Annotated in this window: 54 protein-coding genes and 2 tRNA genes; 29 read left to right on the top strand and 27 right to left on the bottom strand. The window is 65.9% G+C overall.

Going from position 1 to position 51,188, the window contains the following annotated elements:
• Positions 1–59: 59 nt before the first annotated feature.
• From AUP43_RS05830 to AUP43_RS05790, 9 genes are all read right to left on the bottom strand, one after another.
• Entirely contained in the window at positions 60–512 is a 453-nt protein-coding gene (locus AUP43_RS05830; protein WP_269746864.1) for an MmcB family DNA repair protein, read from the bottom strand.
• Positions 509–1,879 carry a pentapeptide repeat-containing protein gene (locus AUP43_RS05825; protein WP_067553710.1) on the bottom strand — a complete coding sequence of 457 codons (1,371 nt, stop codon included), beginning with the start codon at positions 1,877–1,879 and terminating at the stop codon, positions 509–511. Before AUP43_RS05825 ends, AUP43_RS05830 begins: the two co-directional genes overlap by 4 nt.
• Before the next feature lie 49 nt (positions 1,880–1,928).
• The gene (locus tag AUP43_RS05820) at positions 1,929–2,600 is read right to left on the bottom strand and encodes a TerC family protein (protein WP_232314888.1); all 672 of its coding nucleotides are present in this window, start codon (positions 2,598–2,600) and stop codon (positions 1,929–1,931) included.
• A 114-nt stretch (positions 2,601–2,714) separates the two neighbouring features.
• The gene (locus AUP43_RS05815) at positions 2,715–4,040 is read right to left on the bottom strand and encodes a TRAP transporter large permease (protein ID WP_067553706.1); all 1,326 of its coding nucleotides are present in this window, start codon (positions 4,038–4,040) and stop codon (positions 2,715–2,717) included.
• Between the two features lie 10 nt (positions 4,041–4,050).
• Positions 4,051–4,560 carry a TRAP transporter small permease subunit gene (locus tag AUP43_RS05810; RefSeq protein ID WP_067553704.1) on the bottom strand — a complete coding sequence of 170 codons (510 nt, stop codon included), beginning with the start codon at positions 4,558–4,560 and terminating at the stop codon, positions 4,051–4,053.
• Positions 4,561–5,655 carry a TRAP transporter substrate-binding protein gene (locus tag AUP43_RS05805; RefSeq protein WP_067553702.1) on the bottom strand — a complete coding sequence of 365 codons (1,095 nt, stop codon included), beginning with the start codon at positions 5,653–5,655 and terminating at the stop codon, positions 4,561–4,563.
• 213 nt (positions 5,656–5,868) lie between these two features.
• On the bottom strand, positions 5,869–6,426 hold the full coding sequence (gene rsmD / locus AUP43_RS05800; RefSeq protein ID WP_067553700.1) for a 16S rRNA (guanine(966)-N(2))-methyltransferase RsmD: 558 nt from the start codon (positions 6,424–6,426) through the stop codon (positions 5,869–5,871).
• Positions 6,392–7,327, bottom strand: coding sequence for a pseudouridine synthase (locus tag AUP43_RS05795; RefSeq protein ID WP_084462590.1), 936 nt, complete (start codon positions 7,325–7,327; stop codon positions 6,392–6,394). Before AUP43_RS05795 ends, rsmD begins: the two co-directional genes overlap by 35 nt.
• On the bottom strand, positions 7,327–8,037 hold the full coding sequence (locus AUP43_RS05790; protein ID WP_067553697.1) for a gamma-glutamyl-gamma-aminobutyrate hydrolase family protein: 711 nt from the start codon (positions 8,035–8,037) through the stop codon (positions 7,327–7,329). The genes AUP43_RS05795 and AUP43_RS05790 overlap by 1 nt, the downstream gene beginning before the upstream one ends.
• Positions 8,038–8,172: 135 nt before the next feature.
• Here AUP43_RS05790 and AUP43_RS05785 point away from each other — a divergent pair, with 135 nt between their 5' ends.
• Positions 8,173–8,622 (top strand): nucleoside deaminase, encoded by a 450-nt coding sequence (locus AUP43_RS05785; RefSeq protein WP_067553722.1) that lies wholly within the window; start codon positions 8,173–8,175, stop codon positions 8,620–8,622.
• Here the strand turns inward: AUP43_RS05785 and AUP43_RS05780 are convergent.
• The gene (locus AUP43_RS05780; RefSeq protein WP_067553696.1) at positions 8,619–9,509 is read right to left on the bottom strand and encodes a diacylglycerol/lipid kinase family protein; all 891 of its coding nucleotides are present in this window, start codon (positions 9,507–9,509) and stop codon (positions 8,619–8,621) included. The genes AUP43_RS05785 and AUP43_RS05780 overlap by 4 nt on opposite strands.
• A 209-nt stretch (positions 9,510–9,718) precedes the next feature.
• Between AUP43_RS05780 and AUP43_RS05775 the strand changes: the two genes are divergently transcribed.
• From AUP43_RS05775 to AUP43_RS05740, 8 genes are all read left to right on the top strand, one after another.
• Complete coding sequence (locus AUP43_RS05775; RefSeq protein ID WP_067553695.1) at positions 9,719–10,510, top strand: UDP-2,3-diacylglucosamine diphosphatase; 792 nt, start codon at positions 9,719–9,721, stop codon at positions 10,508–10,510.
• A gap of 56 nt (positions 10,511–10,566) precedes the next feature.
• Entirely contained in the window at positions 10,567–11,577 is a 1,011-nt protein-coding gene (locus tag AUP43_RS05770) for a glycosyltransferase family 4 protein (protein ID WP_067553720.1), read from the top strand.
• Positions 11,578–11,664: 87 nt separating this feature from the next.
• Positions 11,665–12,528 carry a DUF5672 family protein gene (locus tag AUP43_RS05765; RefSeq protein WP_067553694.1) on the top strand — a complete coding sequence of 288 codons (864 nt, stop codon included), beginning with the start codon at positions 11,665–11,667 and terminating at the stop codon, positions 12,526–12,528.
• Positions 12,525–13,313: an FkbM family methyltransferase gene (locus AUP43_RS05760; RefSeq protein WP_157089254.1), complete on the top strand. Its 789-nt coding sequence runs from the start codon at positions 12,525–12,527 to the stop codon at positions 13,311–13,313. Before AUP43_RS05765 ends, AUP43_RS05760 begins: the two co-directional genes overlap by 4 nt.
• A gap of 46 nt (positions 13,314–13,359) precedes the next feature.
• Complete coding sequence (locus AUP43_RS05755; RefSeq protein ID WP_067553692.1) at positions 13,360–15,213, top strand: ABC transporter ATP-binding protein; 1,854 nt, start codon at positions 13,360–13,362, stop codon at positions 15,211–15,213.
• Positions 15,214–15,293: 80 nt separating this feature from the next.
• Positions 15,294–16,607, top strand: coding sequence for a 3-deoxy-D-manno-octulosonic acid transferase (locus AUP43_RS05750; RefSeq protein ID WP_067553689.1), 1,314 nt, complete (start codon positions 15,294–15,296; stop codon positions 16,605–16,607).
• Positions 16,594–17,562, top strand: a complete 969-nt coding sequence (lpxK, locus tag AUP43_RS05745) for a tetraacyldisaccharide 4'-kinase (protein ID WP_067553687.1) — start codon at positions 16,594–16,596, stop codon at positions 17,560–17,562. The genes AUP43_RS05750 and lpxK overlap by 14 nt, the downstream gene beginning before the upstream one ends.
• A 4-nt stretch (positions 17,563–17,566) precedes the next feature.
• Positions 17,567–18,466 (top strand): lipid A biosynthesis lauroyl acyltransferase, encoded by a 900-nt coding sequence (locus tag AUP43_RS05740; protein ID WP_232314887.1) that lies wholly within the window; start codon positions 17,567–17,569, stop codon positions 18,464–18,466.
• On the opposite strand, the gene AUP43_RS05735 is transcribed toward AUP43_RS05740, so the two are convergent.
• Both AUP43_RS05735 and xseA read right to left on the bottom strand, forming a co-directional pair.
• Positions 18,463–19,278, bottom strand: a complete 816-nt coding sequence (locus AUP43_RS05735; RefSeq protein ID WP_067553685.1) for a M23 family metallopeptidase — start codon at positions 19,276–19,278, stop codon at positions 18,463–18,465. The genes AUP43_RS05740 and AUP43_RS05735 overlap by 4 nt on opposite strands.
• A complete protein-coding gene (gene xseA, locus AUP43_RS05730) occupies positions 19,275–20,822 on the bottom strand; it encodes an exodeoxyribonuclease VII large subunit (protein ID WP_067553683.1) in 1,548 nt (515 codons plus the stop codon). Before xseA ends, AUP43_RS05735 begins: the two co-directional genes overlap by 4 nt.
• Positions 20,823–20,884: 62 nt before the next feature.
• Here xseA and purD point away from each other — a divergent pair, with 62 nt between their 5' ends.
• A complete protein-coding gene (purD, locus tag AUP43_RS05725) occupies positions 20,885–22,156 on the top strand; it encodes a phosphoribosylamine--glycine ligase (protein ID WP_067553681.1) in 1,272 nt (423 codons plus the stop codon).
• A 186-nt stretch (positions 22,157–22,342) separates the two neighbouring features.
• On the top strand, positions 22,343–24,205 hold the full coding sequence (locus AUP43_RS05720) for a bifunctional diguanylate cyclase/phosphodiesterase (RefSeq protein WP_084462589.1): 1,863 nt from the start codon (positions 22,343–22,345) through the stop codon (positions 24,203–24,205).
• Positions 24,206–24,207: 2 nt separating this feature from the next.
• Here AUP43_RS05720 and AUP43_RS05715 read toward each other — a convergent pair whose 3' ends face one another.
• The 5 genes from AUP43_RS05715 to AUP43_RS05695 all read right to left on the bottom strand — a co-directional run bounded on the left by AUP43_RS05715 (position 24,208) and on the right by AUP43_RS05695 (position 31,951).
• On the bottom strand, positions 24,208–24,699 hold the full coding sequence (locus AUP43_RS05715; RefSeq protein ID WP_067553676.1) for a nucleoside deaminase: 492 nt from the start codon (positions 24,697–24,699) through the stop codon (positions 24,208–24,210).
• Between the two features lie 38 nt (positions 24,700–24,737).
• Positions 24,738–25,097, bottom strand: a complete 360-nt coding sequence (copM, locus tag AUP43_RS05710; RefSeq protein WP_067553675.1) for a CopM family metallochaperone — start codon at positions 25,095–25,097, stop codon at positions 24,738–24,740.
• A 60-nt stretch (positions 25,098–25,157) separates the two neighbouring features.
• Complete coding sequence (locus AUP43_RS05705; protein ID WP_067553673.1) at positions 25,158–25,784, bottom strand: glutathione S-transferase family protein; 627 nt, start codon at positions 25,782–25,784, stop codon at positions 25,158–25,160.
• Between the two features lie 105 nt (positions 25,785–25,889).
• Positions 25,890–30,467, bottom strand: coding sequence for a glutamate synthase large subunit (gene gltB, locus AUP43_RS05700; RefSeq protein WP_067553672.1), 4,578 nt, complete (start codon positions 30,465–30,467; stop codon positions 25,890–25,892).
• A gap of 14 nt (positions 30,468–30,481) precedes the next feature.
• Positions 30,482–31,951 (bottom strand): NAD(P)-dependent oxidoreductase, encoded by a 1,470-nt coding sequence (locus AUP43_RS05695; protein WP_067553671.1) that lies wholly within the window; start codon positions 31,949–31,951, stop codon positions 30,482–30,484.
• Between the two features lie 309 nt (positions 31,952–32,260).
• On the opposite strand from AUP43_RS05695, the gene AUP43_RS05690 reads away from it, so the two are divergent.
• On the top strand, positions 32,261–33,061 hold the full coding sequence (locus tag AUP43_RS05690; RefSeq protein ID WP_067553714.1) for an undecaprenyl-diphosphate phosphatase: 801 nt from the start codon (positions 32,261–32,263) through the stop codon (positions 33,059–33,061).
• Between the two features lie 9 nt (positions 33,062–33,070).
• On the opposite strand, the gene AUP43_RS05685 is transcribed toward AUP43_RS05690, so the two are convergent.
• Positions 33,071–34,021 carry a complex I NDUFA9 subunit family protein gene (locus AUP43_RS05685; protein ID WP_067553670.1) on the bottom strand — a complete coding sequence of 317 codons (951 nt, stop codon included), beginning with the start codon at positions 34,019–34,021 and terminating at the stop codon, positions 33,071–33,073.
• A gap of 193 nt (positions 34,022–34,214) precedes the next feature.
• On the opposite strand from AUP43_RS05685, the gene AUP43_RS05680 reads away from it, so the two are divergent.
• The 8 genes from AUP43_RS05680 (at position 34,215) to ptsN (ending at position 40,329) form a co-directional block, all read left to right on the top strand.
• Positions 34,215–34,301 (top strand) — tRNA-Leu (locus AUP43_RS05680).
• Between the two features lie 89 nt (positions 34,302–34,390).
• On the top strand, positions 34,391–35,002 hold the full coding sequence (locus AUP43_RS05675) for a ribonuclease D (RefSeq protein ID WP_067553669.1): 612 nt from the start codon (positions 34,391–34,393) through the stop codon (positions 35,000–35,002).
• A gap of 154 nt (positions 35,003–35,156) precedes the next feature.
• Complete coding sequence (gene lptC / locus AUP43_RS05670) at positions 35,157–35,843, top strand: LPS export ABC transporter periplasmic protein LptC (protein ID WP_198154834.1); 687 nt, start codon at positions 35,157–35,159, stop codon at positions 35,841–35,843.
• 8 nt (positions 35,844–35,851) lie between these two features.
• Positions 35,852–36,700 carry an LptA/OstA family protein gene (locus AUP43_RS05665; protein ID WP_232314886.1) on the top strand — a complete coding sequence of 283 codons (849 nt, stop codon included), beginning with the start codon at positions 35,852–35,854 and terminating at the stop codon, positions 36,698–36,700.
• 33 nt (positions 36,701–36,733) lie between these two features.
• A complete protein-coding gene (gene lptB / locus AUP43_RS05660) occupies positions 36,734–37,519 on the top strand; it encodes an LPS export ABC transporter ATP-binding protein (protein WP_067553666.1) in 786 nt (261 codons plus the stop codon).
• 35 nt (positions 37,520–37,554) lie between these two features.
• Positions 37,555–39,099 (top strand): RNA polymerase factor sigma-54, encoded by a 1,545-nt coding sequence (gene rpoN / locus AUP43_RS05655; protein WP_067553664.1) that lies wholly within the window; start codon positions 37,555–37,557, stop codon positions 39,097–39,099.
• Positions 39,100–39,250: 151 nt separating this feature from the next.
• Complete coding sequence (gene hpf, locus AUP43_RS05650; protein WP_067553662.1) at positions 39,251–39,829, top strand: ribosome hibernation-promoting factor, HPF/YfiA family; 579 nt, start codon at positions 39,251–39,253, stop codon at positions 39,827–39,829.
• Between the two features lie 35 nt (positions 39,830–39,864).
• Positions 39,865–40,329, top strand: a complete 465-nt coding sequence (gene ptsN / locus AUP43_RS05645) for a PTS IIA-like nitrogen regulatory protein PtsN (protein WP_067553659.1) — start codon at positions 39,865–39,867, stop codon at positions 40,327–40,329.
• 21 nt (positions 40,330–40,350) lie between these two features.
• On the opposite strand, the gene AUP43_RS05640 is transcribed toward ptsN, so the two are convergent.
• From AUP43_RS05640 to AUP43_RS05625, 4 genes are all read right to left on the bottom strand, one after another.
• The gene (locus AUP43_RS05640; protein WP_067553657.1) at positions 40,351–40,569 is read right to left on the bottom strand and encodes a DUF1150 family protein; all 219 of its coding nucleotides are present in this window, start codon (positions 40,567–40,569) and stop codon (positions 40,351–40,353) included.
• A 149-nt stretch (positions 40,570–40,718) separates the two neighbouring features.
• Positions 40,719–41,153 carry an Hsp20 family protein gene (locus tag AUP43_RS05635; RefSeq protein ID WP_067553655.1) on the bottom strand — a complete coding sequence of 145 codons (435 nt, stop codon included), beginning with the start codon at positions 41,151–41,153 and terminating at the stop codon, positions 40,719–40,721.
• A 151-nt stretch (positions 41,154–41,304) separates the two neighbouring features.
• Positions 41,305–41,493: a hypothetical protein gene (locus AUP43_RS05630; protein ID WP_067553653.1), complete on the bottom strand. Its 189-nt coding sequence runs from the start codon at positions 41,491–41,493 to the stop codon at positions 41,305–41,307.
• 221 nt (positions 41,494–41,714) lie between these two features.
• A complete protein-coding gene (locus tag AUP43_RS05625; protein WP_067553651.1) occupies positions 41,715–42,281 on the bottom strand; it encodes a CHAP domain-containing protein in 567 nt (188 codons plus the stop codon).
• Positions 42,282–42,453: 172 nt separating this feature from the next.
• On the opposite strand from AUP43_RS05625, the gene AUP43_RS05620 reads away from it, so the two are divergent.
• From AUP43_RS05620 to AUP43_RS05605, 4 genes are all read left to right on the top strand, one after another.
• Positions 42,454–43,176 carry a haloacid dehalogenase type II gene (locus AUP43_RS05620; RefSeq protein ID WP_067553649.1) on the top strand — a complete coding sequence of 241 codons (723 nt, stop codon included), beginning with the start codon at positions 42,454–42,456 and terminating at the stop codon, positions 43,174–43,176.
• On the top strand, positions 43,177–43,809 hold the full coding sequence (locus tag AUP43_RS05615; RefSeq protein WP_067553647.1) for a MarC family protein: 633 nt from the start codon (positions 43,177–43,179) through the stop codon (positions 43,807–43,809).
• Positions 43,810–43,890: 81 nt separating this feature from the next.
• Entirely contained in the window at positions 43,891–44,481 is a 591-nt protein-coding gene (gene can / locus AUP43_RS05610; RefSeq protein ID WP_067553645.1) for a carbonate dehydratase, read from the top strand.
• A gap of 186 nt (positions 44,482–44,667) precedes the next feature.
• Entirely contained in the window at positions 44,668–45,231 is a 564-nt protein-coding gene (locus tag AUP43_RS05605) for an HNH endonuclease (protein WP_067553643.1), read from the top strand.
• Here AUP43_RS05605 and AUP43_RS05600 read toward each other — a convergent pair.
• Genes AUP43_RS05600 through AUP43_RS05580 form a run of 5 tightly spaced genes read right to left on the bottom strand, consistent with a single transcriptional unit; the run spans position 45,201 to position 47,650 of the window.
• Positions 45,201–45,776, bottom strand: coding sequence for a nucleotidyltransferase family protein (locus AUP43_RS05600; RefSeq protein WP_067553637.1), 576 nt, complete (start codon positions 45,774–45,776; stop codon positions 45,201–45,203). The two genes, AUP43_RS05605 and AUP43_RS05600, sit on opposite strands and share 31 nt — an antisense overlap.
• Complete coding sequence (locus AUP43_RS05595) at positions 45,773–45,979, bottom strand: heavy-metal-associated domain-containing protein (RefSeq protein ID WP_067553636.1); 207 nt, start codon at positions 45,977–45,979, stop codon at positions 45,773–45,775. Before AUP43_RS05595 ends, AUP43_RS05600 begins: the two co-directional genes overlap by 4 nt.
• 4 nt (positions 45,980–45,983) lie before the next feature.
• On the bottom strand, positions 45,984–46,538 hold the full coding sequence (locus tag AUP43_RS05590) for a demethoxyubiquinone hydroxylase family protein (protein WP_067553635.1): 555 nt from the start codon (positions 46,536–46,538) through the stop codon (positions 45,984–45,986).
• Positions 46,535–47,032, bottom strand: coding sequence for a disulfide bond formation protein B (locus tag AUP43_RS05585; protein WP_067553632.1), 498 nt, complete (start codon positions 47,030–47,032; stop codon positions 46,535–46,537). The genes AUP43_RS05590 and AUP43_RS05585 overlap by 4 nt, the downstream gene beginning before the upstream one ends.
• A gap of 9 nt (positions 47,033–47,041) precedes the next feature.
• Positions 47,042–47,650 carry a YqaA family protein gene (locus AUP43_RS05580; protein WP_067553630.1) on the bottom strand — a complete coding sequence of 203 codons (609 nt, stop codon included), beginning with the start codon at positions 47,648–47,650 and terminating at the stop codon, positions 47,042–47,044.
• Positions 47,651–47,773: 123 nt separating this feature from the next.
• On the opposite strand from AUP43_RS05580, the gene AUP43_RS05575 reads away from it, so the two are divergent.
• The 5 genes from AUP43_RS05575 (at position 47,774) to modC (ending at position 51,092) form a co-directional block, all read left to right on the top strand.
• Positions 47,774–47,860, top strand: a tRNA-Leu gene (locus AUP43_RS05575).
• A gap of 137 nt (positions 47,861–47,997) precedes the next feature.
• Positions 47,998–48,312, top strand: a complete 315-nt coding sequence (locus AUP43_RS05570) for a BON domain-containing protein (protein ID WP_067553628.1) — start codon at positions 47,998–48,000, stop codon at positions 48,310–48,312.
• Positions 48,313–48,458: 146 nt separating this feature from the next.
• Positions 48,459–49,235: a molybdate ABC transporter substrate-binding protein gene (gene modA / locus AUP43_RS05565; RefSeq protein WP_067553626.1), complete on the top strand. Its 777-nt coding sequence runs from the start codon at positions 48,459–48,461 to the stop codon at positions 49,233–49,235.
• Positions 49,236–49,269: 34 nt separating this feature from the next.
• Positions 49,270–49,983, top strand: a complete 714-nt coding sequence (gene modB / locus AUP43_RS05560) for a molybdate ABC transporter permease subunit (protein WP_067553623.1) — start codon at positions 49,270–49,272, stop codon at positions 49,981–49,983.
• On the top strand, positions 49,980–51,092 hold the full coding sequence (gene modC / locus AUP43_RS05555) for a molybdenum ABC transporter ATP-binding protein (protein ID WP_067553621.1): 1,113 nt from the start codon (positions 49,980–49,982) through the stop codon (positions 51,090–51,092). The genes modB and modC overlap by 4 nt, the downstream gene beginning before the upstream one ends.
• Positions 51,093–51,188 lie beyond the last annotated feature (96 nt).

Genomic DNA, 51,188 nt, shown 5'->3' with positions numbered 1-51,188 from the left:
CCTCATGCTGAGGAGCCGCGATAGCGGCGTCTCGAAGCATGTGGCGGCTGGCTCTGCCGCTAAATCCCGCTTTCGGGGTCGAGCAGGCGGGTCATGCGCTGGCTGCCGAGCAGGGCGAATTTCAGGGTCAGCGCCTTGCGGCGGGCCGGGGCGAGCGGGGTTGCCGGGGCTTCGCGCAGAACGACCCCGCCAAAGCGGTCGGCGACGATCAGGCCGGGTTCGGCGGGGAGAATTTCGGTGGGAAAGCTCTCGCCCACGGCGAAGAAGAAACGGTCGCAAAATTCCAGATAGTCGCGCCATTTACGGTCGCTCATATAATCTTGCGCCGAGGATTTCACTTCCACCACGGTGATCCGACCGTCGGGAGCGAGCGCCATCACATCGACGCGGCGGCCGGTCCGCAGCGTCACTTCCGTCAGCGTGCCCTGGCCATGGGCGCCGAGCAGGCGGCAGACCCCGCGCGCGATGTCGGCGGCGGTGGCTGGCGGCAGGCCCGGCAGTCCGGCATTCACAATTTCATGCCGATGGCGCCCCGCACATCGGCTCCCTCCAGATTGGCGCCGCGCAGGTCGGCGTCGGTGAAATCGCAATCCTGCAAATTGGCTCCCGACAGGTCGGCGTTGCGCAGGATGGCGCCTTGGAAGATCGCCCCGGTGGCCACCGCCTTGCGCATGTCGGAGCCGGTCAAGTCGGCCTCGACCAGCCGGGCATTCTCCAGATGGGTCGGCCAGAATTGCGTGACCGCGCCGAAGATCGGCACCGGGTTCATCTTGGCCGCCACCAGCTTCGCCTTGGTCAGATTGGCGCGCTTCAACGTGATTCCGCGCATGTCGCAGCGCGACAGGTCGGCGTTACGCAGATCGGCGAAGCCCATATCGGCCATCAGCAGCTCGGCCTTCTGCATGTCGACATTGGCCAGCACCGCGAATTCGAAGGCGGCGGCGGAGAAATTCAGTTCCGCCAGCTTCATGCCGCTCAGATCGACGCGGGTGAGGTTGGCGCGCTTACCCTTCTTGCCGGCGGTCTTGATCCAGTCGACATGCTGGGTCACCAGCGTTTGCAGGGTTATGTCCAGCGTGTCGAAATGCACCGGCCGCAGGGCGTTGCGGAAATTGTCGGAGCCGTAATCGACGGAGCCGAACACCGCACCGGCCAAATCCGCCCCGGCGAAGGAGGTCTCGCTGAGGATCGCGCCGATCAGGATCGCGCCATGCAGGATGCAGCCGTCGAAATTCGCCTCGGTCAGGTCGGCCCCTTCGAGGTTCGAGCCGGTGAGGTTGGAATTGCTGAGGTCGGCGCGCACCAGCTTCACATTGCGCAAGATGGTGTCGGTCAGGTCGGTCTGCACGATGAAGGCGTTCGACATCTTGGCGTTCGACAGATCGGCGCGGGTCATGATCGCCGCGCCGACATCGGTGGTCCGCGTGCCGTGGCCCAGGCCGATCAGATTGCCGTCCTTGTCCGGGCGCATCATCAGCCCGTCGCGCAGGTCGCAATCCATCATGGTGGCGTCGGTCAGATTGGCGCCGCGCAACTGCACGCCGCGCAGATCGGCGCGCGACAGGTCGCAGCCGCGCATGTCGGCCTGCGCCAGATCGGCGGCGAACAGATTGGCCGAAGTGAGCCGGCAATCCTTGAAGATGGCGCTTTGGAGCCGCGCGCCGGACAGGTCGGCATTCGACAGGTCACGGCCGGAGAAATCCAGGTAGGACAGATCGTGCAGCGTGAAATTGGCGCGCTGCCCGCCCATCCGGCCGGCCGCGTAATGCTCGTGCAGATGCAGCGCCTTGTCGAGCTCCTGCTGGGTCAGGCGCTTCCAGGTGAATTCGCCCTTGATGTGCTCGGGCAGTATGGATTTGGGCGGCTTCGGACTGGGCATGAGGGTCCGTCATCCATCCGTCATGACGGACCCATCCTACACGATCCGGTCAACCGCCACGCGACTCGTAATAGGCCATCAGGTCGAGGCTGCCTTCATACATCATGGCCAGCGACACATAGACGATGATGAGCAGGCCGACATAGGCGATCCAGCGATGCTTCGACAGCAGGCTGGCGATGAAGGTCGCGGCCAGGCCCATGAAGGCGACCGAGAGCACCAGGCCGATGATCAGGACGTTGGGATGGTCGCGCGCAGCGCCCGCGACGGCCAGCACATTGTCCAGCGACATCGACACGTCGGCCAGAACGATCTGGATGCAGGCCTGCTTGAAGGTTTTGCGCGGGGCCTCCGGCGCGACGTGGGTCGCCGGGTCGTCGACCGTGCCGTCGGCCTTGTCCAGAGCGGCCTTGGCCGCCGCCTCCTCGTGCGCGTGGCCCTCGCGCAGTTCGCGCCACATCTTCCAGGATACCCACAGCAGCAGGATGCCGCCGGCGAACAGCAGGCCGACGATCTGCAATAGCTGCGTGGTCATCAGCGCGAAGACGATGCGCAGCACCGTCGCCGCCGCAATGCCGACGATGATGACCTTGCCGCGCTGCTCCTTCGGCAGACCCGCCGCCGCAAGACCGACGACAATCGCATTGTCGCCCGCGAGCACGATGTCGATCATCAGCACTTGGAAAAACGCCGACATAATCTCCGGCGTCAGCCAATCCATACCCAACATTCCGGAAAACCTCAGAAAGAGAGGATGCCGGCTGAGGACGAGCGCCGGCCTTGAGTGTGCCCCTAGATGGCACGCCCAAGAACCGGCCACAAGGATTTTTGAGCATCACCAGCCGATGGCGTCCGGCAGCCAGGTCGCCACTTCCGGGAACAGGAAGACGATGGCGATGCCGACCGCCTGCAGCAGCACGAAGGGCACCACGCCGCGATAGATATCGCTGGTCGTCACGCCCGGCGGCGCGACGCCCTTCAGAAAGAACAGCGCCCAGCCGAAGGGCGGCGTCAGGAAGCTGGTCTGGAGGTTCACGCAGATCAGCGTGCCCAGCCACACCAGATTCACGTCGTTGGCGATGAAATAGGGCAGGAACAGCGGCACCGCGATGTAACTGATCTCGATCCATTCCAGGAAGCAGCCCAGGATGAACAGCAGCACCATCAGGAAGATCAGGCTGCCGGTCACGCCGCCGGGCGCCCAGTTGAACATATGCTCCACCAGCTTCTCGCCGCCCAGGCCCCGGAAGGCCAGGCCGAACACCTGGGAGAGGATCAGGATCAGGAACACCATGCCGGCGATGGACAGGGTCGCGCGCGCCGCGTCGCGCAGCAGGCCATAGCTCAGCTTGCCGGTGGCGGCGCAGACCAGGATCGCTCCCAGCGCGCCCATCGAGGCCGCCTCGGTCGGCGCCGCGACGCCGCCGATGATCGCCCCCAGCACCGCCACCACCAGCAGCAGCGGCGGCAGCACCACCTTGAACAGCTTGCCGTAGAGCTCACGGCGCGGCAGGGCGGCACGCTCCTCGGCGGAGATCGCCGGCGCGCGGTCGGGGTAGAAATAGGCGATGGCGAAGATGTAGATCACATACAGCCCGGCCAGGATCAGACCGGGGAACACCGCGGCGGCGAACATGGTGCCGACCGATTCGCCCAGAATATCGGCCAGCAGCAGCAGGATCAGGCTGGGCGGGATGATCTGGCCCAGCGTGCCGGACGCGCAGATCGTGCCGCAGGCCAGGCTCTTGCTGTAGCCGCGCCGCAGCAGGGCCGGCAGGGTCAGCAATCCCAGCGTCACGATGGTGGCCCCGACAATGCCGGTGGACGCGCCCATCAGCACGCCGACCAGCACGATGGCCACGCCCATGCCGCCGCGCATCGAGCCGGACAGATGGCCGACAACGTCCAGCAACTCCTCGGCCAGCTTGGATTTCTCCAGCATCACGCCCATGAAGACGAAGAGCGGGATGGCCAGCAGCGTGTAGTTCGACACCACGCCGAAGATGCGCGCCGGCAGCAGATTGAACAGCAGCGGCCCGAAGCCGATATAGCCGAACACGAAGCCGGACACCGCCAGTCCGACCGCGACCGGCACGCCGATCATCAGCATGGTGAAGAAGGAGACGACCGTCAGGATCGCCAGAATTTCATTCGGGGACATGGATTCTTGATCAGCGGGAGGAGGGGAAGAAGCGCAGCGCGGCCTTCAGCGTTTCCGCCATTGCCTGGCAGGCCAGCACGGCGAAGCCGAGCGGGATGAGCGCCTTCAGCAGGAAGCGGTGGGTCAGCCCATCCGGGTTCGGCGATCCCTCGCCCATATTGTAGGATTGCAGCACGAACGGGATCGACAGCTTCACCACGATCAGCGCCACGATGACCATCAGGATGCTGGAGACGATGTCGATGGTCGCCCGTAGCTTGGGCGGGAAGCGCTGATACAGACCGTCGACGCGGATCGCCTCGCCGTTCAGCAGCGCGTAGGACATGCCGAACAGCGCGATGGGCGCGACCAGGTGCCATTCCAGCTCCTGCAGCCAGATCGCGCCGGTATGCAGGAAGTAGCGCACCAGCACGTTGCCGGCGACCAGCAGCACCAGGCCGACGCCGATCCACGCCGCCAGGCGGCCGAACAGCTCGACCACCCGGTCGAGCTGTTCCGCCAGTTTCGCCAGGATAGGCATTTAGCTGCCGAGCGCCGCGCTCTGGAACGCGCCTTCGCTCAGCTTCGCCCATTTGTCGTGCTTCTTCTTGAAGCCCATGTAGCTGTCATGGACCTTCTTGGTCAGCGGGTCTTTCGCCGCCTCGGTCGCCAGCGTGTCGGCGGTGACTTCCTTCAGGCGGGCGATGACGGCGTCGGGCAGCGGCTTGGCGGTGACGCCATCCTTCTCCACCAGCTCGACCAGCGCCTCGCCATTGACCGCTTCGCTCCAGGTCAGGCTTTCCAGCACGCAGGCCATGGAAGCGACCTTGACCATTTCCTTCAGGTCCGCCGGCAGCTTTTCCCAGGTCGGCAGGCTGATCGCCAGCTCGCCGGTCGTCGCCGGCTCGTGCCAGCCGGTGGTGTGGTAGAATTTCGCCGCCTTCTGCAGGCCCAGGCGCTTATCCTGGTAGGGGCCGACGAATTCGGCCGCGTCGATCACGCCGCGCTCCAGCGCCGGGAAAATCTCGCCGCCCGGCAGCAGCCGGGCATCGACGCCAAGCTGGCCATACACCTTGCCGGCCAGGCCTGGAATGCGCATGCGCAGGCCCTTCAGATCCTCCACGCTGGTGACTTCCTTGCGGAACCAGCCGGTCATCTGCACGCCCGTATTGTTCATCGGGAAGGCGACCATGTTGAAGGGCTTGTAGACCTCCTGCCACAGATCCAGCCCGCCGCCGTGATACAGCCAGGCCATATGGCCCTGGAAGCTCATGCCGAACGGCACAGTGGTGAAATACTGCGCGGCGAACACCTTGCCGGACCAGAAATAGGAATTGGCCGAATTGGTCTCGACCGTGCCGGCGGCCACCGCGTCGAAACCCTCCATCGCCGGAATCAGCTCGCCGGCGGCGAAATGCTGAATCTTCAGCCGCCCGCCCGACATGGTGTCGACCTTCTTGATGAAGTCGGTCGGGCTGCCCGGACCGACCACGTAGAATGGGGCGTTCGGACCGTAGGCGTTGGTCATCTTCCAGTTGAAGCTGGTCTGGGCCCGCACGACGCTGGGGGCGGCGACCGCTGCGGCGGCCCCGGCCGTGCCGACCAGGCCGGCCTTGATGAAGGAACGGCGTTCCATGTCTGTCACTCCTCTGTCCGTCTGATTTTTTCTTGGCGAACCTCTTTACGAGGCGTCGCCCTCAGACTGCACAGGCCGTGCCACTGGTAGCACCACGCGGCTAAGCCGTGGAGAACAGGGAGGTATCAACCGATCATCGGCCGTCTGGCCGGTCCGGCATGGCCGACCGGCCCGACCAAAGCGTGGGCAGTTACCCTGCCGCGATGCACAAAATTACGGCTGGCCAGCAGCGAGAAACAGGAAGCGCGCCGCGCCATAGCGGCGGTCGTCGAGCAAGGCGAAGCCGGCGGGCGGGTCGTAAGCCTCGTCCTTGGCCAGCTCGATCACGACGAGTGCCGCGGGGGCCAGCCAGCCCGCCTCGGCCAGCCGGGCGAGCGCCGGCCAGGCCAGGCCGCTGCGATAGGGCGGGTCCATCAGCACCAGTGCGGCGGCTTCCCGCCCTGGACCGGGCCGGGTGGCGTCGATGGCCAGCACCTGGCAGCGATCCTCCGCCTTCAGATGCGCGATATTCTGGCGCAGCGCCGCCAGCGCCGGGCGCGATTGCTCAATGAACAGCGCGCGCGCCGCGCCGCGCGATAGCGCCTCCAGCCCCAGCGCGCCGGTGCCGGCGAACACGTCGAGCACCGTCGCCCCGTCAAGGTCGAGATCGAAGCGACCGCCGGTCAGTGTGTCGAACAGCGCCTGGCGGGCCCGGTCGGCGGTCGGGCGGGTGGCGTCGCCCGCTGGCGCCTCCAGCCTAGCGCCGCGATGACGGCCCGCGACGATCCGCATTCGGCTCCGCCTTTTTCTGCGCCGGCTTCTGGCCTGGCTTGTATCCCGGTTTATGGCCGGTCTTCGGCTCTGACTTGTGGCCCGCCTTCGGCCCCTGCCGGTAGGCCGGGCCGGTTTTCGGCTTGGCCTTGGCATAGCCGGTTCGGTCGCCCTTCGGCGTGTCGCCCATCTGTTCGTGCAGCACCTTGGCGGCGATTTCCTCGACCGCCCCGCGCTCCAGCTTGCCGAGCTGGAACGGGCCGTAGGCGACGCGGATCAGCCGGCCGACCGGCAGTCCCAGATGCTCCATGACGCGGCGGATTTCGCGGTTCTTGCCTTCGCGCAGACTTACCGAAATCCAGGCGTTGCTGGGCTGCTGACGTTCCAGATGCGCCTGAATTTCGCCATAGCGAACGCCGTCTACGGTGACGCCGTTGGCCAGCGCGGCCAGCGCCGTCTCGTCGACCTTGCCATGGACGCGCACCCGGTAGCGCCGCACCCAGCCGGTCGAGGGCAGTTCCAGCTTGCGGGCGAGCGCGCCGTCATTGGTCAGCAGCAGCAGCCCTTCGGAGGTGAGGTCGAGCCGGCCAATGGAGATCAGCCGCGGCAGGCCCGCCGGCAGCGCCTGGAAGATCGTCTGCCGGCCTTCGGGGTCCTTGTGCGTGGTCACCAGCCCGTCCGGCTTGTGGTAGCGGAACAGCCGGGTTTCCTCGGCGTCGGGCAGGGGCTTGCCGTTCACGGTGATGCGGCTGGCGGCGGTGACGATGGTGGCCGGCGTGGTCAGCATCTTGCCGTCGACCGTGACCTTGCCCTCGGCGATCAGCTTTTCCGCATCGCGACGCGAGCAGATGCCCGCCCGGGCGATGCGCTTGGCGATGCGCTCTCCCTCCTTGGCGGCTTCCTTGACGACTTCGTCGGTCATCAGCGGCAGGCCGCGATGAACGCGTCGAAAATGCGGTCGTCGCCGACGCTGATGGAGAATTCCGGATGCCACTGCACGCCGATGCAGAAGCGCCGCGCCGGATCCTCGATACCCTCGATCACGCCGTCGGGGGCCATCGCGTTCACCACGATATTCTCCGGCACGCTGGCCACCGCCTGGTGGTGCGCGCTGTTCACATTCAGCATGGTCGCCCCGCAGATGCCATGCAGGATCGTGCCTTCGCGCACCGTCACGTGATGGCCGGGCTCGTTGCGCGGGTTCGGCTGCTCATGCGCCAGCGCGCCCTCGATTTCGTCGGGGATGTGCTGGATCAGTGTGCCGCCCAGCGCCACCGCGAGGAGCTGCTGGCCGCCGCAGATGCCCAGGATCGGGATGTCGCGCTCCAGCGCGCCCTTCACCATGCCCAGCTCGAAGGCGGTGCGGCGATCCTTGGTGGTCACGCTGTCATGCCGCGAGCTCGCGCCGAACAGGGCGGGGTCGACGTCGAACGCGCCGCCGGTCACCACCAGCCCGTCGATCAGGTCGAGATAGTCCGGCACCTGCGCCACCTCGTGCGGCAGGGCGATGGGCAAGCCGCCGGCGCGCGCGACCGCCGTGCAGTAATTCTGCCGGATCGCATACCATGGGAATTTCGAGTAGCCGCCCGGATCTTCCGAATCCAGGGTCAGGCCGATGAGGGGCTGGGTCATGACGATTCCTGGCCGTTAGCGTTTGCGCGGGAGAGTATGCGTAACGGCCCGCCGGGGCAATGGCCGCGGGGTTTGGACGGCGCGAAGGACAACCCTCCGCTTGACGCCACGGCCCCTGCGCGCCAGGGTCGCGCCATGCGGGATGCGGGCAGGTATATGGAGCGGGCGCTGGCCCTGGCGGCGGACGCGGCGGCGGCCGGCGAGGTGCCGGTCGGTGCGGTGCTGGTGCGCGGCGATGAAATCCTGGCCGAGGCCCATAATCTGGTCGAGCGCGACCGCGATCCGACCGCCCATGCCGAGCTGCTGGCGATCCGCGCGGGCGCGCGCCGGCTGGGCGATCCCCGGCTGCCGGACTGCGATCTCTATGTGACGCTGGAGCCCTGCGCCATGTGCGCCCAGGCGATCAGCCTGGCGCGCATTCGCCGGCTCTATTTCGCCGCCTACGATCCGAAGGGCGGGGCGGTGGAGCATGGGCCGCGGCTGTTCACCCAGCCGACCTGCCACCACGCGCCGGAAATCTATGGCGGCATCGGCGAGGCCGCCGCCGCGACGCTGCTGCGCGGCTTCTTCCAGGCCCGGCGCTAGGTAGGGAACAGGACGGGCAGGCCGCTTGAGGCGACGGTGAAATCGGCCGGCAGGCGCGTGACGATATCGCCGTCGCCCTGCACCGGGTGGGCAATATGGCCATTGATCGTCACCTGGCTGGCCGGGAGCACCGTGATATCCGGCAAATGCCGGGTGAAGCCCAGCAGGACGGCGGCGATGTAGCGCAACGCATGCCAGCGCCCGGAATGGCGGAACAGGCAGGCATGCAGCGTCGGCTCGGTGATGCGCGCCGCCCCGGCGATGACGAAGGTGCCGGCATAATAGCGGCCCTTGGCCAGGATGATTTGCGCCGCCTGGCTGGGCGCGCCGTCGACCGTCACCTCGTAGCAGCGTTCCTGCGGCTGCAGCAGCCGCTTTATCGTCTGGAAGGCGTAGGCCGGCTTGCCGAGCAGCCATTTCAGGCGCAAATCGACATCCTGGACCACGAAGGCATCCAGCCCGGCCCCGGCCATGCACAGGAAATAGCGGCCATTGGCCAGGCCGGGAAAAATCGGCCGGGCGACGCCGCCGGTCAGCGCGCGCGCCACCGCATCGGCATTGTCGGCCAGGCCGATCTCGGCGGCCAGCACGTTCGCCGTGCCCAGCGGCACGATGCCCAGCGGGATCGGCGGCAGCCCCTGCGCCTGCCGGCGCATCAAGCCGTTCGCCACCTCGTTGATGGTGCCGTCGCCGCCGGCCGCGACCACGGCGTCGACGGCGCCGGCGGCGGCCGCGAATTCTTCGGCGTCGCCGCGCTTGCCGGTGGGGGCTAGGTCGACCGTGCAGCCGGCCTCAGCCAGGCGCGCCAGCACGGCGTCCAGCCGCTTACGGCGGCGGCGTCCGGCGGTCGGATTATGGATGATCAGGAAACGGCGCGAAGCGGCCAAAGAAAACCTTCCCTCGAAACGACGCCGCTACACTTAGTGTAAAAACGTCGTCGACCCTATAGCCGTCGGTAAATTTCCAGCAAACGTCATGTAACTGTCGCGAATACTTAACACGCATCTGCGCATCTTCTCCCCGTAATGGGAAACCAGATATGGGGGCTCCGCCGACCGGATATCACGTATCTGGTGGCGGCAATGGGGATAGCGCCATGAATGCCCAGCGCGGGGTCAGCCACTACCGATCGATCTGGATATCCGACGTGCATCTCGGCACGCGCGGCTGCAACGCCGATCTGCTGCTGGATTTCCTGAAATACACTGAAAGCGACAATCTCTATCTCGTTGGCGACATACTGGATATCTGGCGGCTGCGCCGGTCCTGGTACTGGGTCCAGAGCCATAACGACGTGATCCAGAAGGTGCTGCGCAAGGCGCGCAAGGGCACGCGGGTGATCTTCATCCCCGGCAATCACGACGAGATCTTCCGCGAATATCTGGGCCTCACCTTCGGCGAGATCGAAATCCTCGACGAGGCGATCCACCAGGCGGCTGACGGCAAGACCTATCTGGTGCTGCATGGCGACCGGTTCGACGGGGTGGTGAAATATGCCCGCTGGCTCGCGCTGATCGGCGACTGGGCCTACAATTGGATGCTGCGGGTGAACCTGGCCTTCAACACGATCCGGCGGAAGCTGGGTTATCCCTATTGGTCGCTCTCGGCCTATCTGAAGCTGCGGGTGAAGAACGCGGTCGAGTTCATCAGCCGCTACGAGGAGGCGGTCGCCGCCGAGGCCCGCGAGCGCGGCGTGGACGGGGTGATCTGCGGCCATATCCACCACGCCGAAATCCGCGAGATCGACGGCATCATCTATTGCAACGACGGCGACTGGGTGGAGAGCTGCACCGCCCTGGTCGAGCATGTCGACGGCCGGATGGAAATTCTGAACTGGGTGGAAATACGCCAGATGGCGCCCGCCGCCTATGCAGCGGTCCATCCATGATGCCCGACACGCTGGCCCAGCCGGTCATGCAGGCCGTATCGCAGTCCCGGCCGCCGATGCGCATCACCCTGGTGACCGATGCCTGGACGCCGCAGGTGAATGGCGTGGTGCGCACCTGGACCACGATCAAGGCGATGATGGAGGCCGAGGGCCATATCATCACCGTGATCGCGCCGGACCGGTTCCGCACCTTTCCGTGCCCCGGCTATCCGGAAATACCGCTCAGCTATCATCCGCTGCACAAGGTGCCGGCGATGATCCGCGACAGCCGGCCCGACGCCATCCATATCGCCACCGAAGGCCCCATCGGCCTGGCCGCGCGGATTTATTGCGGCCGCAAGGGGTTGCCCTTCACCACCTCCTACCACACCAAATTCCCGGAATATCTGCGCGCCCGACTGCCAGTGCCGCTGGCCTGGAGCTATGCCGGCATGCGCTGGTTCCATAATGGCGGCCAAGGCATGCTGGTGGCGACCGAGACGCTGCGCCGCGACCTGGCCGAGCGCGGCTTCCGCCCTGTCCGGCGCTGGACGCGCGGCGTCGATACCACGCTGTTCCGCCCGCGCCCCCATGAGGAGCAGGCCGAGGCGATGCGCGACCTGCCGCGCCCCATCGCGGTCTGCGTCGGCCGGGCGGCAGTGGAGAAGAATATCGGCGCCTTCCTCGACCTCGACCTGCCGGGCAGCAAGGTGGTGGTCGGCGACGGCCCGCAACTGGCCGAGCTGAAGCGCCGCTATCCGGGCGTCGTCTTTGTCGGCGCCAAGCATGGCGAGGAGCTGGCCCGCCATTACGCCGCCGCCGATGTGTTTGTCTTCCCCAGCCTGACCGACACGTTCGGGCTGGTGATGCTGGAGGCGCTGGCCAGCGGCCTGCCGGTCGCCGCCTTCCCGGTCACCGGTCCGCTGGATGTGCTGGCCCCTGGAATCGGTGTGATGGACGATGATCTGCGCGCCGCCGTGCTGGCCGCGCTGGACATTCCCCGCGCCGCCTGTCGCGCCCATGCGCTGGAAAATGGCTGGGACGCCTGCGCCCGGCAGCTGATCGACAGCCTGGTGCGACTGTCCTGAGCGACCGGACCCACTCGCCTTTTGCCTCGCCCCGCCGCATGCGGTATTAGGTAACCGCCGCCGGAAGAAGCAACGCAAGGGGAGAGCGTGACGGACGCCTCGAAGCTGGTCGCCATCGTCGTGCCGATGTATCGCGAGACCCTGGATGCGACGGAGAAGGTGGCCCTCAAGGCGCTGGACCGGCATTTGGGCCGCTATGACCGCTTCGTGGTCCACCCGATGGGGTTGACGCTGCCGGACGGCTTCGAGACGTTCCGCGCGGTGCCGCTGTCGAAACGCCGGTTCCAGACCATCCACGCCTACAGCGCGATGCTGATGAGCCCGGATTTCTACCGGCTGTTCCAGGAATATCGCTACGTTCTGATCTACCAGACCGATTGCCTGGTGTTCCGCGACGAGCTGACGGAATGGTGCGAGGCCGGCTATTCCTATATCGGCGCGCCCTGGCTGCGGAAGGATCGCGACAAGGTGCGCCGGCGCTATCTGGCGGTCGGCAATGGCGGGCTGTCGCTGCGCCATGTCGGCGATCATCTGCGCGTGCTGCAGGCCAGCAGGCTGCGTCTGGGGCGCAAGAGCGAGCAATCCTGCCGCTTCTTCCATTGCTGGCGGCAGGGCAAGCGGCTGATCGCCCATGCGCTGGCCTGCCGCCGCCATGCCGGACGCAAGACGGCCGCGCACACGATCCGCCGTCGCTTCGACCAGGCGGAGGACATGTTCTGGTGCTATTACGGCCCGCTGCTCGACCCCACCTACCGGATCGCGCCGATAGAGGTGGCGCTGCGCTTCGCCCGCGAACGCTCCGCCGAGGGGGATTTTCCGGCCGACCGCGACGCGCTGCCTTTCGGCGCGCACGCCTGGCATAAGATTGACACGGCGCGCTGGTTGCCCTTTATCGATCCGCAAGACGCGGCCCTGCTGAACGCCGCCCCGAACGAGGATAAGCAAGCGTGAGCCTTTCCACCCAGACCCCCGCCCGCCGCAAGCCGCGCAAGGCGCGGCGCATCCTCGACCGGATATGTCGCGAGTTGAGGGTGATGAGTCTGCGCTTCTGGCGGCCGGAAGTGGTGGAGACGCATGGCGTGAAGCTGTGGTTCGCCGCCCCCATGCTGCGCAAGGGGCACCGCCGGCAGATCATCCGCGGCGAGTATGAATCGGCGGAGCTGGCGGTGCTGGACGGCACGCTGGCCGCCGACGATACGGTGCTGGAGCTGGGGGCCGGGCTGGGGCTGGTGTCGATCTTCTGCGCCAAGCGCACCGGCGACGCGGCGCGCGTGCATGTGTTCGAGGCCAACCCCTATCTGCATGAGGCGCTGAAGCGCAACTTCGCCCTGAACGGCGTGACGCCGGATTTGCATCTGATGGCCGCGGCGAAGCAGGGCGGCGAGGTGACGTTCAACGTCGACCGTTCCTATACATCCTCCGGCCTGCATGGCCGCCCCTCGGAGACGACGGAGCAGGTGCGCGTTCCTGCCGCAGGGTTCGAGGAACTTGTGCAGCGCTTCCGCCCGACCTACTTGATCATGGATATCGAAGGCGGCGAGGTGGATCTGCTGCCCGGCGCGCGCATGGACAGCGTGCGCAAGATCTGCCTGGAAGTGCATCCCGACATTGTCGGGGACGAACCGATCTCCCGGCTGGTGGCCGACCTTCTGGCCAATGGCTTTACCCTGCATTTTTCCCATACGCGGAAGAATGTGGTTTATTTCGAACGGACTGCCGTCGCGGCCGGACAGTAGAACAATATCCGAGGGGAGGAAGGCGCCGCCTGGGCGTCGAAACCGGATGAAAATCATCGCCGGCACCAAGCTCGAAAAAGTTCTGAACCAGTCGACCAAGGATCTGGTCACCCGGCTGTTGCGCGAGCATGTCCGGCAATATGCCGGCAAGTTCGTGCTGGCGCTGATCATGATGGTTATCGTGGCCGTCAGCACCGCCTCGCTGGCGAAGCTGATGGAGCCGGTGCTGGACGAGGTGTTCACCGAGAAGAACCGCGGCCAGCTCGCCTGGGTCGCCGGCCTGGTGCTCGCCACCTTCGTCATCAAGGGGCTGGCGAATTACGGCCAGCAGGTGGTGATGGAAGGGGTAACCCAGCGCATCGTCGCCGATGTGCGCAAGCGGCTGTTCGCCCATCTGATGCACGCCGATCTGGGCTTCTTCCACCGCACCTCGACCGGCGCCTTGATCAGCCGGATGATGAACGACGTGGCCTTGCTGCACATGGCCGTCGGCAAGACGCTGACCGGCTTCGGCAAGGATTTGCTGACGCTGATGGCGCTGGTCGGCGTCATGTTCTACCAGGATTGGCAGCTTGCCCTGGCCGCCTTCTTCGCCTTCCCAACGGCGATCCTGCCGATCGCGCGGATCGGCAAGCGGATGCGCAAGGTTTCCGGTAACGCGCAGTCGGAGGTTTCACGCCTGACCACCCATCTGGACGAGGTGTTCCAGGGCGTGCGCCATGTGAAGGCTTACACGACCGAGGAATATGAGATACAGCGCGGCGCCAAGCTGACCGACACGGTGGCGACGCTGGGCGTGAAGGCGGCGCGGATTCGCGGCCTGTCGCACCCGATCATGGAGACGCTGGGCGGCCTCGCCATCGTGGTGGTGATCGGCTATGGCGGCTATCAGGTGATCGAGGGCGCGCGCACCACTGGCTCCTTCTTCTCCTTCATCGTCGCGCTGATGCTGGCCTATGAGCCGATGAAGCGGCTGGTGGCGCTGAACGCCAACCTGCAGGAAGGCCTGGCCGCCGCGCATCGCATCTTCGACACGCTGGATGCCAAGCCGGACATCGTCGAGCGCCCGGACGCCACCGTCCTCGCCGTGACCGAGGGCCGGGTCGAGCTGGAGCATGTCGATTTCAGCTACGAGAAGGATATCCCCGCCCTCAGCGACGTCACCCTGACGGTGCCGGCCGGCAAGATGGCGGCGCTGGTCGGTCTGTCCGGGGCGGGCAAGACCACGGTGCTGAACCTGATCCCGCGCTTCTTCGATGTCGATGGCGGGCGCATCACCATCGACGGCCACGATATTCGCGACGTCACGCTGAAATCGCTGCGCGGCAACATTGCCCTGGTCAGCCAGGAAGTGACGCTGTTCGACGATACGATCCGCGCCAACATCGCTTATGGCACGCCGGATGCGACGGAGGAGCAGATCGTCGCGGCGGCGCGCAACGCGGCGGCCGACGATTTCATCCGCGAACTGGCCGAGGGCTACGACACCATCGTCGGCGAACGCGGCGTGAAGCTGTCCGGCGGCCAGCGCCAGCGCATCGCCATCGCCCGCGCCATGCTGAAGGACGCGCCGATCCTGCTGCTGGACGAAGCCACCAGCGCGCTCGACACCCAGTCCGAGCGGCTGGTGCAGGCGGCGCTGAAAATCCTCATGGAGGGGCGCACCAGCATCGTCATCGCCCATCGGCTGTCGACCATCATCGATGCCGACATCATCTTCGTGATGGATGAGGGCCGGGTGGTCGAGCATGGCTCGCATGCCGAGCTGCTGCAGAAGGGCGGCCTCTATGCCCGGCTGCACGGCCTGCAATTCTCCCTCGATACGCTGCCGGAGAGCGATGAGCCGGTGCCTGCGGCGGAAACCGAAGGGGATGCAGCCAAGCTGCGCGCCCGGGCCTGAGCCGCCATGCGGATCGCCCCCTCCCCGCAGCCGAATTCCCTGTCGCAGACCCAGGCCGCGCAGCGCCGGGAAGGCCGGCCATGAGCCTGCTTTGCGCCTATCAGCAGATCGGCGACACGGCCGGGCCGATGATCGAGCGCTATCTCGCGCGCCGGCTCGACCAGGGCAAGGAGGATGCGGCACGCCTGGCCGAGCGCAAGGGCGTCGCCTCGCGGCCTCGACCGGCTGGAACCCTGGTCTGGCTGCACGCCGCCAGCGTGGGGGAGGCGACCTCGGCCCTGGCCTTGATGGGCGCGCTGCTGGCGGCGCGGCCGGACATCACGCTGCTGGTGACAACCGGCACCGTCACCTCCGCCGCCTTGCTGGCCGGGCGGCTGCCGGACCGCGCGATCCATCAATATGTGCCGGTCGACCGGCGCGCCTGGGTCGGCCGGTTCCTCGACCATTGGCGGCCTGACCTGGCGTTGTGGGTGGAATCCGAGCTGTGGCCGACGCTGATCGTGGAGACCGACCGGCGCGGCATCCCGATGGTGCTGGTGAATGCCCGCATGTCGCAGCGTTCCGCCCGGCGCTGGCGGCTGCTGCCGGGCTTCGCGCGCTCGGTCCTCAGCCGGTTCGATCTCTGCCTGGCCCGTTCCATCGAGCAGGCGGAACGGTTCCGCCGGCTGGGCGCGCCGACCGTGCGGGTGCCGGGCAATCTGAAATTCGCCGCCGCCCCGCTGCCGGCCGATCCGCAAGCGCTGGCCGAATTGCGCGCGATGATCGGCGACCGGCCACACTGGCTGGCCGCCAGCACGCATGAGGGCGAGGAAAGCGCGGCCATCGCCGCCCATCGCCGGGCCGTTGCCAGCCATCCGGACCTGCTGACCATCATCGTGCCGCGCCACCCGAAGCGCGGGGCCGAAGTCGCGGCACTTGGCGCCGAGGCCGGGTTGCGCGTCGCCCGCCGGGTGCTGGGCCAGGCCCCGACGCCGGAAACCGATCTCTATGTCGCCGATACGCTGGGCGAGATGGGCTTGTTCATGGCGGTAGGCGGAATCGTCTTCGTCGGCGGCTCGCTGGTCGAGAAGGGCGGGCACAACCCGCTGGAGCCGGCGCATTTCGGCTGCGCCATCCTGCATGGCCCGGATATGCGCAACAATGCGGAGATGGCCGAGGCGCTGGCGGCCGACAGCGCCGCCTTGCCGGTGGCCGATGCCGCGGCGCTGGCCACGGCGCTGGCGAGGCTGCTGGACGATCCGGCGGAGCGCCAACGCCTTGCCCTGGCGGCTCGGCAGGTAGCCGACAGCAATGCCGGCGTGCTCGACCGGGTGATGGCGGAGCTGGCGAATTTCCTGAACGAGCTGCCTTCCAGCGACGCGCCCAGCGACGTCCCGCCAGATGCGCGCGCCTGACTTCTGGGATCGGCCTGACAGCTTGGCCGCGCGGCTGTTGACGCCGCTGTCCCATCTCTATGCCCAGGCGACGCGCAGCCGCCTGAAGCGACCGGGATGGAAAGCCCCGGTACCGGTTATCTGCATCGGCAATCTGGTTGCCGGCGGTGCCGGCAAGACGCCGGTGGCGCTGGCAGTGATGGCGCTGCTGCGGGCGCGGGGGATAGACGCGCATTTTCTCAGCCGGGGGCATGGCGGCAGGATTGCCGGGCCGGTGCGGGTCGATCCCGCCGCGCAGGGTGCCGCCGATGTCGGTGACGAGCCCCTGCTGCTGGCGCAGGCCGCGCCTGCCTGGGTGGCGCGCGACCGTGCCGCTGGCGCACGGGCGGCGGTCGCGGCTGGCGCGCAGGCCATCGTGATGGATGACGGCTTCCAGAATCCCGGCCTGGCGAAGGATGTGAGCCTTGTCGTGGTCGATGGCGGCTATGGCTTCGGCAATGGCCTGGCAATGCCGGCCGGGCCGCTGCGCGAGCCCGTCGCGGATGGCCTCGCCCGCGCCCAGGCGGCGGTGCTGGTCGGTGCGGATCGATGCGGCGCGCTGGCGGCGATTGGTGCTCGCCTGCCGGTGCTGGCGGCATCGCTGGAGCCCCTGGAGGGCGCGCGCTTCGCCGGCCAGCCCGTGCTGGCCTTCGCCGGCATCGGCCGGCCGGAGAAATTCTTCGAGACATTGCGCGCCCTGGAGGCGCGGCTGGTGGACACCGTCGCCTTTCCCGATCATCACCCTTATGGCGCAACGGAAATCGCCGGGCTTGTGGAACGGGCCCAGGCGCTGGGCGCGACGCCGGTTACCACCCGGAAGGATTGGGTGCGGTTGCCGGCCGACCTGAAATCCGGCATTGAAGTGCTCGACATCGCCTTGGCCTGGCAGGACGAATCGACCATCGACCGCCTGCTCGCCCCGCTTTTCCCCGGATAGACCAATGTCCGAGATGACCCCCCGTTCCTGGAGCACGCGCTGGATTCGCCATCCGCTGGAGGCGGCGGCGATTATACCTTTCTATGTGCTGCTGGCCGCCATGCCGCTTGACCGGGCCTCAGCGGTCGGCAGCTGGATCGGGCGGACGCTGGGACCGCGCCTGGGGGCGACGCGCCGCGCCCGCCGGCATCTCGAACGGGCCTATCCGCAGAAAAGCGTGGCTGAGATCGACGCGCTGATCGACGGCATGTGGGATAATCTGGGTCGGCTGCTTGGCGAGTATCCGCATCTGCCGTCGCTCGGCCTGTTGAATAACCCGCATGTCGATATCGTCGGCCTGGAGCATGTCGCAGCGGCCCGCGAGGATGGCTCGCCGGGCATCTTCTTTTCCGCCCATATCGGCAATTGGGAGCTGGTGTCGTTGGCCGCCACCCAGCTCGGCGTACCGCTGACGCGCATCTACCGCGCCGCCAACAACCCGCTGATCGACAAGCTGATCCGCTGGGGTCGCCGCAACATCGAAGGCGAGTTGGTGAATAAGGGGCGCGAAGGGGCGGCGGCCATACTGGAGACGATGCGCGCCGGCGGCCATATCGGCCTGCTGATCGATCAGAAGCTGAACGAGGGCATACCGGTCGATTTCTTCGGCCGGCCGGCGATGACCGGCACGGCGCTGGCTGCTTTCGCGATGCGCTATCGCTGCCCGGTGATTCCGGCGCGGGTGATCCGGCTGGAAGGCTGCCGCTTCCGCATCATTATCGAGCCACCGCTGGAACTGCCGAACACCGGCGACCGCAAGGCCGATATCGAGGCGCTGACCGTGACCTGCACTGCCATCGTCGAAGGCTGGGTGCGCGAGCATCCGGAGCAATGGCTGTGGATGCACCGCCGCTGGCGGGATTAATTCGCGGCGGGCATCGGCGGCACCAGCAGCGCCGGGTCGATGCGGATGTCGAACAGATTGATGCGCCAGTCGAGATGCGGCCCGGTCGCCCGGCCGGTCGCCCCCACGGTGGCGACGCGCTGGCCCTGCTTCACCCTTTCGCCGAGTTTCACCGCCATGCTGTCCAGATGCAGGAAGGTGGAGCTGAGGCCGTGGCCGTGGTCGATGATCAGCGTCGCCCCGGTGTAATACATGTCCGGGTGCGCCAGCGTGACCACCCCATCCGCCGGTGCGACGACGGCGCTGCCGACCGGGGCGGCGATATCGATGCCGTAATGCGGCTGGCGCGGCTGGCCGTTCAGGATGCGCTGAGAACCGTAGACGCCGCTGATCCGCCCCTGCGCCGGCCAGACGAAGCCGCTGGTGAAGAAAGGCTCGGCCCCGTCGGTTTGGCGCACTTTGCGCACCGCCTCGTTATCCGCCTTGATGCGGGCCAGCACCTCGGGCGGCGGGGTCACCATCTTTTCCGGCAGGCCATCGATGCGCTGGATGTCGAAGGTGCGGGGCGCGACGGCGATGTCCTGGCGGATCGACGTGCCGTTCGGCAGCGTCACCTCCAGCGACGCCGTCGATTCGGCGTCGCGGCCGAAGCCGATCAGGAAGCGCCCATCGGCGGTTACCCGCATGCGCCGGTTCTCGAAAACAACCACCGATCCAGGCTGGGTCCGGCCGATCAGCAGCCCGCCCTGGGTGGCCTGGCCTTCCAGGGTCAGGTCGGCGGCTTGTGCCAGCGAGGGCAGCAGCAGGGCGAGCAGCGCCAGCAGGATTCTCATAGCAGGCTGCCTTGCGTCGGTTTCAGTGCCTTAACGGCGGCGCGCTTCGGCGCGGCGGTGGCGCCGACCACGGCGGTAATCTTGCCATCCTTGAATTCCAGCGAGACGGCCTGGCCGGATTCGGTCGCCGCCGCCGCCATGACGGGCCGGTCATCGGCATCGCGCACCAGCACGAAGCCGCGTTCCAGCACCTTCTTGAAGGAGAAGCTTTCCAGCAATCGCCCCTGCGCCGCCAGCCGGTCGGCGGCATTCTGAACCCGCCGTCCGGTGCAATTATGCAGATCGAGGCTGGCGCGCCGCAGCCGTTCCCCCACATCCCGCAGCTCGGCGGAGATCAGCTGCGGGCGCAGCCGGGCGGCAATGCGCTCCTGCCGGGCCTGCTGGCGATGCAGGGCGGCGGTCATCGCCTGGTCCAGCGCGCGGCCCTGGGCGGCGAGGTCGCGCCCCTTGGCCTGGAGCAGCTGGCGCGGATGGGTCAGCCGCGCGGCGCGGGCGGCGGTGTCGGCGCGGCGCTGGCGCAGATAGGCGGCGATGCCATTGCCCAGCCGCTCGCCGGCCACATCTAGGCGCTGGGTCGCGGTGCCGAGCAGCGTCTGCGGGTCGCCCAGCGCGCGGGCCAGCGCGTCGAGATATTTCCGCCGGTCGGCCAGCCCGCGATTCAGCGCCTGCAGCAGCCGCAGATCGGCGTTGCGCACCGCCAGCTCCAGTTCCGCCCGCACGGGCACGGCCATCTCGGCGGCGGCGGTGGGGGTGGGCGCGCGGCGGTCGGCGGCGAAGTCGATCAGCGTGGTATCGGTCTCGTGGCCGACGGCGGAGATGACGGGAATGCCGCTTTCCGCCACGGCGCGCACGACGATCTCCTCGTTGAAGCCCCAGAGATCCTCCAGGCTGCCGCCACCGCGCGCGACGATCAGCACGTCCGGCCTCGGCACGGCCCCGCCTTCGGGCAGCGCGTTGAAGCCGCGAATCGCGGCCGCGACCTGGGCCGCCGATGTCTCGCCCTGTACCGCCACCGGCCAGACCAGCACATGGCGCGGGAACCGGTCCGCCAGCCGGTGCAGGATATCGCGGATCACCGCCCCGGTCGGCGAGGTGACGACGCCGATCACGCGCGGCAGATAGGGCAGGGCGCGCTTGCGCTCGGCAGCGAACAGGCCCTCGGCGGCCAGCTTGCGGCGGCGTTCCTCCAGCAGCTTCAGCAGCGCGCCTTCGCCGGCCAGCTCCATCTGGTCGATGATCAGCTGGTATTTCGACTGGCCGGGATAGGTGGTCAGCCGGCCGACGCAGATCACCTCCATCCCGTCCTCGGGCTGGATCGACAGCCGGGCGGCGGAGCCGCGCCAGCACACGGCGGCCAGCACCGCCTGGTCGTCTTTCAGGGAGAGATAGAGGTGGCCGGAGCTATGGCGCTTGAAGCCGGAGATCTCGCCGCGCACGCGCACCCGTTCGAAGGTGCCTTCGATGGTGCGCTTTACCGCCTGCGACAGCTCGCCGACGGAGAAAACCGGAACATTCGAGGGGGAGTCTGGAAGTGTGTCGATCATGATGGACGATATGATACAAGACGCCTCCCGTCGAAGGAAACCAAGCCAAAGGGAATAGGGGCATGAAGCTTCTTCTGGTCGGATCGGGCGGTCGCGAGCATGCGCTGGCCTGGGCCATTTCCGCCTCGCCGCTGTGCGACGCGCTGTACTGCGCGCCGGGCAATGCCGGCATCGCGCAGGTGGCCGACTGCGTGCCGGTCGCCGCCGAGGATGTCGACGGGCTGGTGCGCTTCGCCCGCGAGACGGCAATCGACTTCGTCATCGTCGGGCCGGAAGCGCCGCTGGTCGCCGGCCTGGTCGATGCGCTGGACGAGGCGGGCATCAAGGCGTTCGGGCCACGCAAGGCGGCCGCCGCGCTGGAAGGCTCCAAGGGCTTCATGAAGGATTTCTGCGTCCGCCATAACATCCCGACGGCCGCCTATGGGCGCTTCACCGATATCGCCAAGGCCAAGGAATTCGTCGCCCGCCAGGGCGCCCCCATCGTGGTGAAGGCGGACGGCCTGGCCGCTGGCAAGGGCGTGGTCGTCGCCATGACCGAGGATGAGGCGCTGGCCGCCATCGATATGATGATGGGCGACAAGGCGTTCGGCGCGGCCGGGGCCGAACTGGTGATCGAGGAATTCATGCAGGGCGAGGAAGCCAGCTTCTTCGCCCTGGCCGATGGCGAGACCGCCATTCCCTTCGGCGACGCGCAGGACCATAAGCGCGTCGGCGACGGCGACACCGGGCCGAATACCGGCGGCATGGGCGCCTATTCCCCGGCCCCCATCGTCGACAAGGCGATGGCCGAGCGCGTCATGGCGGAGATCATCCGCCCCACCGTGGCCGGCATGAAGGCGGAAGGCATGCCGTTCACCGGGGTGCTCTATGCCGGGCTGATGATCACGGCGACCGGGCCGCGTCTTATCGAATACAATGCCCGCTTCGGCGATCCGGAATGCCAGGTGCTGATGATGCGCCTGAAGAGCGACATCATGCCGGCCCTGCTGGCGACCGCCGACCGGCAGCTCAGCCATTTCGACCTGCGCTGGTCGGACAAGCCCGCGCTGTGCGTCGTGATGGCGAGCCAGGGCTATCCCGGCGGCTATGAGAAGGGCACCGAGATCAGGGGGCTGGACACCCTGCCGCAGGCCGACGATCTGGTGGTCTTCCATGCCGGAACGGTCCGCGATGGCGAGGGCCGGCTGCTGGCGAGCGGGGGGCGGGTGCTGGGCGTGACCGCGCTGGGCGAGACGTTGGCGGCGGCGCAAGAAAAAGCCTATGCCGCTATCGATGGAATCAATTGGCCGAAAGGTTTCTGCCGACGGGATATCGGCTGGCGCGCCCTGAAATAGGGAAGCGGTATGGTTAATATAAATTAACCATAGTATAGGTGGGCTGAGATTCGGCCGATTTTTCTTTGGCTGAATTTACCTAATCTAAATTAATTTTTTGTTTCATGTCCCTCTCCAATGTTTCTCGATAGTGCCGGCTGTTGTAGAAGCCGATAGACAAATCGTATTAAACCATTGGGTTAGGGCATGCCGCTGGGCAAGGACGATACGGTAGCTGGACAAAGCGAGGCGCCTGCGGCCGCTGTGCGGCCCCTGGTGGCCCCCAGCACCGGCGGGCGCTTTCTGTCGCTGTTGCAGGACAAGGTGGATTACGCCTTCCAGCCCATCGTGAATATCCGTACCGGCAGCTGCTATGGCTATGAGGCATTGCTGCGCGGCTCGGACGCGATGGGGTTTCCCTCGGTCCTGCATCTGTTCGATCATGCCTATACCGAAAATCTGCTGCACAAGGCCGATCTGCTGCTGCGCGAGAAGGCGATCGAGAAATTCTCCCGCCTGCCCTTCATGCGCGATGCCAAGCTGTTCTTCAACCTCGACCCGCGCGTGCTGCAATCCTCCGACTACCAGCCGAAGCAGACCGTCGCGATCCTGGATCGTTACGGCATCGACCCGCGGTCGGTCTGTTTCGAGCTGACGGAACGGCACGATATGAGCAGCACGGCCGACGCGATGCGCATCATCCAGACCTACCGCTCGCAATCCTACCGGCTGGCTATCGACGATTTCGGCACCGGCTTTTCCGGGCTGAAGCTGCTGTACGACTATCAGCCGGATAAGGTTAAGATCGACCGTTTCTTCATCACCGGCATCGAACGCGACCCGAAGAAGAAGCTGTTCGTCTCCACCATCGTCGATTTGGCCCATGTGCTGGGCATCATGGTCATCGCCGAAGGCATCGAGACCGAGGCGGAGCTGGTGACCTGCCGCGATATCGGCTGCGACATGGCGCAGGGCTATTTCATCGCCCGGCCGACCACGGAACTGGCGGCGCTCTCCACGCGCTACGAGCATGTAGCCCAGCTCACCCTGAACGACCGGCGGGCGAAGCGCGGCGAGCCGCAGAGCGCGCCGCAGCAGATCGAGTTCATTCAGCCCCTGCCGGTCGAGGCCGACATGGTGCAGGTGTTCGAGGCGTTCCGGCAGAATAAGGACCGCACCTTCTTCCCGGTCATCGACCGCCAGGGCGAGCCGCTTGGCATCGTGCGGGAAGAGGCGCTGAAGGATTATACCTACTCGCCCTATGGCCGCGACCTGATCCACAACCGCTCCTACGGCAAGTCGCTGAAGGATTTCGTCAGCCAGTGCCCGGTGGCGGAGATCAGCGAAGACAGCAATAAGATCCTGGAAATTTTCTCCATGGCGGAGAATCGGGAAGGCATCCTGATCGTCTCCGAGCATCGCTATGTCGGCTTCCTGTCGACCACCTCGCTGCTGCGGCTGATCAACGAGAAGAACATCGCCATGGCGCGGGACCAGAACCCGCTGACCAAGCTGCCCGGCAATAACTCGATCCACGCCTATATCGCCGGCGCGCTGACCGACGAGAGCCGCGCCTGCTCGCTGGTGTATTTCGACTTCGACAATTTCAAGCCGTTCAACGATGCTTACGGCTTCCGCCAGGGCGACCGGGCGATCCTGCTGTTCGCGGAGCTGATGCAAAAGCAGCTCGGCAGCAGCGGCTTCGCCGGCTTTCTGGGTCATGTCGGCGGCGACGATTTCTTTGCCGGCTTCGATGTGCGCGAGCCGCAGGAGGCGGAGATGCGGGTCCGCCAGCTTCTCGCCACCTTCCGCCAGGACATCGCCAGCTTCTACGATGCGGAGGCGCGCGAGAACGGTTATATCGAGGCCACCGACCGGCAGGGCCAGAAGCGCCGTTTCGCGATGATGACCTGCAGCGCGGCGATCCTGCACCTGCCCGGCGGGCGGCGCAGCAGTTCGCCCGACGCGATCATGGATCAGATCGCCAAGCTGAAGAAACAGGCCAAGCAGGCCGATGACGGCGTCGCCCTGGCGGTCATTCCGGCGCAGAAGGTCTCCGCCATCGCCTGAGCCTATTTGGGCGGCGGGTTGGCCTGCCAGATGGCGACGATCTCGTCCTCCAGCACCGGGCCGATCACCGGGACCGGCTTGTTGCTGGCGGCGATGACCTCGGCGCAGCGGATCGACAGGCGCGTGCGGGTCGGCGCATTGTCGAACTCCTTCTGCTGGCGCGGGATCGACAGGCCATAGACCACACGGCCGATGCCGCTCCACACGATGGCGGCCGAACACATGGTGCAGGGCTCGCCGCTGGCATAGATGGTGGCGCCGGCCAACTCGTCGGGCGTGAGATGCTGGCCGATGCCGCGGATGATGTTCAGCTCGGCATGGCCGGTCGGATCTTTCGTCGAATAGACATTGTTCAGCCCCTCGAACACCGGCTTCCCCTCGGCGGTGACGATGACCGAGCCAAACGGCCGGTCGCCATTCTCCCGCGCCCGGCGCGCCAGCTCGAAGCTGAGCCGCAGCCAGCGATGATCGTCCTCGGTCACTGTGTCGCTCACGCGGCCCTCCCTGCTTGATGCCGGCGCAAGTTTAGGAACTAGCGGGCCTGCTTGGCCAGCCAGGATTGCAGGAAGGCGATCTCGCGCTCCTGCGCGGCGATGATTTCCTCGGCCAGCTTGCGCATCGCCGGGTCCTTGCCGTGCGCGATCTGGATGCGCGCCATGTCGATAGCCCCCTGGTGATGCGGGATCATGCCGCGCGCGAAATCGACATCGGCATCGCCGGTCAGCGGAATGTCCATATCGCGATGCATCTTGCCGGCGGCGGCCTGGAAGGCGGCTGTCACCGCATCGTGGCCAGCTTGTGTATCGACGGATGCGCCATGGTTGTGATGGCCGCTTTGGGCGAAGGCGGGCGCGGCGGTGAAAAGAATGAGGGCCATGAGGGCGTAACGCATGACGATTCTCCTTATGGGAAACGGGTCACGCGTTAGATCGGGCCTCCCCTTGAGGGAAGGTCAAGTCCGCTCCACCACATAATCGTCGGGCAGCATCGGCACATGGCCGGCATCGGTCGACACGCGCTCCAGCCACGCGCCGATCGCCGGATAGGCCGCCAGGTCGAAACCACCATCCGCCGCCGCGTGGGTATAGGCGTATAGCGCGATGTCGGCGATGGTCATGGCGGTGCCGACGAAGAAGGGCCGGCTGGCCAGATGCCGTTCCATCACCGCCAGCGCCGCCTCGCCGCCCTTGCGCTTCTCCGGCTCCAGCGCGCGGCGCTTCTCGTCCATCGGGCCATGGCGATGCCAGAAGCGCAGAACGGCGATGAAGGGTTCGTGGCTGTACTGCTCGAAGAACATCCAGTGCAGCACCTGGGCGCGGGCCAGCCTTTCCTCGGGCCAGTAGCGCGTGCCTTCGGCCAGGTAGTAGAGGATGGCGTTGGATTCGGCGATCACCGTGCCGTCTTCCAGCGCCAGCGCCGGGATGCGGCCATTGGGGTTCTTCGCCAGGAAATCCGGCGTGCGGCTCTCGCCTTTCAGAATATCCAGCTCGACCAGCTCATAGGCCAGCCCCAGCTTCGCCAGCAGCAGCCGGACCTTATAGCCATTGCCGGAATCCAGGTAATCGAAAAGGCGCAGCATGGTGAGCCACCTCCCTCGTCATTGCCGGGCCTGACCCGGCCGCCTCGGCCCTCGCCACCCTGTCGCGCCAAGGTCAAGCCCGGGCACGGCAGGAGAAGAGGCGGATCAGGCCCGCATCTGCCGGGCTTCGATGGACAGCGGGTGCGGCAGCAGCTTCACCATCTCCTTCGGCACGACCTGCCAGAACTTGCCGACTTCGAGCTGCCAGTCGATCAGCAGGCGCTGGGCGAATTTCGAGTGCGTCTCCTCGGCATGCTGGCGGATCAGGCCCTTCAGTATCTCTTCCCAATAGGGCGCTTCAAGGCGCTGCCACAGCACCGTATCGGGATTGACGCGGCGCTCGAAGGAATCGTCGCTGTCATAGATGAACGCCATGCCGCCGGTCATGCCGGCGCCGAAATTGTCGCCCACCGGCCCCAGGATCACCACGGTGCCGCCGGTCATGTATTCGCAGCCGTTCGACCCGCACCCCTCAACCACAGCTTCCGCGCCGGAATTGCGCACGGCGAAGCGCTCGCCCGCCTGGCCGGCGGCGAACAGCTTGCCGGCCGTCGCTCCGTACAGGACGGTGTTGCCGATGATCGTGTTCTCGTTGGTGATCAGCGGGCTGGAGGTCATTGGCCGGACCACGATGGAGCCGCCCGACAGGCCCTTGCCGACATAGTCGTTGGCGTCGCCGAAGACTTCCAGCTTCACGCCCTGCACCGCGAACGCGCCCAGCGATTGGCCGGCCGAGCCGCGCAGCCGCACGGTGATGTGGCCGGGCTGCAGCCCGGTCATGCCGTATTTGCGCACGATATGGCTGGAGAGCCGCGTGCCGATGGCGCGCATGGTGTTGGAGATGGTGTAGGTGAGCTGCATCTTCTCGCCCTCCTTCAGGAAGGGCTTGGCGTCCAGCATCATCTTGGCGTCCAGCGTGTCGGGCACCTCGTTGCGGCCTTCCAGCGTGCAGTAGCGCGGATAGTCGCCCGGATCGGCCTGCGCCAGGATGGCGTTCAGGTCGAGCGCGTCGACGTCGTTCGAGCCGCGCTTCACCTGGGCCAGCAGGTCGGACCGGCCGACGATCTCGTTCAGCGTCTTGACGCCCAGCGAGGCGAGGATTTCGCGCACCTCCTCGGCGACGAAGCTGAACAGGTTCACCACCTTTTCCGGCGTGCCGTCAAACTTGGCGCGGAGATCCTCGTCCTGCGTGCACACGCCGACCGGGCAGGTGTTGGAGTGGCACTGGCGCACCATGATGCAGCCCATCGCCACCAGAGAGGCGGTGCCGAGGCCATATTCCTCCGCCCCCAGCATGGCGGCGATGACCACGTCGCGGCCGGTCTTGATGCCGCCATCGACGCGTAGCGTCACCCGGTGGCGCAGCCGGTTCAGGGTGAGGATCTGGTGCACCTCGGTCAGCCCCATCTCCCAGGGGATGCCGGCATATTTGATCGAGGTCTGCGGGCTGGCCCCGGTGCCGCCGGAATGGCCGGAGATCAGGATGGTGTCGGCTTTGGCCTTGGCCACGCCGGCCGCGATGGTGCCGATGCCGCTGCGCGCCACCAGCTTCACGCAGACCTTGGCTTCCGGGTTGATCTGCTTCAGATCGTAGATCAGCTGCGCCAGATCCTCAATGGAGTAGATATCGTGGTGCGGCGGCGGGCTGATCAGCGTCACGCCGGGGGTGGCGTGGCGCAGCCGGGCGATCAAGCCGGTCACCTTCATGCCGGGCAGCTGGCCGCCCTCGCCGGGCTTGGCGCCCTGGGCGACCTTGATCTCGATTTCGCGACAGTTCGTCAGATACTCCGCCGTCACGCCGAACCGGCCAGACGCTACTTGCTTGATGGCAGAGCTGGCATTGTCGCCGTTCGGGCGGGGCTTGTAGCGCGCCGGGTCCTCGCCGCCTTCGCCGGAATCCGACTTGGCGCCGATCCGGTTCATGGCGATGGAGAGGGTCTCGTGCGCCTCCGGGCTCAGCGCGCCCAGCGAGATGCCAGGGGCGACCAGCCGCTTGCGGATTTCGGTGATCGAATCCACCTCGTCAACCGCGATGGGTTCCTGGCGCGGCTGGAAATCCAGCAGGTCGCGCAGGCTGATCGGCGGCATCTGGCGGATCGCGTCGGCATATTTCTTGTAGGTGAAGTAGCTGTCATTGGCGCAGGCATATTGCAGCGTGTGCATCAGCGTGCCGTCGAAGGCATGCGTCTCGCCATTCTTGCGCAGGCGGTAGAAGCCGCCGACCGGCAGGGCGGAGAAATCCTCCGAGAAGCCGCGCTCATGCTGCGCCAGCACCTGGCGCTGGATGCCGGGCAGGCCGATGCCGGAGATGCGGCTGGGCATGCCGGGGAAGAATTCGGCGACCAGCGCGCGGCTGAGGCCGATGGCCTCGAAGTGATAGCCGCCGCGATAGCTGGACAGCACCGAAATGCCCATCTTGGACATGATTTTCAAAAGCCCTTCATCCACCGCCTTCTTGTAGCGGCGGACGCATTCCTCCAGCTCCATGTTCGGGAACAGGCCGCGCGCATGACGGTCGGCCAGGGCCTCCTGCGCCAGATAGGCGTTCACGGTGGTGGCCCCAACGCCGATCAGCACGGCGAAGTAATGCACGTCCAGGCACTCGCCCGAACGGATGTTCAGCGAGGTGAAGGTGCGCAGATTCTGCCGCACCAGATGGCTGTGCACCGCGCCGGCGGCCAGGATCATCGGGATCGCCGCCTTGCCGTCGCCCATACCCATGTCGGACAGGATGACGTGGGCGCAGCCGCCGCGTACCGCATCCTCCGCGTCCCGGCGGATGCGGGCGATGGCGTCGCGCAGCGCGGTCTCGCCGCCGCCAGCGGCATCGAAGGTGCAGTCCACCTCGACCGCGGTTTCACCCATATAGGCGCGCATCGCCTCGAACTCGGCGTTGGACAGCACCGGGCTTTCCAGCAGCAGATGCTCGCACTGCGTCTGGTCCTCGTCGAGGATGTTGCCGAGATTGCCGAGGCGCGTCTTCAGCGTCATCACCCGGCGTTCGCGCAAAGAGTCGATCGGCGGATTGGTGACCTGGCTGAAATTCTGCCGGAAGAAATGATGCAGCCCACGGTAGCTGCGTGACAGCACGGCGATGGGCGTGTCGTCGCCCATCGAGCCGACGGCTTCCTTGGCGTCGTCGACCATCGGCTGCAGGATCAGCTCCAGATCCTCCAGCGACCAGCCATAGGCGACCTGCCGGCGGCGCATATCGTCCCGCGCCAGCACGCCGGCTTCCTTATGGTCGCCGCGGATCAGCCGGTCCAGCTTGACCGAGCTGCTGATCCAGTCGCCATAGGGGCGCTGGGCGGCCAGATGTTCCTTCAACTCGGCATCGTGGAACATGCGGCCGGTGGAGAGATCGACGCCGATCATCTCGCCGGGGTCGAGGCGGCCCTTTTCCACCACACGGCTCTCATCGACCTTCACCATGCCGGTTTCGGAGCCGGCGATCAGCAGTTTGTCGCCGGTGATGGTGTAGCGCATCGGACGCAGGCCATTGCGGTCCATGCCGCCGATCACCCAATTGCCGAAATAGGCGGCAATCGCGGCCGGGCCGTCCCACGGCTCCATCACGGCGTTGCAATAGGCGTAGAGATCCTTCACCGGCTGCGGCAGGTCGGTATGCTCGCCCCAGGCTTCCGGAATCATCATGGTCTTGGCCATCGGCAGCGCGCGGCCGGCCTGGCACAAAAGCTCGAACACCGCGTCCAGCGCGGCCGAATCGGAGCTGCCGGACTGGATGACCGGCTTCAGATCCTCCGCATGGTCGCCGAACACCGGCGAGGCCATGCGGGTCTCGTGCGACATCATCCAGTTGATGTTGCCCTTCACCGTATTGATTTCGCCATTATGCGCCAGCACGCGGAAGGGCTGGGCCAGACGCCAGGTCGGGAAGGTATTGGTGGAATAGCGCTGGTGATAGACCGCGAAGCGCGACACGAAGCGCTCGTCCAGCAGGTCGGGGTAGAAGATGGTGAGCTGTTCGGCCAGGAACATGCCCTTGTAGATGACCGAGCGGCAGGACAACGAGCACATGTAGAACTCGGTGATGTGCGCCTCCAGCACCCGCTTCTCGATGCGCCGGCGGATGATGAAGAGATCGCCCTCGAACTGCGCCTCGGACGAGCCCTTGGAGTTGCAGATCATGATCTGCTCGATCTCCGGGCGGGTCGCGTTCGCCTTCTCGCCGATCACCTCGATGTTGATCGGCACCTGACGCCAGCCATAGATGGTGTAGCCGAAATTCAGGATTTCGGTCTCGACGATGGACCGGCAGGTCTCCTGCTGGTCGAAGCTGGTGCGCGGCAGGAACACCTGGCCCACGGCCATGCGCTCGCCAGCGGTCTTGAAGCCCAGCCGCTCGACCACGGAGCGGAAGAAATCCTGCGGGATTTCGATGTGGATGCCGGCGCCGTCGCCGGTCTTGCCATCGGCATCGACCGCGCCGCGGTGCCACACCGCCTTCAGCGCGTTCACGCCGGCCTCGACCACGTCGCGGCGCGCCGTGCCGTCCAGCGAGGCGATGAAGCCGACGCCGCAATTATCGTGCTCGTCGGTCGGGCTGTAGATGCCGGCCTCGGCCAGGGCGGCGGCGTTGCGCCGCCAGTCGGCGACGTAGCGCTCGCCGGCGGTGAGCGCGGTGGAGGCGAGGAGCTGCTGCTGCGTGCGTTCGATGCCCATGATCCGATCCTCCCTTACGACGCCATGGCGAGCGACTTGTCGCCCGCCTTCGTGTCTGCCGGCTTCCCGTCGGCCTTGGCTTGAATGAAGCGGTGGATGCTCTCCGCCACGTCGCGGCCGTCGCGCACGGCCCACACGACCAGCGAGGCCCCGCGCACGATGTCGCCGGCGGCGAACACGCCGTCCAGCTTGCTCATCATGGTCTTGTGGTCGACCTTGACGGTGCCCCAGCGGGTTACTTCCAGCCCCTTCTCGCCGAACAGGGCCGGCAGATCCTCGGGGTCGAAGCCCAGCGCCTTGATAACCAGGTCGGCCTCCAGGGTCTGCGAGGAACCCTCGATCGGCTGCGGCATCTGCCGGCCGGTCGCGTCCGGCACGCCCAGATGCATGCGGATGGCGCGCACGCCTTCCACTTTGTCGCCGCCGGTAAAGGCTTCCGGGGCGGAGAGCCAGACGAACTCCACGCCTTCTTCCTCGGCATTGTACACTTCGCGCTGGCTGCCCGGCATGTTGGCCCGGTCGCGGCGATACAGGCACTTTACCGACTTCGCCCCCTGGCGGACGGCGGTGCGTACGCAATCCATCGCCGTGTCGCCGCCGCCGATGACGATGACATTCTTGCCCTCGGCGTTCAGCGAGCCATCCTCGAAGGCCGGCACCGCGTCGCCCAGCCCTTTGCGGTTCGAGGCGATCAGATAGTCCAGCGCCGGCACCACATTGCCCAGGCCGACGCCCGGCACCTTGATGTCGCGCGCCTTATAGACGCCGGTGGCGATTAACAGCGCGTCATGCCTCTCGCGCAGCGCGGCCAGCGTCACGTCGCTGCCGATGTCGCAATTCAGGTGATAGGTGATGCCGCCATCCTGCAGCAGCTTGGTGCGGCGCTCGACCACGTCCTTCTCCAGCTTGAAGCCGGGAATGCCGTAGATCATCAGCCCGCCGCCCCGGTCATAGCGGTCGTAGATGTGGATTTGATAGCCCTTCTTGCGCAGCTGCTCGGCCGCCGCCATGCCGGCCGGACCGGCGCCGATGATGCCGACGGACTGCGCCAGCTCGCGCTTCGGCTTGGGCGGCTTCACCCAGCCTTTTTCCCAGGCGGTGTCGGTGATGTATTTCTCGACCGAACCGATGGTGACCGCCTCGAAGCCCTTCTCGATCACGCAATTGCCCTCGCACAGCCGGTCCTGCGGACAGATGCGGCCGCAGATTTCCGGCATGTTGTTGGTCGCCGAGGAGACTTCATAGGCCTCCTCCAGGCGCCCTTCGGCGGTCAGCATCAGCCAGTCGGGGATGTTGTTCTGCAGCGGGCAGTGAATCTGGCAGAAGGGCACGCCGCATTGCGAGCAGCGCGCGGCCTGCACCGCCGCATCCTTGGGCTGGAAGCGGGCGTAGATTTCATTGAAATCGTCACGCCGATCCTCGGCATCGCGCTTTTCCGGCATGCGCTGCGGTACATCGACGAATTTCAACATCTTGCTGGCCATCGGGCTGGCTCCCTTTATCTCTGTCGCGCGCCATTGCGCTCAGCGCGCATTACGTCCCGCCGCCGGCCGAAGGGCTGGCGGGAAAGCTGCTATACGCCCAGTTTCCGAGGCTGGCGAGGGAAAAATCACATATAGGTCAATTTTGCTGTCCTATTTTTTATTTTCGACGCAAGGGAAACAATATTTCCATTTCAATATCCAGCGTCTCGCCGGGCGATAGGTAACAAAAGGTACCTATTTTCCCAGATTGGGTCCGTGACGCTCAAATGCTATAAATTTCCTTCCTCTCCCTTCCCCCTGGTGCTCCCCGTGCCCCTTTTGCATCTCGTCATCCTCGCGCTCGTCCAGGGCGTGACCGAATTCCTGCCGATCAGTTCGTCGGGTCATCTGATCCTGGTTCCGCTGGTGGCGGATTGGCCCGACCAGGGCCTGATGATCGATGTGGCGGTGCATGTCGGCACGCTGCTCGCGGTGTTGATCTATCTGTGGCGCGACATCTGGGAGATGAGTCTCGGCCTATTCCGGGCGCTGAAGGGGCGGCGCACTCCCGGTCTGATGATGATCTGGTATCTGCTGGTCGGCACCGTGCCGCCGGTTGTCGTCGGCCTGGCGATCCATGAATATGCCGGCGATGCGCTGCGCAGCGCCGAGATCATCGGCTGGGCGACGCTTCTTTTCGGCGTGCTGCTCTATATCGCCGACAAGGTGGGGATGACGATCCTGCGGCTGGAGCATATGACCACCCGCAACGCCTTCCTGATCGGCCTGTCGCAGATACTGGCCTTCATTCCCGGCACCAGCCGCTCGGGCATCACCATGACGATCGCCCGCTTCCTGGGCTTCGAGCGGGTGGAGGCGGCGCGATTCTCGATGCTGCTGTCGATCCCGACCATCATCGGCGCCGGCGCGCTGGTGACGAAGGACATTGTCGAGGCCGGCAACGCGCAACTGACGCACGACGCGATTTTCGCCGGCGGCCTGGCCTTCGTGGCGGCGCTGGTCACCATCATCCTGATGATGGGCTGGCTGCGCCGGGCCAGCTTCACCCCGTTCGTGATCTACCGCCTGATTCTCGGCGTCGCTCTGCTGAGCTGGGTGTATTTCTTCTAGCGAGCGGCCTTACCGGGCGATCTGGCTATAGCGGCCGCCGATCCGGAAGCGGTCCATGTAGGTCGGCAGGATGACTTCGACCGTGGTGGGCGCAATGCCCAGTTCGGCCAGGCCGGGCAGCGCGCCGGAGACGACATTGTCCTGCTTCAGCAGCAGCACCTGGTCGCGGGTCAGCAGCGGCTTCGGCAGCATGCCGAGGATCGCCCCCTTGATCTCCGCCAGGCCGAAGGGGATCGGCACCAGCAGGCGCTTGCGCCCGGTCTCGCTCATCATCAGCTCCAGCAGCTGCTTGAAGCTGTAGGTGGTCGGGCCGCCCAACTCGTAGGTCTGGCCCTGGCACTCGGGCTTGGCCAGCGCGATCATGACCGCATCGGCCACGTCGCCGACATAGACCGGCTGGAACTTGGTGTGGCCGCCGCCGATCAGCGGCAGCGCCGGGGTCAGCGCCGACATGGCGGCGAAGCGGTTGAAGAAACTGTCCTCCGGCCCGAACACGATGCTGGGGCGCAGGATGGTGGCTTCCGGGAAGGCGGCGCGCACCGCTTCCTCGCCGGCGGCCTTGGAGCGGGCATAGGCCGATTCCGACTCCGCATTCGCCCCCAGCGCGGAAACCTGCACCATCGCCTTCACGCCGGCCGCCTTCGCCGCTTCGGCAACCAGGCGTGCACCCTCGGCATGAATATCGTCGAAGCCGGCATGATGACCGCCGGGGGCGAGGATGCCGACCAGATTGACCACCGCGTCGGCGCCCTGCACGGCGCGGGCGACGGATTCGGGATCGGCGATGGAGCAGAAGAACGGGGTCACCTGCCCGACATGGCCCATCGGCTTCAGGAAGCGCGCGCGCTCCGGGTGGCGCACCGCGACGTTCACCCGCGCCCCGGTCTTCGCCAGCCGCTGCACGACATAGCGCCCGATAAAGCCGGACCCGCCGAAAACCGTCACCACTGCGTGCTTCATTATTCCGTTCCCTCAACCCGACCGTTGGTTCGCCCTACTGCGCATCGGGCTGCCCTCATACTACACCAATCGGCATCAGGTAAATCACTGCCGGTGCATGGAATCGGAGATATCCACCGGCTTTCGTCGATGGCGCGAAGAATCGTGTTGACAGAAGCCCGTCTCTTCACGATTTTACGGCGCTCCAAGCCGTGCCCAGGTGGCGGAATTGGTAGACGCGCAGGTTTCAGGTACCTGTGGCCGAAAGGTCGTGGAAGTTCGAGTCTTCTCCTGGGCACCATCTCTTGTGGATTCTCCGCAAGATGAGCTGGCACTGACGGGCCGGCGGTCGACGTTCCGGCGCCAGCCGGATACCGACCGGAGGTACTGTTGACAATCCACCTGCATCAAGGCGACCTGCCCGACGGGCTCGATCTCGGGCCCTGCGTCGCCATCGACAGCGAGACGATGGGGCTGCGCCCCGGCCGCGACCGGCTATGCCTGGTGCAGCTTTCGGCCGGCGATGGCGTCAGCCATCTGGTGCAGTTCCCGGCGGGACACTATGAAGCACCCAACCTGAAGCGCCTGCTGACCGACCCGGCCGTCACCAAGCTGTTCCATTTCGCGCGCTTCGACATTGCGGTGTTCCGCCATTATCTGGGCGTCGACACCAATCCGCTCTATTGCACGAAGATCGCCTCCAAGCTGGTGCGCACCTATACCGACCGGCACGGGCTGAAGGATCTGTGCCGTGAGCTGCTGGGCGTCGATCTCTCGAAGCAACAGCAATCCTCCGACTGGGGCGCTACCGAACTGACGCCGGAGCAACTGGCCTACGCCGCCTCGGACGTGCTGCACCTTCACGCGTTGAAGGCGGCGCTGGATGAGCGGCTGGCGCGCGAGGGCCGCGCCGAGATCGCGGCGGCCTGTTATCGCTTCCTGCCGTTCCGCGCGGCGCTCGACCTGTCGGGCTGGGCGGAAGAGGATATCTTCGCCCATTAATCCGCCCCAATCCCGGTTTATGCGACGGCGGTAAAGGATGGAGCCGGCGCGCGTTACATTGACCCTGAGGGGGCGGCTACCCATACTTCAGAATGCCGTCCAATCGCCGGGCAGGACGCCGCGCCGGAAAAAGCGAGAAAGATCAGGAACACAAGTGAGCAACTCCACGAACATTATGGGCGATGGGGCCGCCGTGCCGTCACGGCGGCGCTCGGCGGCGCGCCCGATCGGCTATAGCCGGCTGGTGTTCTTGCTGAAGGTGTTGCTGCCGTCCGTCGCCGTTGTGCTGGTCGGGCTGGTCATCGTGTGGCCGGAATTCATGTCCGACGATTCCCGTTTCCGGCTAGGCGCGGTGAAGGTCGATGTGCGCGACGCCGAGACGCTGAACATGGTCAATCCGCGCTTCGTCGGCACCGACGAGCGCAACCGCCCCTTTATCGTCACCGCCGATTCCGCCAATCAGTCGCGCGCCGACAGCGCGCTGGTCACGCTGGCGGCGCCCAAGGCCGACATGACCATGGAGGATGGCACCTGGGTGGCGCTGACCGCCACCAACGGCCTGTTCGACCGCAACCAGCAGGCGGTCGATCTGGGGGGCGGGGTCAATGTCTTCCACGATTCCGGCTATGAGTTCCGTTCCGAGAAGGCGCGGATCGACATGCAGACCGGCGAGGCCAGCGGCAACCAGCCGGTCGAAGGGCAGGGACCGCTGGGCCAGGTCGAGGCCCAGGGCTTCACCATCCTCGACAAGGGCGCGCGCATCCTGTTCACCGGCAAGGCCAAGATGGTCACCTATCCCAAGGAGGGCGACGCCAAGCCTGCCGCCGGGGGCGCCCGGTGAGCCGCGCTGTGAGCCACCTGGGAACCCTGGCCAGCATCCTGGGACGCCTGTTGCCGCTCGCCCTGCTGCTGGCGCTCCTGGCGCAGCCGGCGACGGCGCAGCTGGCGAGCATGAGCGGCGATGACGGGCCCGTCACCATCGAGGCGGATAACGGCATCGAATGGGTGCGTGACGCGCAGAAATACATCGCGCGCGGCAATGCCAAGGCGACCCGCGGCGACGTCACCGTGAACGCCGACACGCTGACCGCCACCTATCGCGACGGCAAGAATGGTCAGACCGAAATCTGGCGGTTGGAGGCGGAGGGCAAGGTCGTCATGCGCACGCCGACCGAAACCGCCTATGGCGACCGCGCGGTCTATAATATGGATTTGCAGCGCCTGCGCCTGACCGGCAAGAATCTGAAGCTGGTCGCCGGCAGCGATACCGTGACGGCGCGCGACACGATCGATTACTTTCAAGGCAAGCAGGTCGCGGTGGCGACGGGCGATGCGGTGGCGATCCGCCTGGACCGCCGGATCCGCGCCGATGTTCTGACCGCCCGCTTCCAGCCGGACCGGGCCAATCAGCTGCAGCTTGCCGAGGTGCAGGCCGATGGTAATGTGGTGATAACGACGCCGAACGAAGTCGCGCGTGGCAAGAGCGGGGTCTACGATGTGTCCCGCGAGATCGCCACGCTGACGGGAGATGTGAAGATAACCCAAGGCAAGAATCAGCTTAACGGGCAGCGCGCCGAGGTGAATATGCGCACCGGCGTCAGCCGCCTGCTGGCCGGCAAGGGCGGGGACGGGCGCGTGCGCGGCCTGTTCGTGCCGCAGGAGGGCAGCCGGTCCCCGGCGCCCGGCCGCAGTCAGTAGCCGATGGCCGGCAGGACGGAGGAGACGCGCGGGATGAACCTGGTTGCACCGGCCGAACGGCAGGACGAGAAGGGCGGCCCGCGCCTGGTGGCCGACAATAAGGGTCTGGTCGCCGGCAATCTCGGCAAGCAATACAAGAAGCGCCCCGTGCTGCGCGGGGTCAGCGTCTCTGTCCAGCGGGGCGAGGCGGTCGGCCTGCTGGGGCCGAACGGCGCCGGCAAGACCACCTGCTTTTACATCATCACCGGGCTGATCGCGCCGGATTACGGCACCATCATGTTGGATGGCGAGGATATCACCGACCTGCCGATGTATCGCCGCGCCCGGCTGGGCATCGGTTATCTGCCGCAGGAAGCCTCGATCTTCCGGGGCTTGTCGGTGGAGCAGAATATCCGCGCGGTCCTGGAGGTGGTGGAGGCCGATCCCGCCCGGCGCGAGGAATATCTCGACGAGCTGCTGGCCGAATTCTCGATCTCGCATTTGCGCCGCACACCGGCCATGGCGCTGTCCGGCGGCGAGCGGCGGCGTGTGGAAATCGCGCGCGCGCTTGCCTCGCGCCCCAGCTTCGTCTTGCTGGACGAGCCGCTTGCCGGCATTGACCCCATCGCCGTCGGCGATATTCGCGACCTGGTCAAGCACCTGAAGAATCGCGGCATCGGCGTGCTGATCACCGACCATAATGTGCGCGAGACGCTGGAGATCGTCGACCGCGCCTATATCCTGCATGACGGGCACGTCCTGATGGAGGGCGCACCCTCCGAGATCGTCGTCGACGAGGATGTACGCCGGGTCTATCTCGGGGAACGTTTCAGCCTATAGTGAAGCGGGACTAGGGCAGGGGGCGGGAACGGACCATGACGTTGGCGCAGCGGTTAGACCTGAGGCAGTCGCAGGCGCTGGTGATGACGCCGCAGCTGCAGCAGGCGATCAAGCTGCTGCAACTCTCCAACCTGGAACTCACCGATTACGTCGAGCGCGAGCTGGAGCAGAACCCGTTGCTGGAGCGCGACGAGGGCGATGGCGCCGACCGTCCGGCCGAGGGGCTGGGCATCGACGGCGATCCTGACGCCCCCGCCGTCGGCCCGTCCTCCGACCGGCTCGACACCATGACGTTGTCTTCCGCCGACACGCTGCCGGCCAGCGGGGAGAGCCCGCTGGACGCCAATAGCGACGACGGCAATCTATGGAGCAGCAACGAGGCGGCCGCCGGCGGCGAGGAATTCGACGGCGGCGAATCCCTAACCTGGAAGACCAGCGGCGGGCGCGGCGACTTCGAGGATGAGGAAGGCGGTTTCGACCGCACCCTCAGCGCCGAGAAAACCCTGTCCGAGCATCTCTCCGAACAGATCGGCATCGACTTCGCCGACCGCACCGAGCGGCTGATCGCCGCTTATATGGTCGGGCTGCTGGATGAATGCGGCTGGTTCACCGCCGATTGCGGCACCGTCGCCGAGGCGCTGCTGTGCCCCGTGGAGCGGGTGGAGGCGGTGCTGGCGCGCCTGCAGCGGCTCGACCCGCCGGGCATCTTCGCGCGCTCGCTGAAGGAGTGCCTGGCGCTGCAGCTGCGCGAGAAGAACCGGCTGGATCCCGCCATGCAGGCGATGCTGGATAATCTGCATCTGCTGGCCAATCGCGACCTGGCGGGGCTGCGCAAAATCTGTGGCGTCGACAATGAAGACCTGGCTGACATGGTCGCCGAGATCAAGGCGCTGAACCCGAAGCCGGGGGAAGCCTTCGCGCGCGACATCGCGCAGACGCTGGTGCCGGATATCTTGATGCGTCCCTCCGCCGATGGCGGCTGGCATGTCGAGCTGAACAGCGACAGCCTGCCCCGGGTGCTGGTGAATCGGCGCTATTATGCCGAGGTCAGCCGCATCGCCCGGCGCCGCGAGGATAAGGATTATCTGAGCGAGCAGTTCCAGTCGGCAAGCTGGCTGGTGAAGTCGCTGCACCAGCGCGCCACCACTATCCTGAAGGTCGCGACCGAGTTGGTGCGCCAGCAGGACGGCTTCTTCCGCCAGGGCGTGGAGCATTTGCGCCCGCTGGTGCTGCGCGACATCGCGGACGCCATCGGCATGCATGAGAGCACGGTCAGCCGGGTGACCAGCAATAAGTACATTTCCGGGCCGCGCGGCGTTTTCGAGTTGAAATATTTCTTCTCCGCCGCCATCTCGGCGATGGATGGGGCGGCGGCCCATTCGGCGGAAGCGGTGCGCTTCCGCATCAAGACGCTGATCGAGGCGGAGCAGGCGAGCGACGTTCTTTCCGACGACAAGATCGTCGAGATCCTCCAGGGCGACGGTATCGACATTGCCCGGCGGACGGTCGCTAAATACCGGGAATCGATGAGGATTTCGTCTTCCGTTCAGCGCCGCCGCGAGAAGGCGTTGCGGCTTTGATCCGGATTCCTGTTCGGTGCTTTTGTCAAGGTCTTGCCAGGAAGCCCGGGCTGCGCTTGACTCTGTAATGGAAGCGCAACTATGGTCCGCGCCTCTTAAACCGGCGGCTGGGTTTTCCTGCCGCCAACCGAGAACAGCAAACGGGGTGCTCATGCAGCTCACCGTCAAAGGCAAGCAGATCGATGTCGGCGATGCCCTCCGGGGTCATATCGATGACACGCTGAATGCCGAGGTCGACAAATATTTCGGCAAGGCCCTTGAGGCCTCCGTAGTGGTCTCCCGCGAAGGTTCGATGTTCAAGTCCGACATTTCCATTCATGTCGGGCGCGGCATTGATGTGCAGGCCAGCGGCGAGGCCGGCGATGCCTATATCGCCTTCGACAATGCCCGCGACCGGGTGGCCAAGCAGCTCCGCCGCTACAAGCGTCGGCTGAAGGACCACCACAAGGAAACCGCCAAGGGCGATGGGGTGCCGGCGCAATATTACATCCTGGCGCCCGAACCCGAGGAAGAGCCGGCGGAATCGGTGAATGGCGACGCGGCCATCATTGCCGAGATGAAGCAGGAAATCCCCACGCTGACGCCGAGCGACGCGGCCATGCGGGTGGATTTGGGGGATTTGCGGGTGCTGATGTTCCGCAACGCCGCCAGTGGCCGCATGAACGTGGTCTATCGTCGCAAAGACGGCAATATAGGGTGGATCGACCCCCAGGAAACGAAGGCGGTCTAGCGACTGCCGTATAAAATCGACGGGGCGAGAAGAGCATGGAAATCATGGATTTGATCACGCCGACGGCGGTGATTGCCAATATGCGCGTGACCAGCAAGAAGCAGGCGCTTCAAGAGTTGGCGCGCCGGGCGTCCGATCTGACCGGTTTGGAAGAGCGCCAGATTTTCGACGTGCTGCTGGAGCGCGAGCGCCTGGGCACGACGGGTGTGGGCAATGGCATCGCCATCCCGCATGGCAAGCTGCCGCAACTGGACCGGCTATACGGAATCTTCGCCAAGCTGGAAAAGCCGGTGGATTTCGATTCCATCGACGAACAGCCGGTCGATCTGATGTTTCTGCTGCTGGCGCCGGAATCGGCCGGGGCGGATCATCTGAAGGCCTTGGCGCGGGTGTCCCGCCTGCTGCGGGACCGCAATATCTGCGGCAAGCTGCGCGGCTGCGACAGCGCTGACGCGATCTACGCCCTGCTGACCGAGACCCAGGCGAGCCACGCCGCCTGAGGCCCAGTCTTCGGGAGGGGGTCAGTGCAGGGGCACCGGCTCCATCTCGTTCTGCCGGATGGTGGCAAGGGCGATCGCCATATCGTCGACCACCAGCATCTGCGTGCCATCGGCCGCATGGATGGCGATCTGCGGCTTCTTCCCCTTCACCTTGATAGCGCGCACATAGGCGACATCGTTCATGCCCAGCAGGGCCAGGTCGTTGCGGGACAAGTGACGGATCTTTTCAAGCTCGTTCATGACTGTCTACCTTTCCCCCGTTCGCTCGGCCTGGACGGAAGCGCCGAGGCGGGGATTTCTGTAGGGGCCGGCATTACTATTCACCGGCAATTCCTACGCAATGCTTAAAGTGAGAATGGCGCAAGGCGGGCCGTGGTAAAGCCTGTTTTTCACGCCGCCGGAGGCTGGCCGGTCCCGCGGGCGGTGATCTCGATGCGGCGCACGGTGGATTCCGGCTCCGGCCGGCTCAGGCTCACATGCAGCAGGCCGTTATCCAGCTCGGCCCCGGTGACCAGCATGCCGTCGGCGAGGACGAAATTGCGCAGGAACTGGCGCGCGGCGATACCGCGATGGATGAATACCCGCTCGCCATCCTCGCCCTGACGGCCGCGAATCACCAATTGGCTGCCTTCGACAAGGATTTCCATATCGTCAGGACCGAAGCCGGCCACCGCCAGGCTGATGCGCCAGTCATTGGCGCCGGTCTGCTCGATATTGTAGGGCGGGTAGCCGTCCGGCGAGGATTTGCTGATCCTGTCGATCGCGCGTTCGAAGTGATCGAAGCCAAGCAGAAACGGGCTGTTGAACACCGACATACGGGTCATGCGACCTTCCTCCTCCGATGAGCGAGACGGCCTAGAGGTCAGGCTTTTACGGACCCGCGGATGCGGCATCCCAAGCCGGCGATCCGGTTGGCATCGCCGATATTCATGTAGGAAAGGTGGGAAGGACGATCAAGCGGTCGGGGCGGAGGAATCAGGCGCTCGCCAGGACCGGGCGGATACGGAAGCGCTGCTTGTCGGCCAGCACCGAAACCGCCAGGGTTATCGGGTCCCGCGTATGATCGACGGAGAGCAGGCGGGCATGCTGTATGCCCTCGATCTCGGCGACGCTTTCCACCTGCCAGCGCACATCGCCCCAGCGGCTGACGGTCTCAATCTGCATTCCGGGCTCGACCCGAATTGTACGATGCCACCCGAACATTTCCCCCTCCGTGAAACAGGTTCGATAGGCAAACCATGACTACGATAGTATCAATTTGAACCGAATCTGTTAATAGTTGATTAACGGGAGGTTTTGAAAAATATTCGTACTTAGAATTTGAATGGCGGTCCGAAATATAAATCGATTTTTATATAAATTAATTATTGTGTCGCGCGAATGACTCAGCGTTGTCCACGGGCATCTGCGAGGGTCGGGCGCTGATAGATAAAGCCATGCGCGGGATAGACCGCGCCGAAGGTGCCTTGCGTATTCATCAGCCGAACCTCGCTCCAGTCATTGTTCGGCGAGACATCGACCACTGGCTGGCGGGCATGGACCTTGCCGCGTGTACTCGAATCCCCGCCCCAATTGGCATGGGTCACAAGTATTCGCCGGGAATCCTGGATTGCCGCGACAACGCCGACATGGCCATAGCGCATGCGCGAGGTGCGCTCCAGCGCCAGCACCGCGCCCACTTCCGGCCGGTTGCCGCGGTCATAATGGCCCTGCGCCTTGTCCCACCAAGTCCAGGCGTCGCCGTAAATTTCAATGCCGGAGACCTGGCGCGCGAAGGGGACGCATTGCAGGAATTCATCAAGGTTCGGATAGGGCCGCAAGGGCGAGTGCGCGACCTGCATTGAGTGCGCGACCATCTCGACCGGCGCTTCGGCGGTCGGGCGCTGCTGCTGCGGTGGCTGCGCGCACGCCGCCAAAAGGGCGGAAAAAAAGATAATCGCTGCGACCCGCATTCCCGCGCCTCTTCAATGTGAACCTCCTCTTTAACCAAAAAATGTTTCAAGAACAAGTCTGTGACGCTTCTTTCTCACCTGTTTTGTGAGGCGATGCTCAATGAGGGGGCTTGCGGCGCGCCTGCGCCGGGGGAATGCTGCCGCGCTTAGGGAAATCCGAGGGAGGAAAAGAATGGGCATCGAAGCCTTGGCCGGCGTGAAGGCGCTGACCTATGACGTGTTCGGCACGGTGGTGGATTGGCGCAGCTCGGTCACCCGCGAAGGCGGTGAATTCGGTCGTGCGCACGGCATCGATCTCGACTGGCAGGCTTTCGCCGATGAGTGGCGCGGCCTGTATCAGCCATCGATGGAGAAGGTGCGCAGCGGCCAGCGCCCCTGGGCCAGGCTGGACGATCTGCACCGGGAAAGCCTGGTGGCGCTGCTGGAGAAAAAGGGAGTCACCGGCCTGCCAGACGATGCCATCGACCATTTCAACAAGGCCTGGCATCGGCTCGACCCCTGGCCGGAGGCGGTGGCCGGCCTGACGCGGCTAAAAAAGCGCTATATCCTGGCCACCATGTCGAATGGCAATATCGCGCTGATGGTGAACATGGCAAAGCGGGCCGGCCTGCCCTGGGACGTGATCCTGGGGGCGGAAGTCGCGCGCGCCTACAAGCCGCAGCCCGAAACCTATCTGCGCGGCGCCGAGGCGCTGGGGCTGAAGCCCGAGGAATGCGCCCTGGTCGCGGCCCACAATAATGATCTGCACGCCGCCGCCAAGGTCGGCTTCAAGACCGTATTCGTGCTGCGGCCGACCGAGCACGGGCCGGGCCAGACCAAGGATCTGGCGGCCGAGCCGGGCATCGACCTGGCGGTGGCCGACTTCCAGGACCTGGCGGACAGGCTGGGTTGCTGAATGGTCGACTGGTCGGATTATACCCGCTTTCTGGTCACGCTGTTCGCGGTGCTGACCCCATTCGCGGCGATTCCGATTTTCCTGTCGCTCACCGGCACCAGCACCCGACGCGAACAGATGGACACCGCCCGCACGGCGGCGCTGACCGTCTTCGCCGTGCTGGTCGGCTCCGCGCTGGCCGGCGATATCATCCTGCGCACCCTGGGCACCAGCCTGGATGCCTTCCGGGTCGGTGGCGGCATCGTGCTGCTGCTGATGGCGCTGTCGATGCTGAACGCCAAGGTCTCCGGCGTGCAGCAGACTCGCGAGGAGGCGATCGAGGCGGAGCAGCGCGAGACGGTCGGCGTGGTGCCGCTGGGCATCCCGCTGCTGGCCGGACCGGGCGCCATCTCCACCACCATCATCCAGATGCAGCGCGGCGAGGGGCTGCTGCATGCCGCCCTCATCATCGCCTGCATCCTGGTCATCTGCCTGCTGCTCTGGCTGTCGCTGCGCCTGGCCTCGCCGATCGGCGCGAGGCTGGGGCGCACCGGTCTGAATATTCTGAACCGCCTGTTCGGCCTGCTGCTGGCCGCCATCGCCGCGCAGATCCTGGCCAGCGGGTTGCTGGGCCTGTTCCCTGGCTTGCGATAGCGGGTTTGATGCCGACAGGGGGTGTTGCCGTGCCGCCGAATGCTATATTGAAGCGCAGCTTTCATAGTCCTAGAGGCGGCAATGGACCAGCTCTTCAAGCAGAACATCGATTGGGCTGCGGCCCGGGTGCAGGAAGACCCGGATTATTTCAAGCGCCTGTCCGGCCTGCAAACGCCGGAATATCTGTGGATCGGGTGTGCCGACAGCCGCGTGCCGGCGAACGTCATCACCGGTCTGCAGCCGGGCGAGGTGTTCGTGCACCGCAATGTCGCCAACCTGGTCAATCCGGGCGATCTGAACTGCCTGGCGGTGCTGCAATTCGCCATCGACGTGCTGAAGGTGAAGCATGTCATCGTCTGCGGCCATTATGGCTGCGGCGGCGTGCGGGCTGCCCTGAACAATGAGCGTCACGGGCTGATCGACTATTGGCTCCATCCGGTGCGCGACCTGGCCGAGGCGCACCGCGCCGAGTTGGACGCCATCGGCGATCCGGAGGAGCGGGTGAACCGCCTGTGCGAGTTGAGCGTCGTCGAGCAGGTGCGCCAGGTTTCCGACACGCCGATTATCCGCGACGCCTGGAACCGCGGCCAGCCGCTCACCGTGCATGGCTGGTGCTATGGGCTGGTCGACGGGCTGATCCGCGATCTGAAATGTTCGCGCAGCAGTTTATGACGGGCTGGAGCGTCGCTCATTAAACCAGCTTTAGCTGTTTATTGTCGTTATGTTACAACAAGCTGTGGCTGGCTGACGCGATCCATCAACTTGTTGTGTTTTGGTTTGCGGCAGGATATGCATATGCGCATTCTCTGATCGCCGCAGCCGGCGACGGCGCGGCGGCCCCAGCGAGGGAGGGTCGTCTTGGCGTTGACGTCTAACGACTGGCCGGCATTGGTGCTGAACGCCGATTTTCGGCCGCTCAGCTACTTCCCGCTGTCGCTGTGGAACTGGCAGGACACGGTGAAGGCGGTGTTCCTCGACCGGGTGAACATCCTGGCGCATTACGACCAGGCGGTCCGCTCGCCGAATTTCGAGATGCAGCTGCCTAGCGTGATCTCCCTGAAGCAATATGTGCCCGCCGCCCGAAGGCCGGCCTTCACCCGCTTCAACGTGTTCCTGCGCGACCATTTCTCCTGCCAATATTGCGGCGATCCCTTCCCCACCCCGGAACTGACCTTCGACCATGTGATCCCTCGCTCGCGCGGCGGGCGCACCAATTGGGAGAATGTCGTCACCGCCTGCGGCGCCTGCAATCTGGAGAAGGGCAACCGGCTACCGCGCGAGGTCGGCATGTTCCCGCTGGTCGAGCCGCACCAGCCGACCAGCTTCGAATTGCAGGATAATGGCCGGTCCTTCCCGCCCAACCATCTGCACAAAAGCTGGCAGGATTACCTTTACTGGGATTCCGAGCTGGAAGAGGCCTGATCGCCCTCCAGCCGCAGCCAGGGCCAGCGCTCCCGATAGCTCGCCGCCTTGGCCGCGAATGCCGTGGGATCGGGGCAGGCCGGGTTGGCGGCCAGCCGGCCGGCATAGAGCGCTTCCAGCCCATAGGGCGCCAACACCTCCCCCTCGCCGCTAATGCCGACACAGGTGCAGGCGACCGGGAAGCGGCCGATGCCGTCGAGCACGCTGGCGATGGGCGCGCACGGCACGCCGAAGCGGGCCTCGTACCACAGATGCACGCGCGCCTGGTTGCGGATATCGAGTGTCAGATAGGGATATAGCGCGCGCAGCTCTGCCTGCACTTTCTGCTCCGCCGCCTCGGACAAGTCTGGGTCGTAATAGAAGATGTCGTAGTCCTTCACCCCGGCATCCACCGGCTGGCGCTGCAGGCCGTTCCACACCGCCTGGACAACGGCGCCCGCGACCAGCGCGCCCTGCGGCAGGCCCATGGCGGAAATCGCGTAGAGTAGCGAGGCATTGGTCGGGCCGGACCGCACCCGGCGCAGCAGATCCTGTTCCAGCGTCACGAATCGAGCCGCCGCTCGACCGTGAAATCCGCCGCCTCGATGGCGTCCGCGAGGCCGGGGGCGTCGTCGCTGCCGCTGACCGTCACTTCGCCCTCGCGCAGATCGACCGTCACGACAGCCTGCGGGTAGCGCGCCAGCACCGCCTTGCGCAGGGCGGCGACGCAGCCCCCGCAGCTCATGCCGGAAACCTTGAAAGCCGGCATCGCGCTAGACTCGCTGCGACAGCCAGATGGCCAGGCGCGAGCCGGCCTTCACCGCGCCGCGCAGCAGCTCGAAGCCTGGCGTCTCGGCGGCGCCATGATCGTAGCCGATGTCGCGATGCTCCAGCTCCTCGGCGCGGAAGCGTTCGATGGTGTCCCGCAGGCCCGATTCGTCGTCGCCCAGCTTTTCCGCCTGCTCGCGATAATGTTCGTCGATCACCTCCTCGACCGCGACGGTGCACGCCATCGCCGCCTTCTCGCCCATCAGCGCGGTGGCCGCGCCCAGTGCGAAACCGGCGACGTGCCAGACCGGCTGCAAGGCGGTCGGCCGCACCCGGCGCTCCACGATCATCCGGCTGAACGTGTCCAGGTGCGCCTGCTCCTGCTCGCGCATATGGCGGATGGTGGCGGCGCTGGGGCTGCGGCCCAGCACGGCGAGCTGGCCTTCATAGATGCGCGCCGCGCCGTATTCGCCGGCATGGTCGACGCGGATCATCCGTTCGACCAGCTCTTTCGGGGCGAGATCGCCGGGCAGCCGGTCCTCGCCGGTGCGCTTGGTCATGATTCCTCCTTCAGGCTGCGCCGGGCGGTTGCGATGGCAAAACCCGCCAGCGCCAGCGATACCAGGAAATTATAGCCTGCCATGGAGATTCCCAGCAGGGACCACGCCACATCGTCGCAGCGCACCACCGGGGCGGCCAGCACCTGCGCCTTCAGGTCGGCCAGGCTGGCCGCCGCCCCGCCCATCGCCCCGCAGGAGGAGGTGCCCTGCCACCAGCCTTGCTCTACCCCGACATGGAAGGCCGCGATGCCGCCGCCGATCAGGAAGGCGAGCCCGGCCAGGGCCAGCAGCCCGCCCGCGGCGCCCCGGCTGCGTCGCACCGCCCAGCCGGCGGCCAGACCCAGCAGAATGGTCGCGACATAGGGCCAGCGCTGATAGACGCACAGCACGCAGGGCTGCAGTCCGCCGACATATTGCGACAGCAGCGCGGCACCCAGCACCAGGGCGCTCGCGAGCGCGATCAGATATCCGGCATATCGGGTCATCATCGGCATATAGGGTGCCTAGAGCAGATATTTCAGCGCCACGAAACCGCCGACCAGCAGCGCGAAGAACAGGAAGGTCAGCAGGCCCAGATGTTTTTCGATGACGCGCTGGATCGGCGGGCCGAAATACCACAGCAGGGCGGCGACCAGGTAGAAGCGCGCGCCGCGCGACAGCACGGAGGCGATCATGAAGATCGCGAAGTCCAGATGCGTCACGCCGCTGGCGATGGTGATGACCTTGTAGGGAAACGGCGTGAAGCCGGCCCCGGCCACGATCATCCAACCCCATTCATTATAGAGCTGGCTGAAGGCCGCGAATTTTTCCGCATAGCCGTAGAAATTAAGGATCGCCAGGCCAACGCTGTCGAACAGCAGATAGCCGATGACGTAACCCGCCGCGCCGCCCAGCACCGAGGCGACGGTGCAGATGGTGGCGATCCAGAAGGCGTTGCGCCGGTCGGCCAGCACCATAGGGATCAGCAGGATATCCGGCGGAATCGGAAACACGCTGCTCTCGACGAAGGAAACGCTGAACAGCGCCGTGCGGGCCCGCTTATGCGCCGCCCAATGCAGCGTCCAGTCATACAGCCGGTGCAGCGGGGAGCGCTTGGGGGTCGACTCGTCCATGAAAATCCGAATGCTGGGAAAGGCCGGCCCCAAGGCGTAGCAGCCCCGTTTCGCTGCGGCAAGCTGGCGGTTCCGATTGACGCCAGGATTCCGCTGGCTAATATGCCGCCACCGCAATGGCGGGCCCCTGTGGCGGAATTGGTAGACGCGACAGACTCAAAATCTGTTGTCTTAACAGGCGTGCTGGTTCGAGTCCGGCCAGGGGCACCATTGCGCGGCACTCCCTCGAAATCGTCGATCCGGTCTAATCCTCTTTTGCGACGCCGGGAACATTCTGGCGCGCATCCAGTTACCTATGCAGCGCGGAATTACCCGTGCGCTAGATAAACGGAACGAGGATACCTCCCATGCTTCAGCTCCTTCGCTTCAAGGGCTTTCTCGCGGTTGCGCTGGTTGCCGTCGCGCTCTCGGCCTGCTCGGTCTTCGAGGGTCGCCAGACGGCTGGCCAGTACACGGACGACGCCGCCATCTCCACCACGGTCAAGGCCAAGCTGATCGAGGATCCGGTGCTGAAGGCCTCGCAGATCAATGTCGAGACCTTCAACAACGTCGTGCAGCTCAGCGGCTTCGTCGATACCGCCACCGCCAAGAGCCGCGCCACCACCGTGGCGCAGGGCGTCAAGGGCGTGACCAGCGTGAAGAACGACATCGTCGTTCGCTAAAACGCGACGCTGCTTCCAAGAAGCCTTCTGCAAGCCTGCCGGCTCCCACCGGCAGGCTTCTTTTTTTGCCGTCGATGTATTCCACTGGACATATCGATGGTTTATCCTGCCCGCCGACATATCCGGTTAGATATATTGGGGGTGGAATGCGGATTGGTAAATTCCTTGCGGGGCTGGCGATCGCGGCGGGCGTGCTGGCGCAGCCGGCCCTGGCGCAGGACAAGACCCCGGTAACGGTGTTCGCCGCCGCCAGCCTGAAGAACGCGTTGGATGCGGTGGCTGGCGCTTGGATGAAGCAGGGGGGCATTCCCCCGCGCATCTCCTATGCCGGCAGTTCGGCGCTGGCCCGGCAGATCGAGCAGGGCGCGCCGGCGGATGTCTTCATTTCCGCCGACATCGACTGGATGGACTTCCTGCAGCAGCGCAACCTGGTGAAGCCGGAGACGCGCAGCAATCTGCTGGGCAATTCCATCGTGCTGGTGGCCCAGAAAGACACGGCGCAGAAGCTGACGATCGAGGCGGGGTTCCCGCTCGCCGATCTGCTGAAGGGCGGCCGCCTGGCGATGGCCGACACCAACGCCGTGCCGGCCGGCAAATATGGCAAGGCGTCGCTGGAATCGCTGGGGATCTGGGGCGCGGTCGAGAGCAAAATCGCCCAGGCGGAGAATGTGCGCGCCGCGCTGCTGCTGGTCTCACGCGGGGAGGCGCCCTACGGCATCGTCTACGCCACCGACGCGGCGGCCGATGCGAATGTCGAGATCGTCGGCACTTTCCCCGGCGACACGCATCCGCCGATCATTTATCCGGCGGCCGAGTTGGCGGGATCGAAAAACCCCGACGCCGCCGCCTTCCTTAGGCATGTTAAATCGCCCATGATGAAGCCGGTCTTCGAAAAGCAGGGCTTCACCGTTCTTGGGCAATAGACCGCGCATGAAATTACACCGCGGGCAGTGATAGATGGAGTGGCTGGCGCTCAGCCCGGACGAGGTCACCGCCGTCCGGCTCAGCCTTAAGGTGGCGCTGTGGGCGATGCTGTGCAGCCTGCCGCTCGGCGTTGCCGTGGCCTATGTGCTGGCGCGCTACGATTTCTGGGGCAAGGCGCTGCTGAACGGGCTGGTGCATCTGCCGCTGATCCTGCCGCCGGTGGTGACCGGCTATATATTGCTGCTGCTGTTCGGTCGGCAGGGGGCCATCGGCGGCTTCCTGGACCAATATTTCGGCATTGTCTTCGCTTTCCGCTGGACCGGTGCCGCGCTGGCCTGCGCGGTGATGGGCTTTCCACTGATGGTGCGCGCCATCCGGCTGTCCATCGAGGCGGTGGACAGAAGGCTGGAACAGGCCGCCGGCACGCTGGGGGCCAATCCGGCGATGGTGTTCCTGACCGTGACGCTGCCGCTGATCCTGCCTGGCGTGATCGCCGGTATGATCCTGTCCTTCGCGAAGGCGATGGGCGAGTTCGGCGCCACCATCACCTTCGTCTCCAACATTCCGGGCGAGACCCAGACGCTGCCGACGGCGATCTACGTCTTCACCCAGGTGCCGGGCGGCGATGCCGGCGCGCTGCGGCTGACGCTGGTCTCCGTGGCGATCTCGATGGCAGCATTGCTGGCCTCCGAGCTGTTGGCGCGCAAGGCTGCGGACCGGGTCGGCCAACGGGCGGGGGCGGCATGAGCCTGTCGGTCGACATCACCCATCGCCAGGGCGATTTCACGCTCGATGCTCGGTTCGAGAGCCAGGGCAACCTCACCGCCCTGTTCGGCCGCTCGGGCAGCGGCAAGACCACGCTGGTCAATATCGTCGCCGGGTTGATCCGTCCCAAGCGCGGCCGGGTGACAGTGGGCGACCTGGTGCTGCTGGACAGCGAGCGCGGCATCTTCCTGCCGCCGCATCGCCGCCGGGTCGGCTATGTGTTCCAGGAAGGCCGGCTGTTCCCGCATCTGACGGTGCGGCAGAACCTGCTCTATGGCCATTGGTTCGCCCCCCGCCAGGGCCGGCACGGTAGCCTGGAGCATGTCGTCGATCTGCTGGGCATCTCCGGGCTGCTGGCGCGCAAGCCGGCGCTGCTGTCGGGCGGCGAGAAGCAGCGTGTCGCCATCGGCCGGGCGCTTCTGGCCAGTCCCCGGCTATTGCTGATGGACGAGCCGCTGGCCTCGCTGGACGAAGGCCGCAAGGCGGAAATCCTGCCCTATATCGAACGGCTGCGCGACGAGGTGCGCATTCCCATCCTCTATGTCAGCCATGGCGTGGGCGAGGTGGCGCGCCTGGCCTCCACCCTGGTGCTGCTGAATGAGGGCGCGGTGGCGGCGGCCGGCCCGACGGCGGATATCATGGGCCGGCTCGATCTGTTTCCGATGACCGGCCGGGCCGAGGCCGGCGCGGTGCTGGAGACCCGCATCGTGGGGCAGGAGGCGGAATACGGCCTTACCCTGCTGCGCGCGGCCGGCGGGCTCATCCGGGTGCCGCGCATCGATCTGCCGACCGGATCGCCGATCCGCATCCGCATCCGCGCCCGCGACGTCATGCTGGCGCTGGAAAAGCCAGCCGGCATCAGCGCGCTGAACATTCTGCCGGCGACGGTGACCGAACTGCGGCCCGGCGATGGCCCCATCGTCGATGTTCGCCTGGATTGCGCCGGCGACGCGCTGCTCGCCCGCGTCACCCGCCGCTCGGTCGCGATGCTGGGCCTGCGCCCTGGCCTCGCGCTGCACGCCGTCGTGAAAAGCGTCGCCTTCGACCGCCGCAGCATCGCCCCCACCGGCGGCGACGGTGCGGAGGTGTGAGGGGACGTCTCTGTTCCCCGCCCTTATTGTTGTTCCAAATCCCCTGGGTCCAGCAAGCTGAACCGTGGACCCCCGGCACAAGGCCGGGGGTGACGG

Origin of the sequence: Oceanibaculum pacificum (genome assembly GCF_001618175.1) — a bacterium.
Classification (GTDB): Bacteria; Pseudomonadota; Alphaproteobacteria; order Oceanibaculales; family Oceanibaculaceae; genus Oceanibaculum; species Oceanibaculum pacificum.
This window is presented reverse-complemented; position numbering and strand designations above follow the sequence as displayed.

Coding starts and splice junctions, on each gene's coding strand:
- AUP43_RS05805 (WP_067553702.1), bottom strand. CDS start 5,655: ATGGAACGCCGTTCCTTCATCAAGGCCGGCCTGGTCGGCACGGCCGGG.
- AUP43_RS05705 (WP_067553673.1), bottom strand. CDS start 25,784: ATGCTGCGCCTTTTCGATTACCTGGATTCCGGCAATGGCTATAAGGTC.
- AUP43_RS05815 (WP_067553706.1), bottom strand. CDS start 4,040: ATGTCCCCGAATGAAATTCTGGCGATCCTGACGGTCGTCTCCTTCTTC.
- can (WP_067553645.1), top strand. CDS start 43,891: ATGGACCAGCTCTTCAAGCAGAACATCGATTGGGCTGCGGCCCGGGTG.
- AUP43_RS05590 (WP_067553635.1), bottom strand. CDS start 46,538: ATGACCAAGCGCACCGGCGAGGACCGGCTGCCCGGCGATCTCGCCCCG.
- AUP43_RS05625 (WP_067553651.1), bottom strand. CDS start 42,281: ATGCGGGTCGCAGCGATTATCTTTTTTTCCGCCCTTTTGGCGGCGTGC.
- AUP43_RS05595 (WP_067553636.1), bottom strand. CDS start 45,979: ATGCCGGCTTTCAAGGTTTCCGGCATGAGCTGCGGGGGCTGCGTCGCC.
- AUP43_RS05695 (WP_067553671.1), bottom strand. CDS start 31,951: ATGGCCAGCAAGATGTTGAAATTCGTCGATGTACCGCAGCGCATGCCG.
- gltB (WP_067553672.1), bottom strand. CDS start 30,467: ATGGGCATCGAACGCACGCAGCAGCAGCTCCTCGCCTCCACCGCGCTC.
- AUP43_RS05640 (WP_067553657.1), bottom strand. CDS start 40,569: ATGAACGAGCTTGAAAAGATCCGTCACTTGTCCCGCAACGACCTGGCC.
- copM (WP_067553675.1), bottom strand. CDS start 25,097: ATGCGTTACGCCCTCATGGCCCTCATTCTTTTCACCGCCGCGCCCGCC.
- modB (WP_067553623.1), top strand. CDS start 49,270: ATGGAGTGGCTGGCGCTCAGCCCGGACGAGGTCACCGCCGTCCGGCTC.
- AUP43_RS05775 (WP_067553695.1), top strand. CDS start 9,719: ATGAATGCCCAGCGCGGGGTCAGCCACTACCGATCGATCTGGATATCC.
- rsmD (WP_067553700.1), bottom strand. CDS start 6,426: ATGCGGATCGTCGCGGGCCGTCATCGCGGCGCTAGGCTGGAGGCGCCA.
- purD (WP_067553681.1), top strand. CDS start 20,885: ATGAAGCTTCTTCTGGTCGGATCGGGCGGTCGCGAGCATGCGCTGGCC.
- AUP43_RS05825 (WP_067553710.1), bottom strand. CDS start 1,879: ATGCCCAGTCCGAAGCCGCCCAAATCCATACTGCCCGAGCACATCAAG.
- modC (WP_067553621.1), top strand. CDS start 49,980: ATGAGCCTGTCGGTCGACATCACCCATCGCCAGGGCGATTTCACGCTC.
- AUP43_RS05580 (WP_067553630.1), bottom strand. CDS start 47,650: ATGGACGAGTCGACCCCCAAGCGCTCCCCGCTGCACCGGCTGTATGAC.
- AUP43_RS05770 (WP_067553720.1), top strand. CDS start 10,567: ATGCGCATCACCCTGGTGACCGATGCCTGGACGCCGCAGGTGAATGGC.
- AUP43_RS05685 (WP_067553670.1), bottom strand. CDS start 34,021: ATGAAGCACGCAGTGGTGACGGTTTTCGGCGGGTCCGGCTTTATCGGG.
- AUP43_RS05630 (WP_067553653.1), bottom strand. CDS start 41,493: ATGCAGATTGAGACCGTCAGCCGCTGGGGCGATGTGCGCTGGCAGGTG.
- AUP43_RS05740 (WP_232314887.1), top strand. CDS start 17,567: ATGTCCGAGATGACCCCCCGTTCCTGGAGCACGCGCTGGATTCGCCAT.
- ptsN (WP_067553659.1), top strand. CDS start 39,865: ATGGAAATCATGGATTTGATCACGCCGACGGCGGTGATTGCCAATATG.
- AUP43_RS05810 (WP_067553704.1), bottom strand. CDS start 4,560: ATGCCTATCCTGGCGAAACTGGCGGAACAGCTCGACCGGGTGGTCGAG.
- AUP43_RS05570 (WP_067553628.1), top strand. CDS start 47,998: ATGCTTCAGCTCCTTCGCTTCAAGGGCTTTCTCGCGGTTGCGCTGGTT.
- xseA (WP_067553683.1), bottom strand. CDS start 20,822: ATGATCGACACACTTCCAGACTCCCCCTCGAATGTTCCGGTTTTCTCC.
- AUP43_RS05785 (WP_067553722.1), top strand. CDS start 8,173: ATGCGGGATGCGGGCAGGTATATGGAGCGGGCGCTGGCCCTGGCGGCG.
- AUP43_RS05615 (WP_067553647.1), top strand. CDS start 43,177: ATGGTCGACTGGTCGGATTATACCCGCTTTCTGGTCACGCTGTTCGCG.
- AUP43_RS05795 (WP_084462590.1), bottom strand. CDS start 7,327: ATGACCGACGAAGTCGTCAAGGAAGCCGCCAAGGAGGGAGAGCGCATC.
- AUP43_RS05620 (WP_067553649.1), top strand. CDS start 42,454: ATGGGCATCGAAGCCTTGGCCGGCGTGAAGGCGCTGACCTATGACGTG.
- AUP43_RS05735 (WP_067553685.1), bottom strand. CDS start 19,278: ATGAGAATCCTGCTGGCGCTGCTCGCCCTGCTGCTGCCCTCGCTGGCA.
- AUP43_RS05790 (WP_067553697.1), bottom strand. CDS start 8,037: ATGACCCAGCCCCTCATCGGCCTGACCCTGGATTCGGAAGATCCGGGC.
- AUP43_RS05720 (WP_084462589.1), top strand. CDS start 22,343: ATGCCGCTGGGCAAGGACGATACGGTAGCTGGACAAAGCGAGGCGCCT.
- lpxK (WP_067553687.1), top strand. CDS start 16,594: ATGCGCGCGCCTGACTTCTGGGATCGGCCTGACAGCTTGGCCGCGCGG.
- AUP43_RS05750 (WP_067553689.1), top strand. CDS start 15,294: ATGAGCCTGCTTTGCGCCTATCAGCAGATCGGCGACACGGCCGGGCCG.
- rpoN (WP_067553664.1), top strand. CDS start 37,555: ATGACGTTGGCGCAGCGGTTAGACCTGAGGCAGTCGCAGGCGCTGGTG.
- AUP43_RS05635 (WP_067553655.1), bottom strand. CDS start 41,153: ATGACCCGTATGTCGGTGTTCAACAGCCCGTTTCTGCTTGGCTTCGAT.
- lptB (WP_067553666.1), top strand. CDS start 36,734: ATGAACCTGGTTGCACCGGCCGAACGGCAGGACGAGAAGGGCGGCCCG.
- AUP43_RS05820 (WP_232314888.1), bottom strand. CDS start 2,600: ATGGATTGGCTGACGCCGGAGATTATGTCGGCGTTTTTCCAAGTGCTG.
- AUP43_RS05585 (WP_067553632.1), bottom strand. CDS start 47,032: ATGCCGATGATGACCCGATATGCCGGATATCTGATCGCGCTCGCGAGC.
- hpf (WP_067553662.1), top strand. CDS start 39,251: ATGCAGCTCACCGTCAAAGGCAAGCAGATCGATGTCGGCGATGCCCTC.
- AUP43_RS05755 (WP_067553692.1), top strand. CDS start 13,360: ATGAAAATCATCGCCGGCACCAAGCTCGAAAAAGTTCTGAACCAGTCG.
- modA (WP_067553626.1), top strand. CDS start 48,459: ATGCGGATTGGTAAATTCCTTGCGGGGCTGGCGATCGCGGCGGGCGTG.